Source organism: Metabacillus sp. YM-086, assembly GCF_048059995.1.
Taxonomy (GTDB): domain Bacteria; phylum Bacillota; class Bacilli; order Bacillales; family Bacillaceae; genus Metabacillus; species Metabacillus litoralis_B.
This window is the reverse complement of the sequence record NZ_JBLUOI010000013.1, coordinates 47396-94139: the sequence shown is the minus strand read 5'-3', so window position 1 is coordinate 94139 and position 46744 is coordinate 47396. Positions and strand designations below refer to the sequence as shown.

The following is a 46744-nucleotide window of genomic DNA, read 5'->3' as shown; positions in this document are numbered from 1 at the left end:
GACAAAAGTGAGTGGTTTTTTCGGAGGAAAGTCGTTCATAAGGTGAATGAACGACAAAAGTGAGTGGTTTTTTCGGAGGAAAGTCGTTCATAAGGTGAATGAACAACAAAAGTGATCAGTTCCCCCGAAGAAAAGTCGTTCATCACTATACATGTTTAATTTTCTAACTCAAATCATCAAATCCAACTTAATGAAAGTTAGTCAATTTGAAAAATCCCGAATATGTTTACAACCTATTCAAATTAATTTTGCATCTCTAGCCACCAAACTTGCAACTATCACCTATTTCTTGCAAGTACAAAGCATAAAGAAAAGGGCTGCCGACAGCAGCCCTTTTCTTTGTTTTCCTAATCCCTAAATCCCTACTACATATCTACCTTCTTCAACGGCTTCTTCGCCGGTCCCTCAACAACATCACCAGTAACCGAAAATCTTGATCCATGACAAGGGCAATCCCAAGTGCGGTCGCCGCTGTTCCATTCTACTTCACAGCCCATATGCGTACAGGTTGTATCAACAAGATTCACGTTTCCTTCATTATCTTTATAGCAGCCAGCTCGTTTGCCATTCACAACAACAACAGAACCTTCATCGTTTCTGATATCTTGAATGCTTTTATCGGCAATATCAATTTTTCCTTCGATTAAATGACCTGCAACATCAAGGTTTTGCTTAAGGAACTTTTTAATACTAGGATCAGCGTAAAAACGAGACGGACTATATAGATCTTGATAAGGATTTTCTTTTTCTAAAACAAGATCCGCAAGAATCTTTGATGCGGCAATTCCGTTTGTCATTCCCCATTTTCGGTAGCCAGTTGCTACTAAGATATTTGGTTTGCTGGATGTTATTGATCCAACATAAGGAACTTTATCTAGAGTGTAAAGATCTTGGGCAGACCAGCGATATTTAATTTCTTCAATTCCGAGCACTTTCTCACTGAATTCCTCGAGTGCTTTATAGTGCTTGTAGGTGGACATGCCTTGCCCCGTTTTATGACCATCCCCACTAACTAATATAAGTTTTTCACCATTCATCGGTGTGTAGCGCAACGATCTTGTTGGAGAATCGGCGCTGTAGTACATTCCACCAGGGAAATCCATTTTTGCGCGAACGCCAAGAATGTAAGAACGCTCTGCATGCAGGCGAGAAAAGTAAAATCCTTTTCCATCAAAAAATGGGAAGTGTGAGCAGGCGATCGCATATTTGCAGGCAACACGGCGACCTTCTCTTGTAATAATTGTTGGCTTGGGTGTTGTTTCGTCGATATCGATGGCAGTTGTTTGCTCGTAGATTTCTCCACCTGATTTCACAATTTCATCAACAAGTACGTTTAAAAATTTCAAAGGATGATATTGTCCCTGAGATTTCATGACAATAGAGCCTTTTATATCAATTGGAAAAGGAATGCTATTAACATACTCACTATGTATACCAAGTCTTTGATAGGCTTCAAGCTCTTTGTTTATTTTCTTTTCATAATGGTCACTTATTGCATAGATATAGGCATCTTCTTCAGTTAAATCACAATCAATCTTAAGTTCATTTGTTGTTTGACGTACAAATTCTAGGGCATCGATGTTGGCTTGGTAATACAGCTTAGCATTTTCTTCGCCCATGTGCTGAATTAATTCGTCATAAATAAGGCCGTGCTGAGCTGTTACTTTCGCCGTAGTATGACCGGTTGTTCCATTTAGAATTTCACTTGCTTCTAATATAGCTACCTTCAATCCTTGCTTTGATAATAGGTAAGCAGTTGTAATCCCGGTAATCCCGCCTCCAACGATTGCTACATCAACTTCTGTATCAATTTTTAAGGGGGGGAACGATTTTAATTGAGTTGATTCTCTCCAAAATGGCTCAGGTTCATAAGGCATCTTTCCTTGTGGAAATTCTTCTGTCATTCAAATACCTCCTATAGGCTAAACATCATTCTTATTAATTTTTTCCAATTATGGTGAAAACATGTATTGCTTATGAAAAATCGACAGTCTTATCGACACTAAGCCTCTAGCCGTAGATGAAAATAAAGCTGAGGCTCGTTTTGAGAACTCTAGAATGTAGGTAAGATAAAGACATAGAAACGAACACAAGTTAAACACAACATAACGAGCCAAACAACTTGTGTTGGTTGGTATAGAGAAAAGTTAACAAGCTTTTCTACTAAAAAAGGAGGAAACAAAAGATGAAAAAGTTTGGGCTTTTACTTTTAGGTGGGGTGGCTGTGGCAATACTGCTATCAAATTTAGCACCGATGATTGCTTTAGGATTAAGTCTTCTCATTCTGTACTACTCGTACAAAGGCTTTATCAAGACTGAATCTAAATTTAACAAAGTCGTGTTAGCCATTGTTGGTGTGATCGCCCTATTTGCTTCAGCATCAAACCTTCCGGCGATCTTAGGATTTGTTGCTGCATATGTGATTTACGTTGTATATAAAAATTGGAACAAATCGTCTAAAAAGACTATAAAAGAAGATTCAGATCCATTTACAAACTTTGAAAAAGAATGGAACGATTTAAAAGGTAACTATTAATAAACGTTTATCCCACCTTGACTGAGGAGTGCTAGAGTAAACTCCTCACAAGGTTTAATAAAAAATGGAAAACACATTAAAAGGAGAGATTTATAATGGCAAATATTTTTACAAGATTAGCGGATACAATTTCAGCAGATTTACACGAGGCCTTAGATCAAAAGGAACAAAAAAATCCAATTTCAGTTTTAAACCACTACTTAAGACAATGTGAGCAAGAAACAGAAAAAGTTCGTAAGTTAGTAGAACGTCAGTATTTGTTAAAAGAAGAGTTTAACCGTGAGTACAATGAAGCAACACATCTAGCAGAAAAGCGTAAGCACCAAGCTGAAATTGCATCAAAGGCGGGAGAAGCTGAGCTTTATGAATTTGCCTTAAAGGAGTATGCACATTATGAAGAAAGAGCAGAGCGTTTAGATGCATCTCGTAAGCAAACCGCACAGCAGCTTGAAGAGCTTGAGCAAAAGTATGAAGAAATGAAACATAAATTAAAAGATATGCAGATCAAACGTATGGAGTTAATGGGAAGAGAAAATGTTGCCCGTGCTCACCACCGTATAAGCAAAGTATCTGATTCTGGTAGTTTTTCAACAAAAGCATTCACAAGATTTGAAGATATGGAGAGCTATCTAGATCGTCTCGAGCAGCAAGTAACAAAGGCTTATCACCGCAACACAATTGATGCCCGTATTGCACAGTTAGAAAAACAATTAAAAACTGAACAAACAAATACAATCTCGTAAACCTTCATGGTATTCTAAAAAGGCGTAGGTCAAACTTGCGCCTTCTTTCATATGAAACGCGGCTGAAAGTAAAAGTTTGTTACTATATTAATAGTGGGGAGGAAACCGCGTGTTAAGAAATATGAATTCTGATTATGTAAATTGGATTATTCTAATAGGAATTCTCCTCCTTCTTTTAGAAATATTATTTTTTAATGGTGGTTTAATCGTTACATTTTTGTTATCGATTGGATGCATTTTTTTAGGTCGTCGATGGCGACCGCGATTTATAGGCAAGAGCCTCTATTGGATTGGATGGATTTGGCTTGTTGTTACCGTTCTGAACATGATGACATTTCGTTATTTTATCTGTGTGCTGCTCATTTATGCAGTTGTTCAATTTTTCCAAGCACAGAAGGAGCCTAAACGAATAAAACCAAGTGTGAAGGAGCCCGCGGGCGAATCAGAAGAAAATGAACCGGCAGATGGGGTAGTGATTGTTCAGAAAAAAATCTTTGAAAATAAGTTCTTTACCAATCAAAAATCACCGGATACTGCATATGAATGGAATGATATCAATATTCAGGTGGGTGTTGGGAACACGGTCATTGATTTAAGTGATACGGTCTTACCAAATGAGGAAGCGGTTATTTCGATACGCAGTTTACTAGGAAATGTTCAAATTCTTGTTCCGTATGAAGTAGAGGTTCATATTAACCATTCTGTTATGATTGGTGATGTGGACGTTTTTCAAGACTTTAAGCAAAAGGTTGTGAATGAAACACTTGTATATGAAACACCGCAGTACAGACAAGGTGAACAAAAGGTAAAATTAATCACTTCAGCTATTTCAGGAAAGCTTGAGGTGAAAAGAATATGAATATCATTCAGCGGCAAGTTTTGTTAGGAGCCTTTTTTTCGCTCATTCTATTCATTCTTCTTTCCCTCATGTTTTTTATGGCCTTTCCACTTCATAATTGGAGTGAACTATGGACACAAAAAATTATGGATTTACCTTTTATTTATATTGTGCCAAGCATAAGTATATTAGCAGGTGTACTTTATGGTTTCTTTTCAGGTCTTTATTGGAAAAAACAACTAGGAACGATTGAACAAACGATCCAAGAGCTTGAAAAGGGTCGAACGATTTCTGCTGAACAGCCTTGTTTACCAGAAGTGCAAGATATTCAAAAAATGGTTGAAAAGATTCAGAAGCAAATTCAGGAACAAACAAAGCTTTCGCAAAAATTGGCTACAGAAAAAGCGGAAGACCAAGAAAAGAGAATACAAGAATTGGTTTCACAAGAAAGAAACCGATTAGCCCGTGAGCTTCATGATTCTGTTAGTCAGCAGCTATTTGCAGCATCCATGATGATGTCTGCTATTATTGAGAGTAGAGAAGAATGGGAGGATGGTGAATCGAAGCAGTTAAGGCTTATTGAAGCAACCATCCATCAATCACAGCTCGAAATGAGAGCGCTCCTATTACATTTACGCCCTGCTGCATTAAAAGGTAAATCCCTTCAAGAAGGAATTCAAGAGCTTTTAGTAGAACTAATGCAAAAGGTGACAATGAACATAAAATGGAAAGTAGAGCCGATCCCATTAGACAAAGGTGTAGAGGACCATTTATTTCGTATTCTTCAAGAGTCTGTTTCCAATACACTTCGCCATGCAAAGGCAACAAGTTTGGACGTGTTGCTTATAGAACGCGATTCTTTTGTCATTATGCGTGTGACAGATGATGGCATTGGGTTTGAGCTTGAAGAAGGTAAAACAGGTTCATACGGTTTACAAAACATGCATGAACGAGCTGTTGAAATAGGTGGTTCAATGAAAATTGTCAGTTTAAAAAACAAAGGGACACGGTTAGAGGTAAAAGTTCCTGTCCTAGCAGGAGAGAGTGAGAACAATGATTAAAGTGGTATTTGTTGATGATCATGAAATGGTACGAATCGGTGTTTCATCCTATTTATCTGCCCAGCCGGACATTGAGGTAATCGGTGAAGCGGATAACGGCCAAAAAGGTGTAGAGCTATGTCTTGATCTTCGTCCAGATGTGATTTTAATGGATCTGGTTATGAAGGAGATGGACGGAATTGAGGCAACAAAGCAAATTGTCGATGCCTGGCCTGAGGCGAAAATTATCATTGTGACAAGCTTTCTCGATGATGAAAAGGTATATCCAGCTCTTGAAGCAGGGGCAACAAGCTATTTATTAAAAACATCTAAAGCAAGTGAAATCGCCAATGCAGTTCGTGCCACGTTTCATGGACAATCGATTTTAGAGCCTGAGGTTACAGGTAAAATGATGATGAAGATGAGACAACGAGAAACAACATACCTCCATGATCAACTCACTTCAAGGGAAATGGAAATTTTATTATTAATGGCACAAGGAAAAACTAATCAAGAAATTGCGGATGAATTGTTTATTGCGTTAAAAACCGCCAAAACCCATGTTAGCAACATCCTAAGTAAGCTGGATGTTCAGGATCGAACACAGGCTGTTATTTATGCCTTTAAGCATTCACTTGTCAAATAAATCAGACAACAGATTAGGGAGAGACTACAGATGCATAGAAATGAAGAACTATATCACTACCTAGTTAAGAACTCATGGCAGATGTCAGAAGACTGGTATAATATGATTGAAGATGATGACCCAAGCTCTGTCTATTCAACGGAAGATCCAGCCATCATTAAAACTTTAAAGGAACAAAATCAAGATTACTTTATCCATTTACATAGACTTTTTATTGAAGAAGAAGGAAAGTTCGTAAGTGAATTTAGAGCATGGTCAGAGGAATTAGCGCAGGATCAAAAGCATCTAGACACACCTGTTCATTATGTTGTGAGGGAATTTTTAAGAACTCAAGATGTTTATCTTAAATATATCAAAAGCTTTTATAAAGAGAATCTTGATACTGTTTCTGTTGATCAATTATTTTCATGGTTGGATGTTGTTAGAAAAATCATTAATCTTTCCGTTTATATTTACATTGATGCTGCTCATAAGAACACAATGAAGCAAATTGCTGCACAAAAGGAAATGATCAATGAGCTTAGTTCACCAGTCATTCTTCTGCAAAATAAAACAGCGCTTCTTCCACTTATTGGTGATATTGATACAGCTAGAGCAAAATTAATTTTAGAAAACACATTAACACAATGTGCAAATCTTGAAGTAGAACATTTATGTATTGACCTGTCCGGTGTTGCCATCATTGATACAATGGTTGCACATGAAATTTTTCATTTAATTAAGGCGTTAAAGCTTTTAGGTGTTCGATCAACGTTATCAGGAATTCGCCCAGAAATTGCTCAAACAGCCATACAGCTCGGCCTTGATTTTGAAGAAATCAATACAACCGCCTCTTTAGCAAATGCATTAGGACAAATGTAATTATTTATTTAAAAGCCCTATTTCTTTTGAAATAGGGCTTTTAAACTTACTTACTGCCATTTATTATGAAGCTGTTCGTCCGCTTCGCATTTTTCTCATTACAAAGCTTACAACAAACACAAGGATAATCGAACCAATTAAAGCTGGGATAATATAGAATCCACCCATTTCTGGGCCCCATTGACCAAATAGAAGAGAGCCTAACCAAGCTCCAATAAATCCTGCAATAATGTTGCCAATTACACCTCCTGGCATATCACGTCCTGCAATTAAGCCTGCTAACCAGCCAATAATTCCGCCTACAATTAAAGCCCAAATAAAACCCATTATTCTCTCCTCCTTTAATTTGGTATCCCCCGTCTTGGAAGTTATATTCCCCCTTGTCCAATTAAATAAACACATTAATTTTTTCCATTATAAATATCTAAGTAGTTTGGTTTTGAGTACAGTGGAGATATAGGAATTTATAGGCGGAGAAATTCCGGTTAAGGTATATAATATGTGCTTAAAAAGCCGATATAAGCGGATATATTCCGGTTAACTTGTCTATATATAACTAAATCTAAAGAATAAGTTCATATAAGCGGAAAAATTCCCCTAATATTATGGGGAATGTTAGTATTTTCTAATTTAAACGGAGTTTTCCCGTTTATCTTTCTATCCTATGAGTGCAAAACAATGTAAAAAATGCTTGGAGACACAATTAATGTTCCAAGCATTTTTTCTAATCAAGTATTCTATTAGTATAAGGTGTAAATGACTGTTCGAATAGTACGGTGATTTCTAATTTTGTACTTCTAAAACCGAACACGTTAAGAAATACCCAATCACTTTCCTTAGCTCTGCTCTGCCCACTCTTCAATGTCCCAAGTCTTGGTTACCCAATCTTCATAAAAATCAGGTTCGTGACAAACAAGAACAACAGTCCCTTTATATGCTTTAATCGCACGCTTTAACTCTTCCTTCGCAACAACATCAAGATGGTTTGTAGGCTCGTCAAAAAGTAACCAGTTGCTTTCGTTCATCTGTAATTTACATAAACGAACCTTTGCTTGCTCTCCACCACTAAGCTGGGTTAATGGACGTGAAATATGTTCATTTTTCAAGCCGGCGCGAGCAAGTAAAGCTCTAACCTGGTGTTGATCAAGATGTGGGAAGGCGTTCCACACATCATCAATCGGTGTGATGTTATCTGCTTTCACTTCCTGCTCAAAATACGAAGGAAATAAGAAGTCACCGCGGTTAACCGAACCACCCAGTGGCTCAATTTTACCTAAAATCGTTTTTAATAATGTCGATTTACCAATACCGTTACAACCAACAATCGCAATTTTTTCGCCACGTTCGATGGTCATTGATAATTTAGGTAATAGCGGCTCATTATAGCCAATTTCAAGATCCTTCGCTTCGAAAACAAAACGGCTGCTTCCTCTTGATTCTTTAAATTCAAACGTTGGTTTAACTGCAGTTTCAGGACGGTCAATACGTTCGATTCGATCAAGCTGCTTTTGACGGCTTTTTGCTCGTCCTGTTGTTGAGTAACGTGCTTTATTCTTTGCAATAAAGTCTTCTTGCTTTTTAATAAATTCCTTTTGCTTTTCATACGCTTGTAAATGCTGATTTTTATTAATCTCAGCAAGCTCTAGGAATTTTTCATATGTTGCTGTATAACGAGTTAGCTTTGAAAACTCTAAATGGAAAATGACATTTGATACACCATTCATAAACTCAGTATCATGCGAGATTAAGAGAAAGGCATGTGGATAATCTCTTAGATAGCTACTTAACCACTTAATATGCTCCACATCAAGATAGTTAGTTGGCTCATCTAGTAAAAGAACATCAGGCTGCTCAAGTAATAGCTTTGCTAGCAATACTTTCGTACGCTGTCCACCACTTAAAGCTGAAACATCACGATCAAGACCAATCGCATCAAGGCCTAAACCACGTCCTGTTTCTTCTACTTTCATATCCAATGTGTAAAAACCACCTGCATCAAGACGATCCTGAATTTTAGCCATTGTATCTAGCAATTCCTCAAGCTCTTCAGGTGTAGCTGTTGCCATTTTTTCTGTAACAGCATTTAATTCTTTTTCCTGTTCAAATAAAGGTAAAAACGCATCGTTCAAAATATCGCGAATCGTTTTTCCTTTTGTTAACACAGTATGCTGATCAAGGTAGCCATAACGAACTCCTGGTGTCCATTCCACACGCCCATCGTCATGAATAAGCTGCCCTGTAATTATATTCATCATCGTAGATTTCCCTACGCCATTTGCTCCAACAAGACCAACGCGCTCACCAGCTAATAAGCGTAGTGATACGTCCTTAAATAATGTACGGTCACCAAAACTGTGACTGAGATTATCAATAGCTAATAGACTCATCTTCTTTAACCTCCAAGCTTAAAACAGTATCTTGCATCATTCTACTACTGTTTGGTCTAATATGCTACTGGTAAATGGGGACAGGTTCCTCGTCCCACTTGAGTGGGACGAGGAACCTGTCCCTTTGTCCCGAATTCATCTATAATAGAAGCAGAATGTAAGTAGTGAAAGGATGTTTCTATGAGTAAAACAGTCGTTCTAGCTGAAAAGCCTTCTGTTGGAAGAGATTTAGCTAGAGTGTTAAATTGTCATAAAAAAGGTAATGGTTTTCTTGAGGGAGATCAGTATATCGTAACATGGGCATTAGGCCATCTTGTTACATTAGCTGATCCAGAAAGCTATGGTGATCAATATAAATCATGGCGCTTGGAAGATTTACCAATGCTTCCAGCTCCATTAAAGCTAGTTGTGATTAAAAAAACAGGCAAACAATTTCAAGCGGTAAAAACACAATTATTACGTAAAGATGTTCGTGACATTGTCATCGCAACAGATGCAGGACGTGAGGGTGAGCTCGTTGCTCGCTGGATTTTAGAAAAAGCGCGCGTAAATAAGCCGATTAAAAGACTTTGGATTTCATCTGTGACTGATAAAGCAATAAAAGAAGGCTTCCGTAAGCTAAAGAATGGGAAAGAGTATGAAAACTTATATGCTTCTGCAGTTGCTAGAGCAGAGGCTGATTGGATTGTTGGCTTAAACGCAACACGTGCTTTAACAACAAAATACAATGCTCAGCTATCTTCTGGGCGTGTTCAAACACCAACATTAGCGATCATTGCCGGGCGCGAGGAAGAAATTCGTAGCTTCAAGCCTAAAAAATATTACGGAATCAAAGCTGTTGCAGAAAATAGCCTAAGATTTGCTTGGCAGGACGAAAAAACAAAAGATACAAAAACGTTTAATGAAGCAGCAATTGATGGAAAGCTCGCTCAATTAAAAGGAAAAGACGCGAAGGTAGTAAACGTCAAAACAACACCGAAAAAATCATATTCACCAGCTCTTTACGACTTAACTGAGCTTCAACGTGATGCAAATAAACGCTTTGGCTACTCAGCAAAAGAGACTCTTTCAATTATGCAAAAGCTTTATGAGCAACATAAAGTGCTAACGTATCCACGAACAGATTCTCGCTATATAACTAGTGATATCGTTCCAACTTTAAAGGATCGACTAGAAGCTTGCAGAGTGAAGCCATATGCTTCTATCATCGCAAAAATTTTAAATAAACCAATCAATGCGAATAAATCTTTTGTTGATGATCAAAAGGTATCAGACCACCATGCGATTATCCCAACAGAAGAATCAGTACCACTAAGTGCTTTATCCGATAAAGAACGCAAAATCTATGATTTAGTTATTCAACGATTTTTAGCCGTTTTACTTCCTGCTTATCAATATGAACAAACAGTTGTAACAGCCAAAATAGGTGAAGAGCTTTTTACTGCAAAAGGTAAACGTGTTGTGTCTGCAGGCTGGAAGGAAGTTTATACAGATTTTGTCGATGAAGACAGTGAAGATGACCAAACATTACCGGCTCTATCTGAAGGGGCGACACTAAAGGTTCAGTCAGTATCAAAAACTACTGGCGAAACAAAACCACCTGCTCGATTTAATGAAGCAACACTTCTTTCGGCTATGGAAAATCCTACGAAGTATATGGCAGGAGAAAGTAAGGATCTTATTCAAACAATCGGTGAAACAGGTGGACTAGGTACAGTTGCAACGAGAGCGGATATTATTGAAAAGCTATATAGCAGCTTTTTAATAGAGAAAAAAGGCAAAGATCTTTTCATTACGTCAAAAGGAAAGCAATTGTTGAACCTTGTTCCTGAAGATCTAAAATCACCTGTGTTAACAGCTGAATGGGAACAAAAGCTGACTAAAATCTCGAAAGGAAGCTTACCAAAACAGGCCTTCTTAGATGAGATGAAGAAATACGCAAAAGAGGTTGTAGCTGAAATTAAAAACAGTAAACAAACCTTTAAGCATGATAACTTAACAGGCAGCAAATGTCCGGACTGTGGCAAGCTCATGTTAGAAGTAAACGGCAAAAAAGGCAAAATGCTTGTTTGTCAGGACCGCGAATGTGGCCACAGAAAAGGCATATCAAAAGTAACGAACGCACGCTGTCCAAACTGTCACAAAAAGCTTGAACTGCGCGGACAGGGAGAAGGACAAATGTTCACTTGCAAATGCGGCCATCGCGAAAAAATGTCCACATTCCAAGAAAGACGGAAAAAGAACCAAAACAGCAAGGTATCAAAACGCGAAGTGGCAAGCTATATGAAAAAGCAAGATGATAACTTTTCAAATAATGCATTGGCAGATGCATTAGCAAAGCTTAATTTAAAGGAGTAGCCAGAATGAGCCGTAAAATTGGACATATCACAATCCTTGTTTCAGATTATGATGAAGCAATTGATTATTATGTAAATAAGCTCGGGTTTGTTTTGCTTACTGACAACTCATTTGGGGAAGGCATGCGCTGGGTAACAGTTGCTCCTTCTCGTGAAAGCGGAACGCCAATTGTATTTGTAGAAGCCGATAATGATGAGAAAAAGGCACGCGTAGGTTCACAAGCTGCTGAACATGTATTTCTGGTTATTGAAACAAATGACTGTTTGCGTGAATATCATATAATGAAAGAAAAAGGAGTTCGCTTTTTAGGTGAGCCCCAAGAAATGCCCTGGGGAACTGAGGTTGTCTTTGAAGATCTCTATGGAAACCGTTTTGACCTGCTGCAGGTGAAAAGTTATTAAGATTTTAAGATAGGGAAGATATAACGTGCCAATCATAAAGACAGATATGTTTATTTATGCCCCTCGTGACATTTGCTTTAATGTTGCGCGAGATATTGATATTCATACCCAATCCACAAGTCAAACAAATGAACGTGCGATTGGTGGAGTAACAAGTGGCCTAATCGAGTTAAACGAAACGGTCACATGGGAAGCCGTCCACTTTGGAATCAAGCAAAACCTAACTGTTCGGATTACGGAATTTGATTTCCCAAACCGATTCGTCGACGAAATGGAAAAAGGAGCCTTCAAACGCTTCTACCACGTCCATGAATTCATCGAAAAACCAAACGGCACACTCATGCTCGACACATTCGACTACACCTCTCCATTTGGATTCATAGGAAAAATCGCGGACCGACTGTTTTTGGAGCAGTATATGAGGGAGTTCTTGATTACTAGGAATCGGTATATAAAAAAAGTTGCTGAAGAGAGAGTGGGGTAGTGGTGGTGCCTGGTGCTGGGTGCCTGTCACTCCCCGAAGTTTGTCGGAATTTGTAATAGAAATACCAGGTAGATGGGCCGCTGTATGCGGCCTTTTTCTATTTAGGAAGAGTCCTGTTGGGGGGCGGAAATTGCTGACTTATGTCGAATGATAGATTTTTTGCCAAAGTTGATAGATTATCCTATAAAGTTGATAGATTTTCTGCTAAAGTTGATAGATTTTTACTCGAAGTTGAAAAATTAGGTATGCAGGATGATAGATTTCACAATTTTAAATAAAAATAATAGTAAATTAGAGGATTATTTCACTATGTAGCGAAGGTATAAGCATATTTTTATAAGGAGTTGGAGCTATGATAGTAAAAAAGAGAGAAATACCTCTTATTATTCTTAAATTACAGGCATTATTAGAAAGAATAAGACCAGGCCAAATCAAAGTCCCTGAAATAAAGAATGATCTTTCCAAGAGACTAGCTGGATACAAAGGTGAAAAAGCAGTAGATTATCAATTATCATTTCTGCCTGAAGATAACTTTTACATTTTAAATGATATTCGTTTAAAAGAGTCAGGCCGCTATTTCCAAATGGATTCATTATTATTGAACAGATACTACTTGATTAAATTAGAAATTAAAAATATCGCAGGCACAATTTATTTTGATTCTAACTCATCAGCTAATAAGGGAGTTGGGCGGAAAGGAAACGGCATTTCAAGACCCTATTGTTCAATCCCTTCAACATGAGAAGCAATTGAAGAGGTGGTTGAAGAAAAATATGTTTTCAAATATTCCAATTCACTCCCTAGTGGTAATTAGTAACTCTAACACCCTCATTCGTACTTCTCCACGCGATAACAAAATGTTGAGCAACATGGTCGTAAACGCCAATTATCTCCCAACAAAACTGCAGAAAATCCATAATAAATATAAAAAAGAAATAATAAGTGAAAAAGAAATAAAAAAGATAATAAGACAGTTGAAAAAAGGTCATCAAGAACTCGATCAGCCTATACTCAAGAAATTTAATATAAGAAAAGGTGATATTCTTAACGGTGTAATTTGTCCATCTTGCTCATTCCTGTCAATGGAGAGATTATATGGAACTTGGTTGTGTCCAAAATGCCAACATAAAGATAAGAATGCACACCTTAAAGCCATTAAGGATTATAAACTTTTATATGGTTCAGAAATAACCAATCAACATATGAGAGACTTTCTATGCATTAATTCCAGTGCTTTAGCCACAAGGTTACTAAAGTCCCTTGATGTGTCATCTACTGGATCAACCAGAGACAGAATCTATAACCTGGATATTAAATACAAATAAATTCCCATCCTCCACCACTACAAGCACACCCTCCCATGTAAGTGGAATTTTTTCCATAAAAGTGAACAATTTATGATCAATATATTACGAAAAAGTGACTAATAGTTGAACGATATATGACACATGATTTTACCAATAAACTTATTTGCGAACGTCTGATATGATGTGATTAACGATCTTGTGTGATCTTTCACACTGATCTTGTGCATGTTTTCACAAAGTGTTGTCGGGGTATCTAACTCTGATGATGTAGGTATAGAATGAAGCTTATGTGAAGGAAAGAAAGGAGTACTTATATGAAATTAAAATGGACGTTGTTCACAGTTATGGTTTCCATTGCCGCATTGTTATCAGGATGTGAGCCGTTACTGGTTTTGGATCCTAAAGGACCACAGGCAGAAAGACTAGCAAGTGACATCTTATTATCTATGGGAATTATGTTATTTATCGTTCTTGTTGTTCTTGGACTATTAGCTTATATGTTAGTGAAATATCGTGCTTCTAACATGCCTGATGATTATGAGCCACCACACATTCATGGAAATGTATGGGTTGAAGCGATTTGTGTAGGTGTACCAATTATTATTGTTGCTTACCTTTCTTTTGTGTCAGTGCAAAGTAACTATATTGTTGAAGCACAGCCTGAAGGATATGAAGATAAAGAGCCTTTAGTTGTTTATGCGTCATCTTCTAACTGGAAATGGCACTTTAGTTATCCAGAAGAAAATATTGAAACGGTGAATTACTTATATGTACCAACAGATCGTCCACTTGAATTTAAGCTTTATTCACATGGACCAATTACAAGTTTCTGGATTCCACAGCTTGGTGGACAAAAGTATGCGATGAATGATCACATTACAACACTTCATCTTGCAGCAGATCACGCTGGTGAATTTTTAGGAAGAAACTCAAACTTTAGTGGTGAAGGATTTGCTGATAATACGTTTAACGTAACAGCTATGTCTCAAACTGAATTTGATGAGTGGGTGGATGAAGTAAAAGAAACGGCTGAACCACTTACTGAAACAGAATTTGAAGAGTTATTAGAGCCGGGTCATCTTGGTCAATTAACTTATACGGGTACTCATTTAGAGTTTGCTCCACCAAATCACGGTCATCACAGTGAAGAAGGTTCAGAGTCTGAACATGAAGGACATGAAGCAGAAACAACTGAAACTGACTCACACGAAGACCATTCAGAACACAGTAATCATTAACTTTTAAAAGATATCGGATCTTTAAAATAAATTTACTTCCGAAAGGAGTCACAAACGTATGGATTTCTTTGATCGTTTTGCCGTACCTCATCCAAGCTTTGCAATCTATGCTTCGATGGTAGCCATTGGTTTAACCACGATCGCTATCATTGCTGGATTAACGTACTTTAAAAAATGGGGTTATTTATGGCGTGAATGGATAACAACAGTTGACCATAAACGTATCGGTATTATGTATTTAATTTCCGCGTTAGTTATGTTATTCCGTGGTGGTGTCGACGGAATTATGCTTCGTGCACAGCTAGCGGTTCCTGATAATACGTTACTCGATTCACAGCATTATAACGAGATTTTTACAACACACGGGGTTGTTATGATTCTATTCATGGCGATGCCATTTATCATGTTCTTCATGAACTTGGTTGTTCCACTGCAAATTGGAGCACGTGATGTTGCGTTCCCACGTCTTAATGCTTTAAGCTTCTGGTTATTCTTTATGGGAGCTATGTTATTTAATATTTCATTCGTTGTTGGTGGGTCACCTGACGCAGGGTGGACTTCATATTTCCCTCTAGCAAGTGAAGAGTTTAGTAAATCTGTAGGTACGAACTATTATATGATCGCGATACAGATTGCCGGGATAGGAACCCTGATGACGGGTATTAACTTTATCACGACGATTATGAAAATGAGAGCACCTGGTATGACATTAATGAAAATGCCAATGTTCACATGGTCAGCTCTTATTGCGAACTTAATCATTGTTTTCGCATTCCCTGTGTTAACTGTAGCACTTGCAATGGGAACAATGGATCGTCTATTTGGAACACATTTCTTTACTCTTGATAACGGTGGTATGGATATGCTTTGGGCCAACCTGTTCTGGGTTTGGGGACATCCTGAAGTTTATATCTTGATTTTACCGGCATTCGGTCTTTATAGTGAGATTATCTCAACATTCTCAGGACGTAACCTATATGGTTATAAATCAATGGTTTGGTCTATGGTATTAATTTCACTTTTATCTTTCTTAGTATGGGCGCATCACTTCTTCACAATGGGCCAAGGTGCCTTTACAAACAGCATTTTCTCTATTACAACGATGATTATTGCTGTGCCAACTGGTGTTAAAATCTTTAACTGGTTGCTTACGCTAAGAAAAGGTAAAATTCGTATGACAACGCCAATGCTTTATTCAATGCTTTTCATTCCACTATTCACATTAGGTGGAGTAACTGGGGTTATGCTTGCGATGTCTGCAGCTGACTATCAGTATCATAATACAATGTTCTTAGTTGCTCACTTCCACAATGTTATTATTCCAGGTGTAGTTTTTGCTATGCTTGCTGGATTAACTTACTATTGGCCAAAAATGTTTGGTTTTATGTTGAACGAAAGACTTGGGAAATGGACAGCTTGGTTGCTTTCAATCGGATTTGTTCTAGCGTTTATCCCAATGTATATTACAGGTTTAGATGGTCAAGTACGTCGTAGCTTCACGTATTCAGAATCTACTGGATTTGGACCACTTAACATGGTTTCATTTGTTGGTGCTGGGATTATGGCAATTGGATTTGTGTTAATCGTTTATAACATTTACTACAGCATTCGTTATGCATCAAGAGATATTAGTGCAGATCCATGGGATGCACGTACACTAGAGTGGGCTACACACACTCCAGTTCCAGAATACAACTTCGCAATTGTTCCAGAAGTTAAATCTAGCGAACCATTCTGGGATGCGAAAAAACATGATCACAAGCTATTTAAAGGTGAAATTGAAAAAATTCATATGCCTAATAACAGTGGAATGCCATTCCTAATGAGCTGTGTGTTCTTTGTATGGGGCTTCTCACTAATCTTTAGCCTATGGATTCCAGCGATTATCACTACAATCGGAATCTTTATCTTTATGACACTACGTTCTTTCGAGAAAGATCATGGTCGTTATATTCCTGTTAAAGAAATTGAAGAAACTGAATCAGAATTGCGAGGTGCTTAATGATGAAAATTGATAACTCGCTACCACTTGAATATGCTACAGAAGAAAATCGTTTAAAGATCTTTGGATTTTGGATTTTCCTAGGTGCGGAAATTATGCTTTTCGCAACACTTTTCGCTACCTATTTCACACTATATAATCGTACAGGATCAGGTCCTGATGGAGCCGAAATCTTCGTTATTACACCTGTTATCCTTGAAACATTCTTACTTTTAACAAGTAGTTTCACAATTGGTTTAGGTATTCATGCGATGCGTCTTGGTAGACAAAAAGCAATGATAAATTTCTTTGCTATTACACTGCTTCTTGGATTAGGATTCTTAGGTATCGAGATCTATGAATTTATCCACTATGCACATGAAGGAGCGGGCATTGGGGCAAGTGCCTTTACGTCGATTTTATTAACGACTCTAGGTACTCACGGAGCCCACGTAACTGTAGGTTTATTCTGGGGATTATTTATCATCATGCAAGTGAAAAAGCGTGGGTTAACTCCAGAAACAGCTAACAAGTCATTTATTTTCAGTTTATACTGGCACTTCCTAGATGTTGTTTGGATCTTTATCTTCAGCTTCATCTATTTGAAAGGAATGATGTAAACAATGAGTGAATTATTCCCGATGAAACAAGTGATGGGTTTTGTCTTTTCACTAGTCCTTACTTTAGTAGCACTGGGTGTTTACTTCTTCGATATGTCATTTACGGTAGGAATGACAGTCCTGTTAGTAACAGCATTTATACAGGCCGGACTTCAGTTAGTGGTATTTATGCACGCAGGTGAAACTGAGGACAAAGCAGCGATCTATACAAATGTATACTATGGAGTAATTATTGCATTAGTAACAATCTTTGGTACTTTGTTAGCAATGGTTTGGGATATGCATTAAAACAAAAAAGGTATGACTCGAATATGAGTCATACCTTTTTTGCGTATTAGTGTGTATAGCCTTCGTCTGTTCTGCTTTGTAAAAACTCAGGCAATTTAGAAGTATAAAGAACATAAAGAACTGTTAAGTGAGCAGCAAGAATATTAATGACAAAAATTGATCCAAATATTAGATGTCCTGCTCCAAAATCAGAATACATATATAGAATTAACGTAGTCCACATTAAAACAATTAGTGGGATTTGTAAAAGAGCAATTTTTCTATTTTCAAGCCATAAAAATATTGGTGTAGCAGTTCCAATTAATAAATAAGCGAAAAATACATCCATGTTTATACGCTCCTTTTAGTGGCATCGCTTTCATATATCGGTACCATTTTAATTTTGTCTAAAACTGGTCTATATTGTGTCAAAACTTAAACCAATTTGTGAATATTTTGTTACATTTAATATAACATATCTTTTACTGTTTGACAAAGATAAAAATGTATGAGAATAAATTATTTTTGGGATGTTAAGCAATATAGATTGACGAGCTGTTTTTATTTAGAGTATAAGTGTTAGTGGAGAGTAGAGGGAAAAGTTGGTACATTTTTATGCTGATACCACTTATGGTTAAAAATGAAAGGTGGTTTACATGGATACAACACAGAATATCTCAAGGAGAAAATTACTTGGTATTGCAGGGTTAGGCTGGATGTTTGATGCAATGGATGTTGGAATTCTTTCATTCATTATTGCAGCTTTACAAAAGGATTGGGATTTAACATCGGAGCAAATGGGTTGGATTGGCAGTGTGAATTCAATCGGTATGGCTGTAGGAGCATTAGTTTTTGGTTTAATGGCAGACAAGGTTGGAAGAAAGCAAGTGTTTATTATTACACTTCTTCTATTCTCAATCGGAAGTGGAATATCTGCATTTGTGACGTCACTAACATTATTTCTTATTTTAAGATTTTTTATTGGAGCTGGTTTAGGAGGAGAACTTCCTGTAGCTTCAACTTTAGTATCAGAAAGTGTACCGGCACATGAGCGAGGCAGGGTTGTTGTTCTGTTGGAAAGCTTCTGGGCAGGTGGTTGGTTAATAGCTGCACTTATTTCATATTTTGTTATTCCTTCTTACGGTTGGCAGGCTGCGCTATTATTAAGTGCATTGCCAGCATTTTATGCCTTATATTTAAGGTTGAAACTTCCGGATTCTCCAAGGTTTCAAGCTATTACAGTCTCAAAGCAAAAGGAATCGTCTTTTACAAAGATTGCAAAAGTATGGGCAAGACCATATACAAAGCAAACAACCATGCTATGGATTCTATGGTTTTGTGTTGTTTTTTCATATTATGGAATGTTCCTATGGTTACCAAGTGTAATGGTGATGAAGGGTTTCAGCTTAATTAAGAGCTTTCAATACGTACTAATTATGACACTAGCTCAGCTGCCGGGTTATTTCTTAGCGGCGTATCTGATCGAGAAAGCAGGAAGAAAGTTTGTCCTTGTTACATTCTTAATTGGAACGGCTCTTAGTGCCTATTTCTTCGGAAATGCAGATACACTTCCATTGCTGCTAACTTCAGGTATTTTTCTTTCTTTCTTTAACCTGGGTGCATGGGGTGGGCTTTATGCTTATACACCAGAGCACTACCCAACAGAGGTTCGTGGAACAGGTGCTGGCTTAGCTGCTTCATTTGGAAGAATTGGTGGTATTTTAGGACCATTAACAGTCGGCTATTTAGTTGCTGCGGAATATTCGATTAACTCAATTTTCCTGATCTTTGCCGTTGCAATAGTTGTCGGTGCACTCGCTGTACTTGTACTAGGTGAGGAAACAAAGCAAAAGGAATTAGCATAGAAGGTGTAGGAGATTAGTCTTTGGGGGCTAATCTCTTTTTTACTGAGCATCCTAAATGCATAAAGAAACGAAACAAGGTATCCTTTCAGATAAGAAGGTTATAGGAGGGAAAAACATGAACGAAGTTATTAAAACAATCCAAAACCATCGATCCATTCGTAAATTTGAAGATAAGCTATTATCAGATGAGCAAATTAAAACAATTGTCGAAAGTGCTCAAGCAGCTTCAACATCTAGTTATGTACAGGCCTATTCAATTATTGGGATAAAGGATCCTGACAAAAAGAAAAAGTTAGCTGAACTAGCAGGTGGGCAAGATTATGTTGCAGAAAACGGACATTTCTTCGTGTTTTGTGCAGATTTATACAGACATCAGTTACTATCCGAAAAGCATGATCAGGATACAAGTCAAGTGTTAGAAAGCACAGAGAAATTCATGGTGGCAGTTATTGACGCAACTCTTGCTGCGCAAAATGCTGTGTTAGCAGCGGAATCTATGGGACTTGGTGCGGTTTATATAGGTGGACTTAGAAATAATTTAGATGAAGTTTGTAAGCTTTTAAAAACTCCACCACTAGTTTTACCTCTTTTCGGTGTTGCTGTAGGTTATCCTGCTCAAATGCCAGATCAAAAGCAGAGGTTACCACTTCAACATATTTACCATGAAGATGAGTATGAGCAAAACAAAGAAAACTACATGGATCAGCTTCAAAAATATGATGAGGACATCTCACACTATTATGAGCAGCGAACAAATGGAAAAAGAAAGGATACATGGACAGGTCAAATGGCAGGCTTATTAGCTAGACCTTCAAGAATGTATATGAAAGAGTTTGTAGAAGGTAAGGGATTTAATAAAAGGTAACCGTTGATTAAAAAAGTCCAGCTTTATAAGCAGGACTTTTTTTGGTTAATTATTTATTTTTGTATTAGAGAAATTGAGGAAAGTGGATACGCAAACAAGAAATGCGAATGCTTTTACGTGGTGAGTTGGTACAAAAACATACGCAAACCCCATAAAAAGGGAATAGTGACATAAAAGTGAGTGAAAAATGTAAATTTTATACAGTCGCGAATCATTTATAAGGAAAAAAGGAAAGAAAGCATACATAAAAAAGAAATGCGAATGCTTTTACGTGGTGAGTTGGAACAAAACCATACGCAAACCCCATAAAAAGGGAATAGTGATATAAAAGTGATCAAAAATGTAAATTTTATACAGTCGCGAATCATTTATAAGAAAAAAAGGAGAGAAAGCATACGTAAACAAGAAATGCGAATGCTTTTACGTGGTGAGTTGGAACAAAACCATACGCAAGCCCCATAAAAAGGGAATAGTGATATAAAAGTAAGTAAAAAATGTAAATTTTATACAGTCACGAATCATTTATAAGAAAAAAAGGAAAGAAAGCATACGTAAACAAGAAATGCGAATGCTTTTACGTGGTGAGTTGGAACAAAACCATACGCAAACCCCATAAAAAGGGAACAGTGACATAAAAGTGATCAAAAAATGTAAATTTTATACAGTTACGAATCATTTATAAGGAAAAAAGGAAAGAAAGCATACATAAAAAAGAAATGTGAATGCTTTTACGTGGTGAGTTGGAACAAAACCATACGCAAGCCCCATAAAAAGGGAATAGTGATATAAAAGCAAGCAAAAAATGTAAATTTTATACAGTCACGAATCTTTTATAAGAAAAAAGGAAAGAAACCATACGCAAACAAGAAATGTGAATGCTTTTACAATATGAGGTGGTAAAAATTCATACTCAAACCCCAAAAAAAGGTAGAAAAGCGCCATTTTAAAAGGTGATTTCAATTTGCATGATTAATAACTGCGATACCTAACAGAACCGAAACCAAGTCCTAATTCTATGTAACATATTTTCCTTATATAACGTCTAATAATTACCATTTATAGTATAATTATGGGAAAATAAGCTAAAAGGGGTGGAAGGGTGAAAAAGCTAGGAGCAATTAGTTTGCAGTTTATTGCTGCATGTGTGGGGATTATTATTTTTGGAGCACTGCCTTCCTTGTTTATAGCGCAGGGTACAGGGGGAAGTCATATCGGGATGTTTATAGATACACTTTCTAGTATTATCAACAGCCTTATTCATTTTAACGAGATAACCTTTGAGATAAAAGGGGTGGAGTATCAGGTTTACAAATACATATTTGAAGGTGCCTTTTATTCGTTAACGCTTATTATATGTGCGCTCTTTTTAGCCTATCTTATTGCTATTCTACTAACATTTTTAACGATGCAGTTTCCGAAATGGCTTCGAGAAAAAATAAAGCTGGCTATTCTCTTTTTTGAGTCATTACCAGATATATTAGTCATCCTAGTGCTGCAGCTGTTGATTGTTACATTCTATAAAAAAACGGATATCTTACTAATGAAGGCTGTCACAGTTGGAGACAGCCAAGCTTATTTACTCCCGATTATTTGTTTGGCAATTCTTCCAACCATTCAGTTATATCGAATTACTATCCATCTTTATGAAGAGGAATTATTAAAGGACTATGTTCTTTTAACTAGAGCAAAGGGAATTCGCCATACAATCATTTTGTGGAAGCACATCCTACGTAATACGATTGTTTCTCTTTTCTTCCATTTGAAGCAAACAATATGGTTTATGCTTTCAACATTAGTTGTTGTTGAACTTTTATTTAATGTGTTTGGGATTACCTATTATTTAACAACATATATGATACCAGAAGTATTTACATTTATTCTTCTCTTTTTATTTGTCCCAATTTTTGTTTTCTATCATCTTGTGAAACTCATCATTGAAAAAACAGTAAAGGGAGGAGAAGCATTATCATGAAGCTTTTTAAAGATCCTCTCTTTTTAATTGGTTTTCTTTTTGTCGCAGGACTGTTACTAACTAGCTTTGTTTATACAGCGGCCGTTGATAACGAGGTGTATCAAATCTATCATATTTATGATGAAAATAAGGAATTAGTTGACTCTGCTCCTATTGCACCACGTAAAGAATCATGGCTCGGAACGGATAAGCTTGGTTATGACATGTTAAGTAAGGTGTTAATTGGGGCAAAGTTTACTATTCTAGCTGCTCTTCTAATTGCCTTTTTACGAATGGTGTTATCCATTCCACTTGGATTGATACTTGGAGCCTATCTTTCAAAAGGGCAAAAATATATAAATAGTGTAGTAGATGCTTTTCACTTTATTCCACTCACGATTATAGCTCTCTATTTATTAACTCCTGTTCTTAGACAGCAGCCTGAAGGCTTTGTTTATTCATTTATGGAACGAATGACAATTGAAGTAGTAGTCCTCACCATTCTAACTGTCCCGATTTTAGCTGTTTTAGTAGGAAATGAGACAAGGGAGTTATTTAAATCAGAATATGTAATAAGCTCCAAAACTTTAGGAGGATCAAAGCTTCATATTTTGATAAAGCATATTATCCCAAGCCTGAAGGATCGATTTTTTATCCTGTTTGGACAGCAGCTAGTTCAAACATTAATCGTCATGGCTCATTTAGGAATCTTTAATCTTTACTTTGGTGGGACCATTCTATCGAACGACCAGCTAGCAAGTGACCCTCCTCAGTCATTTACAAATGAATGGTCTGGTTTAATCGGAGGATCGAAACAATTTATTCAATGGGCACCGTGGATTCCGCTAACACCGATTATGTGCTTTGCTTTAACGATCTTAGCTGTCACATTTATGGTTGAAGGGTTCTCTAGAGTAACTACTGGTCGACCAGTTTATTTTAAAAGGAAGAAAACAAGACCATTTGTTAGACAAAAACAACAACCTATAAAAAAAGAGCAGCTTGAACTGTTGGATAAATCCATGTAATCGCCTGAATTGGAGGGAGACTTATTAGGAAGCTTCTTAAAAACCCATTATTTTTAACAGGATTTTTGTTTCTCTTGCTATTAGTATGTACGAGTTTTATCTACTCGGCTGTGGTTAATCATGAGGTTCGGCAAATCTATCATATTTATGATGAAAATAAGGAGTTAATTGACTCTGCGCCGATTGCTCCTCGCAAGGAAGCTTGGTTAGGAACAGATAAGCTTGGTTATGATATGTTAAGCAAAGTCCTAATAGGAGCAAAATTTACGATATTAGGAGCTCTAACTATTGCTTTTTTACGAATGATGGTTTCAGTACCATTAGGATTGGTATTAGGTACTTATTTTCCGAAGGGACAAAAATATCTTACTAGTTTAGTTGATGTATTTCATTTTGTTCCGTTATCGGTTGTTGCTTTATATTTGCTGCAGCCGTTTCTGTTTTTAACAGCAGGACAAGAGCCAGTTTATAGCCTAACAGAACGGATTGCAATTGAAATCGTTGTTCTGACAATCTTAACAGTTCCTGTTTTATCCGTTTTAATAGGAAATGAAACGAGAGAGCTATTCAAAGAGGAATATGTAAGTAGTGCGAAGACACTTGGAGGCTCAAAATTACACATTATCAAAAAGCATATCTTTCCAGCATTAAGAGAAAGATTTTTTATTTTATTTGGGCAGCAATTTGTTCAAACACTCATTGTTATGGCGCATTTAGGGCTATTTTTCCTCTATTTTGGTGGAACAATCTTTCCTAGTGAAGGGGGAGATCCTCCAAAATCAGTAACAAATGAGTGGTCCGGCTTGATCGGAGGATCAAAGATCTTTCTTCAGTGGGCCCCATGGATTCCTTTAACGCCAATTGTTTGTTTTGCTGTCACAATTTTGGCAGTAATGCTTATGGTAGAGGGTTTTTCTAGGGTAACCTCAGGAAGATCTGTGTATTTTAAAAGAAAAAATACTCAAACACTTTCTGCTGAAAAGAAGAGATTACGTAAAAAAGAAAATTCGTTTGATTTTTTGGATAAGTCTATGTAGTAAACGTGAAATTTCGCATATGATAGTAGTAGAAGTTTAGAACGTAAAAAGAAGAAGGAGCTGATGAAAATGAGACAAAAACGGATTCTGATCGTTTTCACTATCATAAGTTTGCTTCTTTTAGTTGGCTCTATCTTGTTTCAATTTTTAAACGAAGAAGATCCTTATCAGTTTTATACCGGGTTAGGCAAAGATATTGACGTATCACCAGATGACGAGACCATTGCTTTTTCATATTATGTAGATGGAGATGAAGCAATTTATACAGCAAATCTTGATGGATCGGAGCTTACCAAGGTTAGTAGCAAAGAAAATGGCAGATTTCGGAGCCCGAAGTTTTCCCAAGATGGAGAACAGCTATTATTTCTTTCTGAGGAAATAGATGGTGCACAAAGCTTATTGGTGATGAACAAGGATGGAAGTCATCAAAAAAGGGTAACGGACGATTCTTTACATGTAACAGATGCTGTTTTTTCTCCTAATGGTGACATCTTGTATTTTATTGCAAAGCTTTCATCTGAAATTAATAAGATGGAAGGAGAAACAAAGGAAGGGTATGATCTTTACAAAATCAATCGTGATGGAACAAATCTAGAACAATTAACAGATCAGGATCACTTCACAATGAATGACCTTTCGATATCTGAGGATGGAGAAGAACTGTATTATAGCTTATTTCAAGCATACGAAGAGCCTACTGTTTTTTCTCTAAAAGGTAAAACAGAATCACCTGTTGTTTCTGTTAAAAAAGATATCTATTCTTCTGTTTTATCTAAGGATAAGAAATTTCTAGCATACACGGCGGTAACGAAAGCATCATTAAATAGCAGTTTATTTAAATATGAACTATATCTTCAAAATCTACAAACAGCTGAAACAAAACGATTAACCTATTTAGACAACAATATACAATCACCTGTCTTTTTACATCATGAAAACAAGTTGGCATTTCTGGAGTATACAAATTGGCCTGGTGATCCAGAGAACTATCGACTTATGACTGTCTCATTTGAAGGTGGAGACGAACAAGAAGTGAATGTAAATCTCCCTTCATCAACCAACAGCCATTTAGCGATGAAAACAGTGTATTTCTTGTTAGCAAATGGAGTTGCAATGGCCATTTATTATGTTCTTTTCTTTGGTGGGTTGATTTTATTGTCCCATAGAAGATCAGGTAAGGTTTTTCAACCTTCATTTATTAGTCTTGGTCTTTCTCTACTCTTTTTTATTGGAAGCTTTGCAATTGGGGCAATCACAAATCCATGGTATGGCATCTGGCTGGCGATGGTGGCCGTTGCTATGTTTATATGTTCACTGGTGCTCGTATTATTCTCTTATGTTGTGAGTAAGATGAGAAAAAAATAATATCAGGACTTGGGATTACTCCTAAGTCCTTTTTTTTTGTCATCTATCCAAGCTGTAGAAGAATAGGCTTTATCGTAGCGAAGATCACTACAGGGAGGGCTAAACTCATGAAACCGTATCCTGTTTATCCATATTATTCAAAAAAGCAAAAGGTGAAGGAGCAGCCAATTGCTTTTCCACCACAGCATCAAGACCGTCATCCTGGATTTGAATATGAAATGAATCCAAATCCGATCTCTGAATGGGAGGGATATAAAGGAAGCGGAAAGTTAAAAAACAAGGTGGCCATTATTACAGGTGGAGATAGTGGTATAGGAAGAGCGGTTGCCTATGCGTTTGTAAAAGAAGGGGCAGCTGTTGTGATTCCTTATTTAAATGAACATCATGATGCCCAAATAACAAAACAAAGAATTGAACAACTTGGTGGGAGATGCCTGCTTTATGCAGGAGATTTAGGTCAGGAACGAACAGCATATGAAGTTGTTAGGCAAACGATCCAGACATTTGGAAGACTAGACATTGTAGTGAATAACCATGGTATCCAAATTGTTCAGGATAGCATTTTAAATATTTCTGCCGAGCAGCTAGAAGCAACGTTCCGAACGAACATATTTGCTTTCTTCTATATGGTGAAAGCAAGCTTACCATACTTAAACAATGGAAGCTCAATCATTAATACTACGTCAATCACAGCTTATCAAGGACATAAAACACTAATCGATTACTCAGCAACTAAGGGTGCCATTACAACATTTACACGATCTCTTTCATTATCACTTGTGGATAAGGGAATACGGGTAAATGGTGTAGCGCCAGGACCAATTTGGACTCCGCTAATTCCTTCGAGCTTTTCGGCTGAAAAGGTTGCAACATTCGGAACTGACACAGAAATGAAGCGAGCAGGTCAACCGTTTGAGCTAGCTCCAACTTACGTTTATCTTGCTTCTGATGATTCAAGGTATGTGACAGGGCAAGTACTGCATGTAAATGGAGGAGATTTTAGAACATCATAAGTCAGCAAAAAGACCTAAAAATGCCCTGTGAATAACTTTTAAACAATGGAAAAAAGTCCTATATATATTGTGGCGAACGCATGTACCCACACAAAATGTGGATAGTAAATGTGGATATGTGTATAACTTTTGTGGATAAGTTGTTGTTAACAGTTTAATAACTTGTTAATATCTAAATTTTTGACGAATATTTGTGTCGATATTGTAAATACGTGTCGTTTAATTCTTTTTATCCACAATTTGAGGAAAAACCTGTGGGAACTGGACCAAAGTTCAGTTCCTTTTTCTGTGTGGATAAAATGTGAATGAACTTTTTCCTTTTAACAAACGCTAATGTGTACGAAATGAAAAAGGACGTGTGGATATGAAAGCAAACTCATATGAATGCATAATTGTTGGAGGTGGAATTGCAGGGCTACAAGCAGCTCTTCAACTTGGACGATATATGCACAATGTGCTTGTTTTAGATAATCAAGATGGCCGGTCTAACTTGTGCCGTGCTTATCATAATATACTAGGCTGGCCTAAAGGAGTTAGTGGGGAAACGCTAAGGAACCTTGGCAGAAAGCAGGCAGAAAGCTATGGAGTAGAATTTAAAAAAGGCTTTGTTCATAAGTCTGAGAAAAACGGGGAAAACATCCTCCTTCACACAGAAGATGGAGCAGTGTATGAAGCAAAAACATTATTATTATCCACAGGAATTAAGGATCGAATTCCCAGTATTAAAAACATCGAGCCATGCTTAGGAATCTCAATCTATGTTTGTCCAGATTGTGATGGATATGAAGTGCGAGATCAGCATGTCTTGCTATTAGGTTCAGGAAAAACAGGAGGGAATTTAGCTCTAACACTAACGTATTGGACAGACAAAATAACATTTATCAATCATGACGAGGAACAACTTGAAGCAGCCTTGCTCGACCAGCTTAAGCAAAAAAACATTCGTGTGATAGACGAACAGATTGAAGAAATTATTACTGAAAATGAATCCGAATTTAAAGGGGTAAGGCTGAAAAATGGACAAACAGTAGCGGGAGATAAAGGGTTTATAGGCTTCGGTGGAAATTCAGTTCATTCAGACCTAGCCGCGCAGCTTGGGGTGGAAAGGCTGGAAAATAAACATGTTTTAGTAGATCCGCGAACAAAGGAAACAAATGTCACAAACGTATGGGCAGCAGGAGATGTTGTCGCCCATTCTGAGCAAGTCACAATTGCAATGGCAGACGGCTGTCAGGCTGCCATTTGGATTCATAAGCGATTATTAAAAAATCAATCGTAAATCTCTGTTTACTTAAGCTTCAGTTTTGTATGATAGAAGAAGGAGCAAGAAAAAGGGAGAGGCTGGACATGAAAAAAGAAATCGAGGAACTATATGATGAAGTTTATGAAAAACTAGCTGAATTTCATCAAGTATCATTGAACTATACACAGAAAATGTCAGACATTCCACTCAACCAACGTGAGGAAGAAACAGAAAAGCTAGAACGAATCGAATTTGCCTTACAAGCAGCCAAAGACATCCTAGAAAACATCATGGCCCCAGGCACAAAAATGACAATCATGCACCAAAAAGGAACCATACAAATTGATTTGGATGAATGAATCAAAAAATAAAATTAGAAATAAGAGGCATTAATTACTTATAAGTTGTTTTCACAAAGAATGTTGCATTATATAAATTATTAAAACAAAAGTGGAATGAAGCGGAAGACACTTGACTCCTGCGGGAGGAGTGGGACAGCTGAGACCCCGCAGGCTGTAAGCCGAGTAGGCTCAGCGCCCTCCAAGGAAGAATTGCTCTTTGAAAAATCCGGCAGTTGGGATTTTTCATTATTCTTCCCCGGGGAATCTTGTGTCTGCAGCGCAATGGAACGACCTATTTTGTCGCTGCCTCAAAAAACACAAAGTGTGATAAAACTATTCCCCCTGCCTAATCTGCCCAGGAGATTTCCCCATTAACTTACGCGTAATCTTATTCAAATAATTCGCATTCTTATAGCCTACCAATTGAGCAATTTCTTCAACAGAATACTTTGTATGCTGCAATAGCTCAATTGCCTTTTGCAAGCGGATATTCGTTAAATACTGAATCGGGGTCACCCCAGTTTCTTGCTTAAACAATCTTGTAAAATGATATTTTGATAACTTTGAGGCTTCTGCCATTTCCTCAGCACCAATTTCATCCTGATAGTAATTTCTTGCAAATAAAGCGGCACTAACCACACCTTCTGACCAATCCTCCATTAATTTATCCACATTTGATAAAGCCAAGTATAACTCCATAATAAATTGATAGGAAATGCTTGATCCCTGATAGGCATTGGTGATTTTTCGTTCACGAGCATCATCATACATTTGTTTAACAAGCTTAACCGGAGCAGCTTCAGGATGAAAACGAACCACTTGGTTACCCTTCCTTTTAACATGCTCCCAGCATTTCTTTGCTTCATTTCCATATAAAGTTACATATAAAAACTCCCATTTCTTTGAATGCTCGGGCAAATAGTAATGATAATGCCCTGGACTGCTGACAATAAAGGCATGACCAGCCTTTAGCTGATGAACCTTACCATCTATATTGATTTCTCCTTGTCCTGACAATGTATATTGAAATATATATTTTTCCTGGTCCTTCCGCTCAATGCCACTCCAATTGTAAATCGTGGACTCTTGTTCTTCCCAGCCAACCGACCATATTTGTGCTACCTGATTCACGTTAGGGTCATTAAAACGAAAAGCAATTGCACCGGTTTTTTTATTCATAGCAAAAAAATCCCCTTTTCTTACCCTTTTTAGATGCTTTTAGCAAAAAAAGACTGATATGTACTGTGTGAACAGTATTATTCATTGTTAATTTCAACAAGTTTAAACAGAAAACCTAAGCAAATAAGTACTATCTCTTCAAATAATTTTACCATTGTTAGCAGGAAAATCGGAACTTACAATGAAAATAGAAAACAAACTAATGACAACAAAGTGAAGGGTGATTTTCATGATCGAGCAAGTAAGAAATGAATTTAACGAGATTTTTCAACATAATCAGCCTACTAGATCCTTTTTTGCACCAGGGCGTGTGAATTTAATCGGTGAACATACAGATTACAATGGGGGACACGTGTTTCCTTGTGCGTTAACATTTGGTACATACGCGATTGTGGCACTCAGAAATGACCAAACGATTCGTATGTATTCTAGCAACTTTCCTGAGATCGGGATTGTGACTCTATCAACCGAACAACCATTGAAACTTCAAAAGGAACATGATTGGGCGAACTACCCTAAAGGGGTGATGAAGGAATTTATTGATAAAGGTGTCAAAATAAATAAAGGCTTTGATATCCTATTTTATGGTAATATTCCAAATGGAGCTGGTTTATCTTCTTCTGCATCAATTGAACTCGTAACCGCAGTTACTATTCAGGCGTTGTTTGAGACGAATTTTACTACTGTTGAATTGGTACAAATGAGTCAGCATGCTGAAAATGAATTTATTGGTGTGAGCTGTGGAATTATGGATCAGTTTGCGATTGGAATGGGTAAAGAAGATCATGCGATTTTGCTAAACTGTCAAACTCTTGATTACCAATATAGTCCGGTTGTATTAGAAAATGCCTCTTTAGTTATTGCAAACACGAACAAACGTAGAGCTCTTGCGGATTCAAAGTATAATGAAAGACGCTCTGAATGCGAACGTGCCCTTAGTCAATTGCAAAAGGAGCTATCCATTCAATCGCTGGGAGATCTTACACCAGAACAATTTGAGAGTTACCGTCATTTAATCAAAAATGGTATAGATCAAAAGCGTGCCAAACATGCAGTCTATGAAAATGCTCGAACGATTTCAGCGGTAGAAAAGCTGAAGCAAGGTGATATTTTGAGCTTTGGACAATTAATGTGTGATTCTCATACATCTTTACGAGATGATTATGAAGTAACAGGCTTTGAATTAGACACATTAGTAGAAGCTGCTATGGACCAAGATGGTGTTATAGGGTCAAGAATGACTGGAGCCGGCTTTGGCGGTTGTACAGTTTCAATCGTAGCAAATGATAAAATCGATGAATTTATTAAAGAAGTAGGGAAGAGCTACACAGAAAAAACAGGGTTAATAGCTGATTTTTACGTAGCAAATGTAGGAGACGGAGCAAAGGAAATTTTATAATCCGAAACGGAGGAAAAAATCATGGCAATCTTAGTATGTGGTGGAGCAGGCTATATTGGAAGTCATGCAGTATCAGAGCTTTTAGATCGAAAAGAAGAGGTTGTGGTTGTTGATAACCTGCAAAAGGGACATCTTCCGGCTGTTTTAGAGGGAGCAACGTTTTACAATGGCGATTTAAAAGATGAAGAGTTTTTGAGAAATGTGTTCAAGGAAAATAACATTGAAGCTGTTATTCATTTTGCTGCTGACTCATTAGTAGGTGAAAGTGTTGAAAAGCCTCTTCAATACTATGAAAACAATGTGTATGGGACAGTGTGTCTTCTTAAAGTAATGACAGAATATAACGTAAAGAAAATTGTCTTTTCTTCAACAGCTGCAACATACGGCGAAGCAGAGAATATACCGATTGTTGAACATGACCCAACTGTACCAACAAACCCCTATGGAGAAACAAAGCTTGCTGTTGAAAAAATGCTGAAATGGAGTGAGCAGGCTTACGGATTAAAATATGTTGTTCTTCGCTATTTCAACGTAGCGGGAGCTCATATGGAAGGAAAGCTTGGCGAAGATCATGATCCGGAAACACATTTAATTCCGATTATTTTACAAGTGGCTTTAGGCAACCGTGAGAAAATCATGATCTTTGGGGATGATTATCAAACAGAGGACGGAACATGTATCCGCGACTATATCCACGTAACAGATCTAGCTGATGCCCATATTTTAGCGATTCAAAAGCTGCGTAAGGATAACACAAGTGCAACATATAACCTTGGGAATGGCAATGGATTCTCAGTTAAACAGGTAATCGAGACAGCAAGAACTGTTACAGGTCATCCTATCCCTGCAGAGGTAGCGCCTCGCCGTGCAGGTGATCCGGCTGTTTTAATTGCCTCATCTGAAAAGGCGATCAATGAATTAGGCTGGAAGCCGAAATATGCTGACCTTCACACAATCATTGAAAGTGCGTGGAATTGGTTCCAAAACCATCCAAAGGGCTATCAAAAATAAATATATTTATTCGTTACGATCGAAGATGAGAGGATGAAAACAATGTCTATCCACATCGATTTAGAAATAGAAAGATTACTTCAATTCGCTCTTCAAAAGCAATTGATCACAAAATGGGACGTTGATTTATCTCGCAACAAAATGTTGGAGGTGCTTCAGCTTTCTGATATCAAGCCTGTCGAGGTACCAGAAGAACAGCTGAATACTCCAGTTTCAATTCTTGAAAATATTCTGAATTGGGCTGCTGACCAAGGGCTTCTTGAGGAAAACACAGTCACATATCGGGATCTATTAGATACAAAGATTATGGGCTGCTTAGTCCCGTCTCAAGGTGAAGTGATCCGAAGATTTAATGAACAAGTAGCTCAGGATGGCCCGCAAAAAGCTACAGAATTTTTTTATCAATTTTCTCAGGATGTTCACTATATCCGTACAGACAGAATTGCTAAGAACGAGAAATGGCTTGTGAACACAGAGTATGGTGATTTGCAAATGACCATCAACTTATCTAAGCCTGAAAAAGATCCGGTTGCGATCGCTGCTGCTCGTCATATGCAAAAAAGCGAATATCCATCATGCTTGCTTTGTAAAGAAAACGTTGGTTATGCAGGAAGACTAGATCACCCAGCACGACAAAATCACCGGATTATTCCTGTCACATTAAGTGATGAGCAATGGTTTATCCAATTCTCGCCATATGTTTATTACAACGAGCATGCAATTGTCTTATCAGGTGAACATAAGCCGATGAAAATTTCCAAGGAAACATTTAAAAAGCTGCTTCACTTTGTTGACCAATATCCACATTATTTCCTTGGCTCAAATGCTGATTTACCGATCGTTGGTGGCTCGATCTTAAGTCATGATCACTTCCAGGGAGGTCATCATACATTCCCGATGGAGGTAGCAGAAAAGCTACATTCATTTACGTTGAGTAAGTTTCCTTCCATTGAGTTAGGAATCGTGAAATGGCCTATGTCTGTTTTAAGATTACAAGGAAGCGATCAAGAAGAGCTAGTAGAAGCGGCAGATGATATTTTACAGCAATGGAAAAGCTACAGTGATGAAACAGTTGATGTTCTAGCGTTTACAGAAGAAACACCACATAACACGATTACACCAATTGCACGAAGAAGAGGCGATCTTTTTGAGCTTGATTTAGTGCTAAGAAACAACAGAACAAATGAAGAGCACCCTTTCGGCATTTTCCATCCGCATCAAGAGGTGCATCATATCAAAAAGGAAAACATCGGTCTTATTGAAGTAATGGGATTAGCTGTTTTACCTGGCAGATTGTTAGATGAGTTAAAAAAGCTTGCTGAATGGTTGCCTGAGGAAGATGGCCTTGCTAAAATTGAGCAAGATGAAGAAATCAATAAACATTATGAGTGGGCTAAAAAGGTAAAAACAAATGTACCAGATATTAGTCAAGACAATGCCTATCAACTTTTACTTGAAGAAGTTGGCCATATTTTTGCAACGATTTTAGAGCATGCAGGTGTATTTAAGCAAGATGAGTCTGGTCAACAAGCGTTTCAGCGATTTGTTCAGCATTTACAAGCCCAATTAACATAATAATTGGATTTACTAGTATAAGAATTCTCAAAAGTGTCAATGATGCTATTAATCCCCCCTAATTTTATATATGTATGTTGCCTCCTTACTTTGTAAGGGGGTTTTTTTTGAGGTTGAAAATAAGAAAGAGTCTAACCACCAATCGGCTAGACTCTTTCTTATTTTATCACTGTGCTACGATGACGACTTTTCCTTCGTCCAACTCTTCTTCTAGTTCCATCGCTTTATGCTGTGAAAGGCCCAAGGAGGTCATGCGGGTGCGAATCTGCTCTCCACGGGATACAAAAATATTTGCCATTTTGTCAAAGATGCCTTCTTCTTTTAATCCAATACCTTTAGTATTTGTATGTTCAGTTAAATGCTTGGAGCGATTTTCATCATGTGCAAATAGATAGATATGCTCCTTGTCATAGCCCTCTGCTTGTAAAGTAAGAATTTTCTCGGAAGCTTGTACACCATTTTCAACGATATATGTTTTCATCATCATCAACTCCTTTGTCATTTACTTGGTAATTACCCCGAATTTTCTTGATCAAACATCCTTAGTTTTTCTTATACTATCATCCATAAAAACTTATACTTTTTGATAGTGTAAAAAATAGCCAATAGGTCATAGAAGGTTTTTTCTATAAAAGGACTAGTAGAGTTTGTTAAAATAAAAGGATAATGAAGAAAAGGTGATCGTATGAAAATATCAATTGTGATTGTGACATATAATCGTTTGGCAGAATTGGCGGAGCTTCTTGAGTCAATAGCTCGACAAACCGTTCTTCCACATGAGGTTATTATTGTAAATGATGCTGGTGAAAGCACAGAACCACTAGTTTCTTTGTATAGTGAATTGCCGATTAAAGCTATCGAATTAACGGAAAATGTTAAGCATGTTCGTGCAAGAAATATTGGAGTTAAACATGTAACGGGTGATGCGATCATGCTTTGTGATGATGATGATTTTATAACGGAGACTCATTTGGAGCAGGCGGTAATAGGGCTCCAACATGCTGATTTTGTTTATTTTGATGCAGAGATTGTTCAATTCGAAAAAAGAGAAAACACCCGTTATCCTTTTAAACGACAGCTTTTTGCTTATCAATATAATCTAGCAGAAATGAAGAAGTTTTCAACATTTGTACCATCAGGAAGTGTTTATAAAAAAGAGCTTCATGATAAAATTGGCTTATTTGATCCAGATGTTCATAATTACTGGGATTGGGATTTTTTCTTAAGAGCTGCAGAGGCTTGCTCAGTGAAAAGAATACCAATGGCTAGTGTTATCTATGCATTTTCTGAAGATGGGACAAATCAGTCCGCAGATTTAGGCTTAAAACGCAAAATGTATTTAGATCGTTTATGTGAGAAGCATCAATTAGGAGATTTGCCAACGAAAAACTTCTTTGTGCTTCTAGAAGAACCAGAAATGAAAGACCGCGAAGCAGAAACAAAACGGGTATGGGACGGAAAACCAGTCTTCACGCGCTATAGTCAACAGGAGGAGAGCAATGAAATTACAAATGGATAAAAGCTGGGACAGCATGTTAGGAGAGCAGTTTCAGTCTGATTATTTTAAGGAGCTGCTAGACTTCTTACGTGAGGAATATGAACAACAAACCATTTTTCCTGAACGTGAAAACATCTTTCGTGCGTTGAACGAAACTCCTTATGATAAGGTGAAAGCTGTGATTCTCGGACAAGACCCATATCATGGGGAAGGACAGGCACAAGGCTTAAGCTTTTCAGTTCAGCCGGGTGTTAAGCTACCCCCTTCTTTACGGAATATCTACATTGAGCTTCAAGATGATATAAATTGTTCATTACCGGAAAACGGTTCATTAGTAAAATGGGCTAAGGAAGGTGTACTCCTTTTAAACACAGTATTAACTGTAAGAAAAGGAGAACCAGCTTCACATGCAAAAAAGGGATGGGAAATGTTCACTGATGAAATTATCAAAAAACTAGACCAAAGAAATCAACCCATTGTCTTTATTCTGTGGGGAAAACATGCTCAACAAAAAATGCAGCTCATCAACTCATCAAAGCACTTCGTCATCGAAAGCGCACATCCTAGTCCGTTTTCTGCCCGAAAAGGCTTTTTTGGAAGTAAACCATTTTCTAAAACAAATGACTATCTACGTAGTCAAAATATAGAAGAAATTGATTGGTCTTTATAGAATGTTGTTTTTAATGATTTTTAAACAGATAGTGGAGCGCAATGGAACGGAACCTATACTTACGCTAATTTGTATTAAAAACAGCATTATAAAAAAGGAGTATAAAACATGAAGGAAACACCAATAAACTGTATAAAGTGTAAGCATTTTTATGTTACTTGGGATACGCGGTTTCCGAACGGCTGTCGTGCATACGGATTTAAATCAGCAGCCAGGCCTGCCATCACGGTTAAAAAATCATCTGGTATGGCGTGTTTAAAATATGAACAAAAAGCAATTAAGGCTTAGTTGGAGGAATAAAAAAGTGAACATACCTATATCAAAACTATTAAGTAAAATGGAAGCTGAGCTAATGAAGGCAAAAAACAGCTCATCTTCTAAAGAAGTACGTGAAAAAGTAGCCGTCATTCAATCACTATGCGAAATTATTCTTGATGAAAAATCAGAGGTACAAGTTCAACGATTATCATCACCATCATCAAGTGAAATAAACCACCTAGAGCTTCAAAAAATGATGGGGAATATGTCAACGGTTGTTAAAAATCCTACAAGTGAAAAATTGGTTAAAGAAGAAGATGCTAACGGTGATTCGCTTTTCGACTTTTAAGCTGATCGCGAATTTCTCCAACTTCCATAAAATGAAGCAATCTCTCCAAGGAAATCCATCATATTCTTATCTAATCGGGACACAATGATAGTAACATTGTACAGGAGGTTAGAAACATGGCATATGATGATTTATTTAACATGGGAAGAGGACGCTTTGATATGGGGCTTTTAAATGACCCAGCTCCAACAAAGATTGCCCAAGATCGCTATGATGTTTATGTAAACCAAGATTATATCGGTCAAAAATATTTATTAACAGCACAGGAGTCTGTTCAAGATATTGATGATTTTTTAAAAAATGAAGGAGTTAAAAACTTCGAATCCTATCTTGATGGTGACCATTACTATATTAAAGCTGTCGAAAACGAACAGCGAGTATCTGATGTGTTAAAAGTCTATTTGCAAAATCGTTAAGGGAGCCCATTATGTGGCTCTTTTTTATGATTTAAAAAGTATATAAGAAAAACTAAGGCGTTCACCGATTTTTCTAACCTTACATAAGATTGTCATACAAACTCTGTATTTCCCCATTGAATTTAAACCATTCTACGGTAAGATGAAAGAGTAATCATCAATTGGAGGTGGAGCCTGATATGAAGCTTTTTCTTCTTTTAGGAGCAATTAACGGATTTTTAGCGGTAGCATTAGGTGCCTTTGGTGCACATGGTCTAGAGGGAAAAATTCCGGAGAAATACATAAAAACATGGCAAACTGGTGTTACTTATCAAATGTTCCATGCCGGAGGATTGTTTGTCATTGCTTTTCTAGTGGATAAGTTCGCCAATATTGGTGTATTCACAACAGCAGGATGGTTATTTTTAATTGGGATTATCCTTTTCTCTGGAAGCTTGTATGTATTAAGTGTGACACAAATTAGTATCTTAGGAGCAATCACTCCATTAGGAGGCTTAGCTTTCTTAGCAGGCTGGCTGCTTTTAGGATATGCGGCAATCAGGTATTTATAAAAGATGAAGGCTGACAAACATGTCAGCCTTCTTTTTGTATTATTATCTTGGTTGATATGATGCTAATGCGTATTGTGGATCATATTGAAGCTCTTCATCAAATGTTACATAATCTAAGTAAACCATTAGAAGTAAATAACGCATACCTGTCTGAGGATCACTTAAAATAAGGTGATCACGCCCTGCTGCTTCAATAACACCTTTGAAAATTTTCGCATTCCACTCACGGTTATTTTCAAATGTCATATAAACAGTTGCGATTTTTCCACGATTTAAACGTAAAATATTTTCAACATAAGATTCCTCCAAAGGAAGCATGCCAGGGATATATTGTGCTACACCCGGTTGCTGCTGCTGTGGAAACTGTGGTACTTGCCCAAATTGACCAGGATAGTATGTAGCAGAAGGTGGATAACCTGCTTGCTGCATTTGCATTTGCATCGGCATTTGTTGTGCTGGTTGAACACCAGTTGTGTCATATCCGTAAGGTTGTTGAGGTTGTTGAAATCTTTTAGTCATATAATAACCCTCCTAAAAATTTAATAAGTGATAAAACCAAAGGGATCTTTTCTCAATCTTTGCTCATTCATACGTATGTTGCGAACAAGCAACTTATGCCTTTCTAACAAAAATAATGAAGGAGAAGCTATTGATGACAATGACATTAGAAGAAATAACAAAGGATAAAATGAAAAAGGTGCAAGAAATAGTTCTTTCAAATAAAACCTACAATGTGTTAGAAAATGGAAGGGAAACTCGATCAATGAAAGAAATAAAGGAAGAGTTTCTGAACCCAGCTACATATAGCTATTTTATAAAAGTAGATCAAGACTACATCGGCTTAATCGACTATTTACCAGAAAACCCGAAGGATCAGTATCCGTGGCTAGGATTACTTATGATTCATGAACAGTGGAAAGGAAATAGTTTTGGAAAAAGAGCTTATCACCTTTTTGAGAAAGGTATTAAGAACTCAGGAAAGCACGCAATCAGACTTGGGGTTTTAAATAACAATAGGGATGCAAAAGCTTTCTGGGAATCACTAGGATTTAGCTATTACGATACGAAGCCGTTTAAAGCAGGAAGAGAAGTAGATTGCTATGAGAAAAAGCTAAAAAACTGACTCGAGGATAGTAACGTAGTTAAATAAGCGGAGTTTTTCCTTTTAAACTGAAGATTGGAACAAGGTTGGCGGATTTAAGCGGAATTTTTCCGGTTAAGCAAAGTAAAATGGCCTATTTTCGTCTTTTTGGATCAAATAGGAGGAATCTTTCCGTCTATTTAATCTATTTTTCGTTCTATTTCCTCATTAAGAGGACTTTCTCCGCTTAATTTCTGGAGATTCTTTAAGATTTGAAAATCATTTTTATGGGTGCTTATCTTGGTGGTATAAAAATGCTTGGAGCGTATATGTCTCCAAGCATTTTTATTTTCTAATAAACTTGCCAAAATGCTTTTTAATCCTAGTGCAATTATGATACGAAAAGCAATGTTGATTCGAATTTTGTACTTAAAAAACCGAACCTTTTACAATCACAGAGTCAGATTTTGTATCACTTATTAAACCTGAAAATAGTCATTCAATTTAGAAGTACTTAAGATGTTTCCAACGAAGAAAGAACCAAACTCTCCGTAGCGAGCACTAACTTCATCAAATCTCATTTCATAAACAAGCTTTTTGAATTGAAGTACATCTTCAGCGAAAAGCGTAACTCCCCACTCATAATCATCAAAGCCAACAGAGCCTGTAATGATTTGCTTGACTTTACCAGCGTAAGAACGACCAATTAAACCGTGGCTCTTCATCATATCACGGCGCTCTTCCATGGAAAGCATATACCAGTTGTCATTGCCTTGACGGCGTTTATCCATAGGATAGAAACAAGCGTATTTTGCTTCTGGTAGTTTTGGATAAAGACGTGCACGAACATGTGGATTTTGATAAGGATCTTCATTGCTTTCACCAGCTAAGTAATTACTTAGCTCAACAACAGAAACATAAGAATAAGCAGGAATCGTAAATTCAGCAAGCGTTGTTTTATTAAACTCAAGCTCAATTTCAGTTAGCTCTTCCATTGTTGGGCGCAAAATCATCATCATGAAATCTGCTTTTTGACCAGTAATGGAATAAAGAGCATGACTTCCTTGCTCCGCATCTTGCGCAACGCCCCATTTTTCTAGTAAACCTAAAAACTCATTGATGGCAGCCTCGCGCTCATCGCTAGATAACAGCTTCCATGCAGACCAATCAACAGTGCGGAAATCATGTAAACAATACCAGCCATCCAAGGTTTGTGCTGCTTCACTCATATATATTCACTCCTATTTATGAATTCGTTATGTACCCATTTACTATATCATATCTTGTCCATTTCACCATGTGAATAAAACTTGAACAACAAAGAGTAAATTCTTAGGATTAGTGGAAAACTCCAAAAGTAGAAGAGGTAAATTTAACAGATTTTTTTGAAATTAAAAAAATTTTGATGTAAGCGTTACAGTGTGACAGAACGGTTTGAAATTAAGAATAAGTGGAGTATCCTAGTTAAGGAAGCATTTCTCTTACATACTCAAGGAGGTTTTTTTGTGTCAGATTTATTTGCGACATTAAAAGAAAAAGTTAAAGGACAAGGAATGAAAATTGTTTTTCCGGAAGGTTTAGATGAAAGAATTTTAACAGCTGTAAATCGCTTAGCTGGTGAAGGAATTCTACAGCCAATCTTAGTTGGTAACGAGCAAGAAGTAACAAACAAAGCAAAAGAATTAAACTTAACTTTAGATGGTGTAGAAATTCATGATCCACATAACTATGCAGAAATGGACGAGCTTGTTGCTGCGTTTGTTGAAAGAAGAAAAGGAAAAGCAACGGAAGAGGATGCGCGCAAAATCCTATTAGATGAAAACTACTTCGGAACAATGCTTGTTCACCTTGGAAAAGCGCACGGACTTGTAAGTGGTGCAGCACACTCAACAGCTGACACTGTCCGTCCAGCTCTTCAAATCATCAAAACTAAAGAAGGCATCAAAAAAACATCTGGTGTATTCATCATGGTACGTGAAGATGAAAAGTACGTTTTTGCAGATTGTGCAATCAATATTGCTCCAGACAGTCAGGATCTTGCAGAAATCGCGATCGCAAGTGCAGAAACAGCTAAAATGTTTAACATTGATCCACGTGTAGCCATGCTAAGCTTCTCAACAAAAGGATCAGCAAAATCACCTGAAACAGAAAAAGTGTCACAAGCTGTTGAAATCGCAAAAGGTCTTGACTCTAGCATCGTACTAGACGGAGAATTCCAATTCGACGCAGCATTTGTACCTTCAGTAGCTGAAAAGAAAGCACCAGACTCAGTGATCAAAGGTGATGCAAATGTATTCGTCTTCCCAAGCCTTGAAGCTGGAAACATTGGCTACAAAATCGCTCAACGCTTAGGAAACTTCGAAGCAGTCGGCCCAATCCTACAAGGATTAAACAAACCAGTAAACGACCTATCACGCGGCTGTAACGCAGAAGATGTTTACAAATTAGCATTAATCACAGCAGCACAAGCTTAAAAAATAAATGATAAGACGTGAATTCTATTAAAGAATTTGCGTCTTTTTATTTAGGGTGATGAACGACAGAACGGTGCCCGATCAGAGGTGGAATGTCGTTCATGTGGGTGATGAACGACAAAATGGGAGCGGATCAGAGGTGGAATGTCGTTCATAGGGGTGATGAACGACAAAATGGGAGCGGATCAGAGGCGGAGTGTCGTTCATAGGGGTGATGAACGACAAAATGGGAGCGGATTAGAGATGGAGTGTCGTACATAGGGGTGATGAACGACAAAATGGGAGCGGATCAGAGGTGGAATGTCGTTTATGTGGGTGATGAACGACAAAATGGGAGCGGATTAGAGATAGAGTGTCGTACATAGGGGTGATGAACGACAAAACCGATCGAGAACAGCTAGGGAATGTCGTTCATATTTGTAATGAAGACCGAAATAGCAGGTGATTAAAAAAAAGGTCATCATACCCATGATGAAGACCAATTTCACAAGGAAAAAGCGAGAAAACGTACTTCATAACCATAAAGAAAACCACAACCAAATCTTCAAAACTCCATCCACCCCCATTCGTATTCACCTTTACACCGCTACGCCCCATCACCATCCCCAACCTATTCAATTTTGAATAACAACCAAGACTCCTCAAATTGCAACCGCATACACCAAAAACTCCCGTGTCAGAAAATGTAACATCAAACATGCACTCAAAAATCCTTTATTGCAAGATGATACAAGAGACAAATTAGAATTTTCATTAACTCTCCCCCCAACTTGGCATGGTATTTGCATTAAAACTAGTAAGCTATCAAAAAAGCAAGGAGTGATTATCATTAAGGACTTATTTATAAATGATCAGTGGTTGGCAGGAGAGGGAACTCAGCGACAGGTTATAAATCCAGCAAAGGGAGAGGTCATCACTACAGTAAAAGAAGCTAGTAGAGACCAAACCATTCATGCCATTTCAGCAGCTAGAAAGGCTTTTGATCAATCTGATTGGGCGACAAATTTAGAAAAGCGTGCAGGAGCATTAACTCATTTAGCCCAACTATTAGAAGAGTCAAAGAATGAGCTTGCTAAAATTGAATCGGAAAATACAGGGAAACCCCTCCGAGAAGCAGAGATCGATGTGGAAGATGGTGTTAACTGTATTCGTTATTACGCCAATTTAATTCGTGAAACGAAGCCTAAAAAAATAGAAATGAGCGATGGAACGGTAAGTGAGGTTATTCAAGAGCCAATTGGTGTTTGTGGATTAATTGTGCCTTGGAATTTTCCGCTTCTGCTAGGATTGTGGAAGCTGGCACCAGCATTGGCAGCAGGAAACACGGTTGTGTTTAAACCTTCTGAAGTAACTCCATTATCTTTTCTGAAGTTTACACAATTAATTGCTGAGACAGACATTCCTAAAGGGGTGTTTAACTTAGTTCTCGGAGATGGTGCCCTAGGAAAGATCATCGTTGAAAGTGAGGACGTTGATAAGATTTCCTTTACAGGCAGCTCAGACACAGGTCGAAAAATTAATGAACAGTGTGCAAGTTCATTCAAAAGAGTATCTTTGGAGCTCGGTGGAAAATCACCTCTTATCATCTTAGCTGATGCTGATCTTGAGAAGGCTGTTGAGTGGGCTGTGTTTGGGGCATTTTTTAATCAAGGAGAAGTATGTGTGGCATCTTCAAGGATTCTTGTTGATGAAAAAATATATGAAGACTTTTTACAAAAGTTTGTTGAGTACACATCTAACATTAGAATTGGCGATCCGGAGCAAGAGCAAACTGAACTAGGCTCATTAGTGTCTGCTCAGCATTTAGAAAAAGTTCAGCACTATATATCGACCGGTATGGAAGAAGGGGCAACCATTGCTTATGGAGGAAAAAGAATTGAACGCCCAGGTTATTTTATTGAGCCGACGATTTTCACAAATGTCGATCAGCAGATGAAAATTGTTCAGGAAGAAATATTTGGTCCTGTTGTAACGGTTCAAACCTTTAAAAGCGAAGAAGAAGCCATTCAACTGGCAAATGGAACAAAATTTGGTTTAGCAGGAGGGGTTTTATCCGCTAATGCACAAACGGCAAGGGAAATCGCCTCGAAAATTAAGGCGGGTACCATCTGGATTAATAGCTACCATACTCCTTATATTGAAGCGCCATGGGGAGGGTTTAAGCAAAGCGGGATTGGCAGAGAGCTGGGACCACAAGGCTTAGCTTCATTCACAGAAACAAAGCATGTAAATACATCAGAAGAGATAAGGCAGCTTGGTTGGTATAGCTTTAAAAATAACTAATTCAAGGGGATGAGTGCATGGCAAAGGTTTTAGAGGGATTTGGAAGAGACAGTATTTTACCAACAAAGAGCAATGAAAGAACAATGGGCTTGTTTAGTACGTTTGCCCTTTGGCTCGCAGCCAATGTGGTCATTACGTCCGTTATGACGGGGATGATGTTTTTACCTGATATTTCGTTTAAAGATGCTGTTATTGCTATTTTACTAGGCTCTGCAATCGGAGCCATTCCTTTGGCAATGACAGGCTTGATTGGAACTCGTACAGGACTTCCTACGATGGTGATTACGAGAGCGTCTTTCGGTCAAAAAGGAGCCGTTCTCCCGGCAATTGTTAATACAATTATCTTAGTTGGCTGGAGCTGGATTCAGGCTTATATGGCGGGACTGAGCTTAAACTATGCTGTTAATTATGCATTTGGTTATAGCAATATTAATCTATTTGTTATTCTTACTGAAATCCTAGTTGTTGCCATTACAATCTATGGCCATAAAGGCGTCGAAAGCATTGAAAAATATGTGTCTATTGCGATGCTGATCTTGTCTGCACTCGTTTTTTATAAATTATTTACAAGCTATGATGCCGGGGCACTTGTTACGATGACATTAAGTGAAAATCCAGCTCTAACAGCTGTTATTGCCTTTGATTTAGTGGTGGCTACGGCCTTTTCTTGGATGTCTTCTGTTTGTGATTTTAACCGTTATTGTAAGGATGGGAAAAAGGGGATGATTGGTACATTTGCTGGTTATGTAGTGGCTTCTTTAATTGCAATGGGGATGGGAGCTGCGGTTAGTGGGTTTAGTATTATAAATGGAATGGAACAAACCTATGACCCAACTGTTTTATTAACACAGTACGGGTTTGGATTAGTGGCTTCGATTGTTGTTTTCTTCTCTGTTTTATCAACAAATGTTATGGCTTTATACAGCGCGACAATGTCATTTATGAATGTTTTCACGAAGTTTGGATTCTGGAAGCCTGGTTTGCTTTTAGGGATTGTCTGTACACTTGGTGCATTAATGAAAGAAGCATTAATGACAAATTTCTTTGATTTTGTTTTGTTAATTGCAACACTATTTATCCCAGTATTTGCAATCGTCATTGTTGACTTCTTCATTTTGAAAAAAGGTCGTTATGACGCGGAGGAGCTCGTGTCAAACACGAAAAAATTATATCATTACCAAAGCGGCATCAACTATGCGGCCTATGTTTCTTACATTGCTGGAGCAATATTTGCGTTTTATTTCACGTACATTAAACCATTAAGTATAGGATCCACTATTTTAACATTTGTTTTTTCTGGCATAGTTTATGGAGCATTCATGTATGCAACAAAGCAGGTAACAAAGTCGACTGTAACGGATGAAGTAACAACTACGAGATTGGATGTGTAAGCGTTAGTATGAATATAGCAATTGTGCAATCACAATATACGAATGGAAACAGTCAAAAGAATCTAGAGAAAATGGTTGAGCAAGTAGAATCGTATATAAATAAATATCAGAATGTTGAAATAATTATTTTTCCTGAATTAAGTTCAACAGGCTATTTTTTAACAAAAGAACTACAAGATGTAGCTGATCATGCGGCCGGAGAACATTTTCAAATCATGTCAGCGGTCGCCAAGAGAGAAAAAATCATCATTGCTTACGGATATGTTGAAAAAGAAGATGCTAACATGATCTATAACTCTTTAATGGTGATTAACTCAAAGGGTGAAAAAATTGCAAACTACCGAAAAATTCATTTAACCCCCCTTGAAAAGGAGTTTTTTACAGCAGGATCAGAAATTGTAGTTGTAGAATCTGAAATAGGTAAGATTGGTTTGATGACATGTTGGGACCTGGCTTTTCCTGACTTAGCAAAGGCGCTAGCTCAAAAAGGGGCAGAGGTTATTCTTGCCCCAAGCGCTTGGGAATCTCCACATCATGAACCTTACGAGCTATTTGCCAGAGCAAGAGCCATTGATTATACAGTCTTTATAGCAACCTGTAACCATATTGGTCTTTCTAATAATCTAGACTTTTTTGGAAAATCAGCAATCTATGGGCCAGATGGAAAAGTAATGGTCAAATCGGAGAAAAAGGAAGAAACGATTTTATTCGCATCACTTGATTTTAATCAAAGAAAAAAGCTTCAAGAGTCATTTTTCACCATGAAAGCAGACTTCCGCGAGGATTTATTCAAAAGGTAGGAGATGAACATGAAAAAGGTCGTTGACCTGTCAATATCGATTACAGAACAAACCCCAATCTACCCGGGGGATCCAGAGCCATCACTGCAGCCTGCTGCCACAGTTGAACGAGACGGCTACAATGTTAGTTTATTAAAAATTGGCTCACATACCGGCACACACGTCGATGCACCATATCATTTTCATAACGATGGCCAAAAAATCGATGAGGTGCCGCTTCAGCAGTTTATGGGCAGAGGCATTTTGTTTGATGTAACCGGCAAAAACAAAAAAGAGGCCATTACATTAGAAGATATGATGGAAAAGTTACCTCATTGTCAGGAAGGAGATATTGCTTTATTTCATACGGGCTGGTCAAAGTATCTTGGTCAGCCAGCTTATTATGAACATCCTTATTTAAAACCTGAGGTCATTGAGGAGCTATTGAGCAGAGGGATAAAAACCTTCTTTATTGATGCTTTAAATATTGACCCTCCAGATGGAAGCTCGTTTGAGGGACATGATTTAATCACAAAGGTAAATGGAATCATCGGGGAAAACTTCACAAACTTTGATCTTATTGATTTTCCAAATCCATTCATTATCGCATTGCCGTTAAAGTTAAAGGGGATTGACGGATCTCCGGTACGCGCGATTGCGATTGAAATGGAAGAATAGATGGTTGGGGACGGTGGTCCCTGACCTTTTTTGTGGATGTTGGAAGGAGTAGCTGGTGTGAGTTGGGAGGGGGAAAGATCAATGATTTGGTCTTCAACCGAATTGAGACAAGAAAAAGAGAAGTGTGCTGGGTTATGTTCCGATACAGGAAGAATCGAGTCAAGAAAGAGCCCAAAGCGTCCGAATGAGTCCCGATACTAGGAGAATCGAGACAAGAAAGAGCTCAAAGCGCCCGAATGAGTCCCGATACCGGGAGAATCGAGACAAGAAAGAGCGAAAAGCACCCGAATCTGTCCCAATACAGGGAGAATCGAGACAAGAAAGAGCCCAAAGCGTCCGAATCTGTCCCATACTAGGAGAATCGAGACAAGAAAGAGTCCAAAGCGCCCGAATGAGTCCAAAGCGCCCGAATGAGTCCCGATACTAGGAGAATCGAGACAAGAAAGAGCCCAAAGCGTCCGAATGAGTCCCGATACTAGGAGAATCGAGACAATAAAAAGCGAAAAGCACCCGAATCTGTCCCGATACTAGGAGAATCGAGACAAGAAAGAGCGAAAAGCGTCCGAATGAGTCCCGATACTAGGAGAATTGAGACAAGAAAGAGCGAAAAGCGTCCGAATGAGTCCCGATACTAGGAGAATCGAGACAATAAAAAGCGAAAAGCGTCCGAATGAGTCCCGATACTAGGAGAATCGAGACAATAAAAAGCGAAAAGCACCCGAATCTGTCCCGATACT

At 37.6% G+C, this 46744-nt stretch carries 47 protein-coding genes; 39 read left to right on the top strand and 8 right to left on the bottom strand.

From position 1 onward, the window contains the following. Positions 1-365: 365 nt before the first annotated feature. Positions 366-1904, bottom strand: coding sequence for an FAD-dependent oxidoreductase (locus tag ACEWK1_RS08395; protein ID WP_212135321.1), 1539 nt, complete (start codon positions 1902-1904; stop codon positions 366-368). A 281-nt stretch (positions 1905-2185) separates the two neighbouring features. On the opposite strand from ACEWK1_RS08395, the gene ACEWK1_RS08390 reads away from it, so the two are divergent. The 6 genes from ACEWK1_RS08390 to ACEWK1_RS08365 all read left to right on the top strand — a co-directional run bounded on the left by ACEWK1_RS08390 (position 2186) and on the right by ACEWK1_RS08365 (position 6664). Next, a complete protein-coding gene (locus ACEWK1_RS08390) occupies positions 2186-2536 on the top strand; it encodes a flagellar basal body rod protein (RefSeq protein WP_121663982.1) in 351 nt (116 codons plus the stop codon). A 95-nt stretch (positions 2537-2631) separates the two neighbouring features. Continuing rightward, positions 2632-3279 (top strand): PspA/IM30 family protein, encoded by a 648-nt coding sequence (locus ACEWK1_RS08385; RefSeq protein WP_212135322.1) that lies wholly within the window; start codon positions 2632-2634, stop codon positions 3277-3279. A gap of 109 nt (positions 3280-3388) precedes the next feature. Continuing rightward, positions 3389-4138: a cell wall-active antibiotics response protein LiaF gene (gene liaF, locus ACEWK1_RS08380; RefSeq protein ID WP_212135323.1), complete on the top strand. Its 750-nt coding sequence runs from the start codon at positions 3389-3391 to the stop codon at positions 4136-4138. Then, positions 4135-5178, top strand: coding sequence for a sensor histidine kinase (locus ACEWK1_RS08375; protein ID WP_212135324.1), 1044 nt, complete (start codon positions 4135-4137; stop codon positions 5176-5178). The genes liaF and ACEWK1_RS08375 overlap by 4 nt, the downstream gene beginning before the upstream one ends. Further along, positions 5171-5803: a response regulator gene (locus tag ACEWK1_RS08370; protein ID WP_416635957.1), complete on the top strand. Its 633-nt coding sequence runs from the start codon at positions 5171-5173 to the stop codon at positions 5801-5803. Before ACEWK1_RS08375 ends, ACEWK1_RS08370 begins: the two co-directional genes overlap by 8 nt. A gap of 30 nt (positions 5804-5833) precedes the next feature. Continuing rightward, on the top strand, positions 5834-6664 hold the full coding sequence (locus ACEWK1_RS08365; RefSeq protein ID WP_416635956.1) for an STAS domain-containing protein: 831 nt from the start codon (positions 5834-5836) through the stop codon (positions 6662-6664). A gap of 63 nt (positions 6665-6727) precedes the next feature. Here the strand turns inward: ACEWK1_RS08365 and ACEWK1_RS08360 are convergent, their stop codons facing one another. Both ACEWK1_RS08360 and ACEWK1_RS08355 read right to left on the bottom strand, forming a co-directional pair. Next, positions 6728-6991 (bottom strand): GlsB/YeaQ/YmgE family stress response membrane protein, encoded by a 264-nt coding sequence (locus tag ACEWK1_RS08360; protein WP_121663976.1) that lies wholly within the window; start codon positions 6989-6991, stop codon positions 6728-6730. 509 nt (positions 6992-7500) lie between these two features. After that, on the bottom strand, positions 7501-9051 hold the full coding sequence (locus ACEWK1_RS08355; RefSeq protein ID WP_416635954.1) for an ABC-F family ATP-binding cassette domain-containing protein: 1551 nt from the start codon (positions 9049-9051) through the stop codon (positions 7501-7503). Positions 9052-9231: 180 nt separating this feature from the next. Here ACEWK1_RS08355 and topB point away from each other — a divergent pair, with 180 nt between their 5' ends. The 9 genes from topB (at position 9232) to qoxD (ending at position 17728) form a co-directional block, all read left to right on the top strand. Then, complete coding sequence (topB, locus tag ACEWK1_RS08350; protein ID WP_416635953.1) at positions 9232-11409, top strand: DNA topoisomerase III; 2178 nt, start codon at positions 9232-9234, stop codon at positions 11407-11409. A gap of 5 nt (positions 11410-11414) precedes the next feature. After that, positions 11415-11810, top strand: coding sequence for a VOC family protein (locus ACEWK1_RS08345; protein ID WP_416635951.1), 396 nt, complete (start codon positions 11415-11417; stop codon positions 11808-11810). Positions 11811-11835: 25 nt separating this feature from the next. Next, positions 11836-12294, top strand: coding sequence for an SRPBCC family protein (locus ACEWK1_RS08340; RefSeq protein WP_416635949.1), 459 nt, complete (start codon positions 11836-11838; stop codon positions 12292-12294). Positions 12295-12646: 352 nt separating this feature from the next. Continuing rightward, complete coding sequence (locus ACEWK1_RS08335) at positions 12647-13036, top strand: nuclease-related domain-containing protein (protein WP_416635947.1); 390 nt, start codon at positions 12647-12649, stop codon at positions 13034-13036. A 31-nt stretch (positions 13037-13067) separates the two neighbouring features. Beyond that, positions 13068-13619, top strand: a complete 552-nt coding sequence (locus ACEWK1_RS08330) for a hypothetical protein (RefSeq protein WP_416635946.1) — start codon at positions 13068-13070, stop codon at positions 13617-13619. A gap of 296 nt (positions 13620-13915) precedes the next feature. After that, positions 13916-14839, top strand: coding sequence for a cytochrome aa3 quinol oxidase subunit II (gene qoxA / locus ACEWK1_RS08325; RefSeq protein WP_212135333.1), 924 nt, complete (start codon positions 13916-13918; stop codon positions 14837-14839). Between the two features lie 58 nt (positions 14840-14897). Continuing rightward, entirely contained in the window at positions 14898-16841 is a 1944-nt protein-coding gene (qoxB, locus tag ACEWK1_RS08320) for a cytochrome aa3 quinol oxidase subunit I (protein ID WP_212135335.1), read from the top strand. 2 nt (positions 16842-16843) lie between these two features. After that, positions 16844-17440, top strand: a complete 597-nt coding sequence (gene qoxC, locus ACEWK1_RS08315; protein WP_121663969.1) for a cytochrome aa3 quinol oxidase subunit III — start codon at positions 16844-16846, stop codon at positions 17438-17440. A gap of 3 nt (positions 17441-17443) precedes the next feature. Then, positions 17444-17728: a cytochrome aa3 quinol oxidase subunit IV gene (qoxD, locus tag ACEWK1_RS08310; protein WP_098795173.1), complete on the top strand. Its 285-nt coding sequence runs from the start codon at positions 17444-17446 to the stop codon at positions 17726-17728. A 46-nt stretch (positions 17729-17774) separates the two neighbouring features. On the opposite strand, the gene ACEWK1_RS08305 is transcribed toward qoxD, so the two are convergent. After that, positions 17775-18056: a spore morphogenesis/germination protein YwcE gene (locus ACEWK1_RS08305; protein WP_121663967.1), complete on the bottom strand. Its 282-nt coding sequence runs from the start codon at positions 18054-18056 to the stop codon at positions 17775-17777. A gap of 307 nt (positions 18057-18363) precedes the next feature. Here ACEWK1_RS08305 and ACEWK1_RS08300 point away from each other — a divergent pair, with 307 nt between their 5' ends. The 9 genes from ACEWK1_RS08300 (at position 18364) to ACEWK1_RS08260 (ending at position 28433) form a co-directional block, all read left to right on the top strand. Beyond that, on the top strand, positions 18364-19572 hold the full coding sequence (locus ACEWK1_RS08300) for an MFS transporter (RefSeq protein ID WP_121663966.1): 1209 nt from the start codon (positions 18364-18366) through the stop codon (positions 19570-19572). A gap of 115 nt (positions 19573-19687) precedes the next feature. After that, a complete protein-coding gene (gene nfsA, locus ACEWK1_RS08295) occupies positions 19688-20437 on the top strand; it encodes an oxygen-insensitive NADPH nitroreductase (RefSeq protein ID WP_416635945.1) in 750 nt (249 codons plus the stop codon). 1099 nt (positions 20438-21536) lie between these two features. Then, positions 21537-22409: an ABC transporter permease subunit gene (locus ACEWK1_RS08290; RefSeq protein WP_416635944.1), complete on the top strand. Its 873-nt coding sequence runs from the start codon at positions 21537-21539 to the stop codon at positions 22407-22409. Next, entirely contained in the window at positions 22406-23416 is a 1011-nt protein-coding gene (locus tag ACEWK1_RS08285) for an ABC transporter permease (RefSeq protein WP_416635943.1), read from the top strand. The genes ACEWK1_RS08290 and ACEWK1_RS08285 overlap by 4 nt, the downstream gene beginning before the upstream one ends. Before the next feature lie 74 nt (positions 23417-23490). Further along, on the top strand, positions 23491-24453 hold the full coding sequence (locus ACEWK1_RS08280) for an ABC transporter permease (RefSeq protein WP_416635942.1): 963 nt from the start codon (positions 23491-23493) through the stop codon (positions 24451-24453). Positions 24454-24522: 69 nt separating this feature from the next. Continuing rightward, positions 24523-25818, top strand: coding sequence for a DUF5050 domain-containing protein (locus tag ACEWK1_RS08275; protein WP_416635941.1), 1296 nt, complete (start codon positions 24523-24525; stop codon positions 25816-25818). A 107-nt stretch (positions 25819-25925) separates the two neighbouring features. Continuing rightward, entirely contained in the window at positions 25926-26831 is a 906-nt protein-coding gene (locus tag ACEWK1_RS08270) for an SDR family oxidoreductase (protein ID WP_416635940.1), read from the top strand. Positions 26832-27195: 364 nt separating this feature from the next. Beyond that, positions 27196-28110, top strand: a complete 915-nt coding sequence (locus tag ACEWK1_RS08265; RefSeq protein WP_416635939.1) for an NAD(P)/FAD-dependent oxidoreductase — start codon at positions 27196-27198, stop codon at positions 28108-28110. Between the two features lie 68 nt (positions 28111-28178). Beyond that, complete coding sequence (locus tag ACEWK1_RS08260) at positions 28179-28433, top strand: hypothetical protein (protein WP_416635938.1); 255 nt, start codon at positions 28179-28181, stop codon at positions 28431-28433. Between the two features lie 315 nt (positions 28434-28748). Here the strand turns inward: ACEWK1_RS08260 and ACEWK1_RS08255 are convergent, their stop codons facing one another. Continuing rightward, positions 28749-29594 (bottom strand): AraC family transcriptional regulator, encoded by an 846-nt coding sequence (locus ACEWK1_RS08255; RefSeq protein WP_212135344.1) that lies wholly within the window; start codon positions 29592-29594, stop codon positions 28749-28751. A gap of 229 nt (positions 29595-29823) precedes the next feature. Here ACEWK1_RS08255 and ACEWK1_RS08250 point away from each other — a divergent pair, with 229 nt between their 5' ends. Genes ACEWK1_RS08250 through galT form a run of 3 tightly spaced genes read left to right on the top strand, consistent with a single transcriptional unit; the run spans position 29824 to position 33579 of the window. Beyond that, positions 29824-30993, top strand: coding sequence for a galactokinase (locus ACEWK1_RS08250; protein ID WP_416635937.1), 1170 nt, complete (start codon positions 29824-29826; stop codon positions 30991-30993). Positions 30994-31014: 21 nt separating this feature from the next. Then, the gene (galE, locus tag ACEWK1_RS08245) at positions 31015-32004 is read left to right on the top strand and encodes a UDP-glucose 4-epimerase GalE (RefSeq protein ID WP_212135346.1); all 990 of its coding nucleotides are present in this window, start codon (positions 31015-31017) and stop codon (positions 32002-32004) included. A 42-nt stretch (positions 32005-32046) separates the two neighbouring features. Then, positions 32047-33579, top strand: coding sequence for a UDP-glucose--hexose-1-phosphate uridylyltransferase (gene galT, locus ACEWK1_RS08240; RefSeq protein WP_212135347.1), 1533 nt, complete (start codon positions 32047-32049; stop codon positions 33577-33579). Between the two features lie 166 nt (positions 33580-33745). Here the strand turns inward: galT and ACEWK1_RS08235 are convergent, their stop codons facing one another. Continuing rightward, positions 33746-34060, bottom strand: coding sequence for a general stress protein (locus tag ACEWK1_RS08235; protein WP_285849131.1), 315 nt, complete (start codon positions 34058-34060; stop codon positions 33746-33748). A 204-nt stretch (positions 34061-34264) separates the two neighbouring features. On the opposite strand from ACEWK1_RS08235, the gene ACEWK1_RS08230 reads away from it, so the two are divergent. From ACEWK1_RS08230 to ACEWK1_RS08205, 6 genes are all read left to right on the top strand, one after another. Beyond that, on the top strand, positions 34265-35098 hold the full coding sequence (locus ACEWK1_RS08230) for a glycosyltransferase family 2 protein (protein ID WP_121663953.1): 834 nt from the start codon (positions 34265-34267) through the stop codon (positions 35096-35098). Further along, positions 35079-35747 carry a uracil-DNA glycosylase gene (locus ACEWK1_RS08225; protein WP_121663952.1) on the top strand — a complete coding sequence of 223 codons (669 nt, stop codon included), beginning with the start codon at positions 35079-35081 and terminating at the stop codon, positions 35745-35747. The genes ACEWK1_RS08230 and ACEWK1_RS08225 overlap by 20 nt, the downstream gene beginning before the upstream one ends. A 108-nt stretch (positions 35748-35855) precedes the next feature. Next, positions 35856-36035: a uracil-DNA glycosylase gene (locus tag ACEWK1_RS08220; protein ID WP_121663951.1), complete on the top strand. Its 180-nt coding sequence runs from the start codon at positions 35856-35858 to the stop codon at positions 36033-36035. Positions 36036-36051: 16 nt separating this feature from the next. Beyond that, complete coding sequence (locus tag ACEWK1_RS08215) at positions 36052-36354, top strand: YwdI family protein (protein WP_212135348.1); 303 nt, start codon at positions 36052-36054, stop codon at positions 36352-36354. A gap of 116 nt (positions 36355-36470) precedes the next feature. Continuing rightward, entirely contained in the window at positions 36471-36770 is a 300-nt protein-coding gene (locus ACEWK1_RS08210) for a hypothetical protein (protein ID WP_121663949.1), read from the top strand. A 179-nt stretch (positions 36771-36949) separates the two neighbouring features. Continuing rightward, positions 36950-37321, top strand: coding sequence for a DUF423 domain-containing protein (locus ACEWK1_RS08205; RefSeq protein WP_121663948.1), 372 nt, complete (start codon positions 36950-36952; stop codon positions 37319-37321). A gap of 42 nt (positions 37322-37363) precedes the next feature. Here the strand turns inward: ACEWK1_RS08205 and gerQ are convergent, their stop codons facing one another. Beyond that, entirely contained in the window at positions 37364-37840 is a 477-nt protein-coding gene (gerQ, locus tag ACEWK1_RS08200) for a spore coat protein GerQ (RefSeq protein WP_121663947.1), read from the bottom strand. A gap of 133 nt (positions 37841-37973) precedes the next feature. On the opposite strand from gerQ, the gene ACEWK1_RS08195 reads away from it, so the two are divergent. Continuing rightward, positions 37974-38444: a GNAT family N-acetyltransferase gene (locus ACEWK1_RS08195; RefSeq protein ID WP_232273752.1), complete on the top strand. Its 471-nt coding sequence runs from the start codon at positions 37974-37976 to the stop codon at positions 38442-38444. A 437-nt stretch (positions 38445-38881) separates the two neighbouring features. On the opposite strand, the gene hemQ is transcribed toward ACEWK1_RS08195, so the two are convergent. Next, complete coding sequence (gene hemQ / locus ACEWK1_RS08190) at positions 38882-39631, bottom strand: hydrogen peroxide-dependent heme synthase (RefSeq protein WP_121663945.1); 750 nt, start codon at positions 39629-39631, stop codon at positions 38882-38884. A gap of 276 nt (positions 39632-39907) precedes the next feature. Here hemQ and pta point away from each other — a divergent pair, with 276 nt between their 5' ends. The 5 genes from pta (at position 39908) to ACEWK1_RS08165 (ending at position 46007) form a co-directional block, all read left to right on the top strand. Beyond that, a complete protein-coding gene (gene pta / locus ACEWK1_RS08185; RefSeq protein WP_121663944.1) occupies positions 39908-40876 on the top strand; it encodes a phosphate acetyltransferase in 969 nt (322 codons plus the stop codon). Positions 40877-41695: 819 nt separating this feature from the next. Then, positions 41696-43159, top strand: coding sequence for an aldehyde dehydrogenase family protein (locus tag ACEWK1_RS08180; RefSeq protein ID WP_232273879.1), 1464 nt, complete (start codon positions 41696-41698; stop codon positions 43157-43159). 17 nt (positions 43160-43176) lie between these two features. Continuing rightward, the gene (locus tag ACEWK1_RS08175; RefSeq protein ID WP_212135350.1) at positions 43177-44550 is read left to right on the top strand and encodes a purine-cytosine permease family protein; all 1374 of its coding nucleotides are present in this window, start codon (positions 43177-43179) and stop codon (positions 44548-44550) included. 8 nt (positions 44551-44558) lie between these two features. Continuing rightward, positions 44559-45350, top strand: a complete 792-nt coding sequence (locus ACEWK1_RS08170) for a carbon-nitrogen hydrolase family protein (RefSeq protein WP_212135351.1) — start codon at positions 44559-44561, stop codon at positions 45348-45350. A gap of 3 nt (positions 45351-45353) precedes the next feature. Further along, positions 45354-46007, top strand: a complete 654-nt coding sequence (locus ACEWK1_RS08165) for a cyclase family protein (RefSeq protein ID WP_212135352.1) — start codon at positions 45354-45356, stop codon at positions 46005-46007. The last annotated feature ends 737 nt before the right edge of the window (positions 46008-46744 follow it).

Bases quoted from the DNA above. Each gene is read 5' to 3' on its own strand.
- ACEWK1_RS08220 (WP_121663951.1), top strand. From the start codon at position 35,856: ATGAAGGAAACACCAATAAACTGTATAAAGTGTAAGCATTTTTATGTT.
- ACEWK1_RS08385 (WP_212135322.1), top strand. From the start codon at position 2,632: ATGGCAAATATTTTTACAAGATTAGCGGATACAATTTCAGCAGATTTA.
- qoxA (WP_212135333.1), top strand. From the start codon at position 13,916: ATGAAATTAAAATGGACGTTGTTCACAGTTATGGTTTCCATTGCCGCA.
- ACEWK1_RS08390 (WP_121663982.1), top strand. From the start codon at position 2,186: ATGAAAAAGTTTGGGCTTTTACTTTTAGGTGGGGTGGCTGTGGCAATA.
- ACEWK1_RS08170 (WP_212135351.1), top strand. From the start codon at position 44,559: ATGAATATAGCAATTGTGCAATCACAATATACGAATGGAAACAGTCAA.
- ACEWK1_RS08360 (WP_121663976.1), bottom strand. From the start codon at position 6,991: ATGGGTTTTATTTGGGCTTTAATTGTAGGCGGAATTATTGGCTGGTTA.
- ACEWK1_RS08285 (WP_416635943.1), top strand. From the start codon at position 22,406: ATGAAGCTTTTTAAAGATCCTCTCTTTTTAATTGGTTTTCTTTTTGTC.
- qoxC (WP_121663969.1), top strand. From the start codon at position 16,844: ATGAAAATTGATAACTCGCTACCACTTGAATATGCTACAGAAGAAAAT.
- hemQ (WP_121663945.1), bottom strand. From the start codon at position 39,631: ATGAGTGAAGCAGCACAAACCTTGGATGGCTGGTATTGTTTACATGAT.
- ACEWK1_RS08195 (WP_232273752.1), top strand. From the start codon at position 37,974: ATGACAATGACATTAGAAGAAATAACAAAGGATAAAATGAAAAAGGTG.
- galE (WP_212135346.1), top strand. From the start codon at position 31,015: ATGGCAATCTTAGTATGTGGTGGAGCAGGCTATATTGGAAGTCATGCA.
- ACEWK1_RS08330 (WP_416635946.1), top strand. From the start codon at position 13,068: ATGTTTTCAAATATTCCAATTCACTCCCTAGTGGTAATTAGTAACTCT.
- galT (WP_212135347.1), top strand. From the start codon at position 32,047: ATGTCTATCCACATCGATTTAGAAATAGAAAGATTACTTCAATTCGCT.
- ACEWK1_RS08175 (WP_212135350.1), top strand. From the start codon at position 43,177: ATGGCAAAGGTTTTAGAGGGATTTGGAAGAGACAGTATTTTACCAACA.
- topB (WP_416635953.1), top strand. From the start codon at position 9,232: ATGAGTAAAACAGTCGTTCTAGCTGAAAAGCCTTCTGTTGGAAGAGAT.
- ACEWK1_RS08355 (WP_416635954.1), bottom strand. From the start codon at position 9,051: ATGAGTCTATTAGCTATTGATAATCTCAGTCACAGTTTTGGTGACCGT.
- qoxB (WP_212135335.1), top strand. From the start codon at position 14,898: ATGGATTTCTTTGATCGTTTTGCCGTACCTCATCCAAGCTTTGCAATC.
- ACEWK1_RS08255 (WP_212135344.1), bottom strand. From the start codon at position 29,594: ATGAATAAAAAAACCGGTGCAATTGCTTTTCGTTTTAATGACCCTAAC.
- ACEWK1_RS08165 (WP_212135352.1), top strand. From the start codon at position 45,354: ATGAACATGAAAAAGGTCGTTGACCTGTCAATATCGATTACAGAACAA.
- ACEWK1_RS08250 (WP_416635937.1), top strand. From the start codon at position 29,824: ATGATCGAGCAAGTAAGAAATGAATTTAACGAGATTTTTCAACATAAT.
- gerQ (WP_121663947.1), bottom strand. From the start codon at position 37,840: ATGACTAAAAGATTTCAACAACCTCAACAACCTTACGGATATGACACA.
- qoxD (WP_098795173.1), top strand. From the start codon at position 17,444: ATGAGTGAATTATTCCCGATGAAACAAGTGATGGGTTTTGTCTTTTCA.
- nfsA (WP_416635945.1), top strand. From the start codon at position 19,688: ATGAACGAAGTTATTAAAACAATCCAAAACCATCGATCCATTCGTAAA.
- ACEWK1_RS08270 (WP_416635940.1), top strand. From the start codon at position 25,926: ATGAAACCGTATCCTGTTTATCCATATTATTCAAAAAAGCAAAAGGTG.
- ACEWK1_RS08260 (WP_416635938.1), top strand. From the start codon at position 28,179: ATGAAAAAAGAAATCGAGGAACTATATGATGAAGTTTATGAAAAACTA.
- ACEWK1_RS08365 (WP_416635956.1), top strand. From the start codon at position 5,834: ATGCATAGAAATGAAGAACTATATCACTACCTAGTTAAGAACTCATGG.
- ACEWK1_RS08265 (WP_416635939.1), top strand. From the start codon at position 27,196: ATGAAAGCAAACTCATATGAATGCATAATTGTTGGAGGTGGAATTGCA.
- ACEWK1_RS08210 (WP_121663949.1), top strand. From the start codon at position 36,471: ATGGCATATGATGATTTATTTAACATGGGAAGAGGACGCTTTGATATG.
- ACEWK1_RS08335 (WP_416635947.1), top strand. From the start codon at position 12,647: ATGATAGTAAAAAAGAGAGAAATACCTCTTATTATTCTTAAATTACAG.
- ACEWK1_RS08300 (WP_121663966.1), top strand. From the start codon at position 18,364: ATGGATACAACACAGAATATCTCAAGGAGAAAATTACTTGGTATTGCA.
- ACEWK1_RS08205 (WP_121663948.1), top strand. From the start codon at position 36,950: ATGAAGCTTTTTCTTCTTTTAGGAGCAATTAACGGATTTTTAGCGGTA.
- ACEWK1_RS08235 (WP_285849131.1), bottom strand. From the start codon at position 34,060: ATGAAAACATATATCGTTGAAAATGGTGTACAAGCTTCCGAGAAAATT.
- ACEWK1_RS08230 (WP_121663953.1), top strand. From the start codon at position 34,265: ATGAAAATATCAATTGTGATTGTGACATATAATCGTTTGGCAGAATTG.
- ACEWK1_RS08275 (WP_416635941.1), top strand. From the start codon at position 24,523: ATGAGACAAAAACGGATTCTGATCGTTTTCACTATCATAAGTTTGCTT.
- ACEWK1_RS08345 (WP_416635951.1), top strand. From the start codon at position 11,415: ATGAGCCGTAAAATTGGACATATCACAATCCTTGTTTCAGATTATGAT.
- ACEWK1_RS08370 (WP_416635957.1), top strand. From the start codon at position 5,171: ATGATTAAAGTGGTATTTGTTGATGATCATGAAATGGTACGAATCGGT.
- ACEWK1_RS08225 (WP_121663952.1), top strand. From the start codon at position 35,079: ATGAAATTACAAATGGATAAAAGCTGGGACAGCATGTTAGGAGAGCAG.
- ACEWK1_RS08395 (WP_212135321.1), bottom strand. From the start codon at position 1,904: ATGACAGAAGAATTTCCACAAGGAAAGATGCCTTATGAACCTGAGCCA.
- ACEWK1_RS08375 (WP_212135324.1), top strand. From the start codon at position 4,135: ATGAATATCATTCAGCGGCAAGTTTTGTTAGGAGCCTTTTTTTCGCTC.
- ACEWK1_RS08305 (WP_121663967.1), bottom strand. From the start codon at position 18,056: ATGGATGTATTTTTCGCTTATTTATTAATTGGAACTGCTACACCAATA.